The 57,671-nt window shown below is 72.9% G+C and carries 48 protein-coding genes, 1 tRNA gene and 1 other RNA gene (2 of these 50 cut by a window edge); 14 read left to right on the top strand and 36 right to left on the bottom strand.

Annotated features, from left to right (window positions below):
• A protein-coding gene (locus tag ACZ7JA_RS04830; RefSeq protein ID WP_351665276.1) for an RDD family protein crosses the window boundary here: on the bottom strand, positions 1–496 show its 5' portion. Its footprint begins 278 nt before the window's first position; the window shows 496 of its 774 coding nt (coding positions 1–496); the start codon lies at positions 494–496; the stop codon falls past the left edge of the window.
• A 126-nt stretch (positions 497–622) separates the two neighbouring features.
• The gene (locus ACZ7JA_RS04825; protein ID WP_470807214.1) at positions 623–2,134 is read right to left on the bottom strand and encodes an RDD family protein; all 1,512 of its coding nucleotides are present in this window, start codon (positions 2,132–2,134) and stop codon (positions 623–625) included.
• A gap of 231 nt (positions 2,135–2,365) precedes the next feature.
• On the opposite strand from ACZ7JA_RS04825, the gene ACZ7JA_RS04820 reads away from it, so the two are divergent.
• Complete coding sequence (locus ACZ7JA_RS04820) at positions 2,366–2,779, top strand: SsgA family sporulation/cell division regulator (RefSeq protein WP_351665278.1); 414 nt, start codon at positions 2,366–2,368, stop codon at positions 2,777–2,779.
• Between the two features lie 14 nt (positions 2,780–2,793).
• On the opposite strand, the gene ACZ7JA_RS04815 is transcribed toward ACZ7JA_RS04820, so the two are convergent.
• Positions 2,794–4,200, bottom strand: a complete 1,407-nt coding sequence (locus tag ACZ7JA_RS04815; RefSeq protein WP_470807212.1) for an FAD-binding oxidoreductase — start codon at positions 4,198–4,200, stop codon at positions 2,794–2,796.
• Positions 4,201–4,293: 93 nt separating this feature from the next.
• Here ACZ7JA_RS04815 and ACZ7JA_RS04810 point away from each other — a divergent pair, with 93 nt between their 5' ends.
• Positions 4,294–5,787 (top strand): tetratricopeptide repeat protein, encoded by a 1,494-nt coding sequence (locus tag ACZ7JA_RS04810; RefSeq protein ID WP_470807209.1) that lies wholly within the window; start codon positions 4,294–4,296, stop codon positions 5,785–5,787.
• 9 nt (positions 5,788–5,796) lie between these two features.
• Here ACZ7JA_RS04810 and hppD read toward each other — a convergent pair whose 3' ends face one another.
• Positions 5,797–6,942 (bottom strand): 4-hydroxyphenylpyruvate dioxygenase, encoded by a 1,146-nt coding sequence (gene hppD / locus ACZ7JA_RS04805; RefSeq protein WP_351665281.1) that lies wholly within the window; start codon positions 6,940–6,942, stop codon positions 5,797–5,799.
• A gap of 123 nt (positions 6,943–7,065) precedes the next feature.
• On the opposite strand from hppD, the gene ACZ7JA_RS04800 reads away from it, so the two are divergent.
• From ACZ7JA_RS04800 to ACZ7JA_RS04780, 5 genes are all read left to right on the top strand, one after another.
• Positions 7,066–7,536: an Lrp/AsnC family transcriptional regulator gene (locus tag ACZ7JA_RS04800; RefSeq protein WP_199210734.1), complete on the top strand. Its 471-nt coding sequence runs from the start codon at positions 7,066–7,068 to the stop codon at positions 7,534–7,536.
• Between the two features lie 63 nt (positions 7,537–7,599).
• Positions 7,600–8,247, top strand: coding sequence for an ABC transporter permease (locus ACZ7JA_RS04795; protein WP_351665284.1), 648 nt, complete (start codon positions 7,600–7,602; stop codon positions 8,245–8,247).
• A complete protein-coding gene (locus ACZ7JA_RS04790) occupies positions 8,240–9,481 on the top strand; it encodes a betaine/proline/choline family ABC transporter ATP-binding protein (protein WP_351665286.1) in 1,242 nt (413 codons plus the stop codon). The genes ACZ7JA_RS04795 and ACZ7JA_RS04790 overlap by 8 nt, the downstream gene beginning before the upstream one ends.
• Entirely contained in the window at positions 9,478–10,320 is an 843-nt protein-coding gene (locus ACZ7JA_RS04785) for an ABC transporter permease (protein WP_389453611.1), read from the top strand. Before ACZ7JA_RS04790 ends, ACZ7JA_RS04785 begins: the two co-directional genes overlap by 4 nt.
• On the top strand, positions 10,317–11,276 hold the full coding sequence (locus ACZ7JA_RS04780; protein WP_389306292.1) for a glycine betaine ABC transporter substrate-binding protein: 960 nt from the start codon (positions 10,317–10,319) through the stop codon (positions 11,274–11,276). The genes ACZ7JA_RS04785 and ACZ7JA_RS04780 overlap by 4 nt, the downstream gene beginning before the upstream one ends.
• Positions 11,277–11,310: 34 nt before the next feature.
• On the opposite strand, the gene ACZ7JA_RS04775 is transcribed toward ACZ7JA_RS04780, so the two are convergent.
• The 4 genes from ACZ7JA_RS04775 to ACZ7JA_RS04760 form a co-directional block, all read right to left on the bottom strand.
• Entirely contained in the window at positions 11,311–12,102 is a 792-nt protein-coding gene (locus ACZ7JA_RS04775; protein WP_389453614.1) for a S16 family serine protease, read from the bottom strand.
• Between the two features lie 42 nt (positions 12,103–12,144).
• Positions 12,145–12,786 carry an IclR family transcriptional regulator gene (locus ACZ7JA_RS04770; RefSeq protein WP_351665291.1) on the bottom strand — a complete coding sequence of 214 codons (642 nt, stop codon included), beginning with the start codon at positions 12,784–12,786 and terminating at the stop codon, positions 12,145–12,147.
• A gap of 308 nt (positions 12,787–13,094) precedes the next feature.
• The gene (locus ACZ7JA_RS04765) at positions 13,095–14,885 is read right to left on the bottom strand and encodes a DEAD/DEAH box helicase (protein ID WP_351665292.1); all 1,791 of its coding nucleotides are present in this window, start codon (positions 14,883–14,885) and stop codon (positions 13,095–13,097) included.
• Positions 14,886–15,154: 269 nt separating this feature from the next.
• Positions 15,155–16,594, bottom strand: a complete 1,440-nt coding sequence (locus ACZ7JA_RS04760) for an MFS transporter (RefSeq protein ID WP_351665293.1) — start codon at positions 16,592–16,594, stop codon at positions 15,155–15,157.
• 182 nt (positions 16,595–16,776) lie between these two features.
• Between ACZ7JA_RS04760 and ACZ7JA_RS04755 the strand changes: the two genes are divergently transcribed.
• Positions 16,777–16,851: transfer RNA gene (locus ACZ7JA_RS04755), tRNA-Cys, on the top strand.
• Between the two features lies 1 nt (position 16,852).
• Here the strand turns inward: ACZ7JA_RS04755 and ACZ7JA_RS04750 are convergent.
• From ACZ7JA_RS04750 to ACZ7JA_RS04720, 7 genes are all read right to left on the bottom strand, one after another.
• Positions 16,853–18,013, bottom strand: a complete 1,161-nt coding sequence (locus ACZ7JA_RS04750) for an SUKH-4 family immunity protein (RefSeq protein WP_450743789.1) — start codon at positions 18,011–18,013, stop codon at positions 16,853–16,855.
• A gap of 195 nt (positions 18,014–18,208) precedes the next feature.
• Positions 18,209–20,521, bottom strand: a complete 2,313-nt coding sequence (locus ACZ7JA_RS04745; protein ID WP_351665295.1) for a xanthine dehydrogenase family protein molybdopterin-binding subunit — start codon at positions 20,519–20,521, stop codon at positions 18,209–18,211.
• A complete protein-coding gene (locus tag ACZ7JA_RS04740; RefSeq protein ID WP_470807204.1) occupies positions 20,518–22,128 on the bottom strand; it encodes a (2Fe-2S)-binding protein in 1,611 nt (536 codons plus the stop codon). Before ACZ7JA_RS04740 ends, ACZ7JA_RS04745 begins: the two co-directional genes overlap by 4 nt.
• Positions 22,125–23,018, bottom strand: a complete 894-nt coding sequence (locus ACZ7JA_RS04735; RefSeq protein WP_351665297.1) for an FAD binding domain-containing protein — start codon at positions 23,016–23,018, stop codon at positions 22,125–22,127. Before ACZ7JA_RS04735 ends, ACZ7JA_RS04740 begins: the two co-directional genes overlap by 4 nt.
• A gap of 279 nt (positions 23,019–23,297) precedes the next feature.
• Complete coding sequence (locus ACZ7JA_RS04730) at positions 23,298–24,923, bottom strand: beta-N-acetylhexosaminidase (protein WP_470807202.1); 1,626 nt, start codon at positions 24,921–24,923, stop codon at positions 23,298–23,300.
• 219 nt (positions 24,924–25,142) lie between these two features.
• Positions 25,143–25,421: a DUF3039 domain-containing protein gene (locus ACZ7JA_RS04725; RefSeq protein WP_143638399.1), complete on the bottom strand. Its 279-nt coding sequence runs from the start codon at positions 25,419–25,421 to the stop codon at positions 25,143–25,145.
• A gap of 29 nt (positions 25,422–25,450) precedes the next feature.
• Complete coding sequence (locus ACZ7JA_RS04720; protein WP_351665422.1) at positions 25,451–26,023, bottom strand: YqgE/AlgH family protein; 573 nt, start codon at positions 26,021–26,023, stop codon at positions 25,451–25,453.
• Positions 26,024–26,287: 264 nt separating this feature from the next.
• Here ACZ7JA_RS04720 and murA point away from each other — a divergent pair, with 264 nt between their 5' ends.
• Positions 26,288–27,628, top strand: coding sequence for a UDP-N-acetylglucosamine 1-carboxyvinyltransferase (gene murA, locus ACZ7JA_RS04715; RefSeq protein WP_351665298.1), 1,341 nt, complete (start codon positions 26,288–26,290; stop codon positions 27,626–27,628).
• 184 nt (positions 27,629–27,812) lie between these two features.
• Here murA and ACZ7JA_RS04710 read toward each other — a convergent pair whose 3' ends face one another.
• The 12 genes from ACZ7JA_RS04710 to ACZ7JA_RS04655 all read right to left on the bottom strand — a co-directional run bounded on the left by ACZ7JA_RS04710 (position 27,813) and on the right by ACZ7JA_RS04655 (position 43,479).
• Complete coding sequence (locus ACZ7JA_RS04710) at positions 27,813–28,094, bottom strand: HU family DNA-binding protein (protein WP_067001509.1); 282 nt, start codon at positions 28,092–28,094, stop codon at positions 27,813–27,815.
• A gap of 272 nt (positions 28,095–28,366) precedes the next feature.
• Positions 28,367–29,782, bottom strand: coding sequence for an NAD-dependent malic enzyme (locus tag ACZ7JA_RS04705; RefSeq protein ID WP_351665299.1), 1,416 nt, complete (start codon positions 29,780–29,782; stop codon positions 28,367–28,369).
• A gap of 352 nt (positions 29,783–30,134) precedes the next feature.
• Positions 30,135–32,462, bottom strand: a complete 2,328-nt coding sequence (locus tag ACZ7JA_RS04700) for a HelD family protein (protein WP_470807199.1) — start codon at positions 32,460–32,462, stop codon at positions 30,135–30,137.
• A gap of 68 nt (positions 32,463–32,530) precedes the next feature.
• The gene (locus ACZ7JA_RS04695; RefSeq protein WP_389306271.1) at positions 32,531–33,304 is read right to left on the bottom strand and encodes an anti-sigma factor family protein; all 774 of its coding nucleotides are present in this window, start codon (positions 33,302–33,304) and stop codon (positions 32,531–32,533) included.
• Between the two features lie 62 nt (positions 33,305–33,366).
• A complete protein-coding gene (locus tag ACZ7JA_RS04690; protein ID WP_037932079.1) occupies positions 33,367–33,951 on the bottom strand; it encodes a sigma-70 family RNA polymerase sigma factor in 585 nt (194 codons plus the stop codon).
• 278 nt (positions 33,952–34,229) lie between these two features.
• Positions 34,230–34,823 (bottom strand): CGNR zinc finger domain-containing protein, encoded by a 594-nt coding sequence (locus ACZ7JA_RS04685; RefSeq protein ID WP_351665302.1) that lies wholly within the window; start codon positions 34,821–34,823, stop codon positions 34,230–34,232.
• Positions 34,824–34,955: 132 nt separating this feature from the next.
• On the bottom strand, positions 34,956–36,107 hold the full coding sequence (locus tag ACZ7JA_RS04680; RefSeq protein ID WP_351665303.1) for a uroporphyrinogen-III synthase: 1,152 nt from the start codon (positions 36,105–36,107) through the stop codon (positions 34,956–34,958).
• Between the two features lie 85 nt (positions 36,108–36,192).
• On the bottom strand, positions 36,193–37,563 hold the full coding sequence (locus tag ACZ7JA_RS04675; protein WP_470807198.1) for a nitrate/nitrite transporter: 1,371 nt from the start codon (positions 37,561–37,563) through the stop codon (positions 36,193–36,195).
• 158 nt (positions 37,564–37,721) lie between these two features.
• Positions 37,722–39,086, bottom strand: a complete 1,365-nt coding sequence (locus tag ACZ7JA_RS04670; protein ID WP_470807196.1) for an acyltransferase family protein — start codon at positions 39,084–39,086, stop codon at positions 37,722–37,724.
• Positions 39,086–41,263: a glycosyltransferase gene (locus ACZ7JA_RS04665; protein ID WP_470807194.1), complete on the bottom strand. Its 2,178-nt coding sequence runs from the start codon at positions 41,261–41,263 to the stop codon at positions 39,086–39,088. The genes ACZ7JA_RS04670 and ACZ7JA_RS04665 overlap by 1 nt, the downstream gene beginning before the upstream one ends.
• Positions 41,264–41,279: 16 nt before the next feature.
• A complete protein-coding gene (locus ACZ7JA_RS04660) occupies positions 41,280–42,158 on the bottom strand; it encodes a hypothetical protein (RefSeq protein WP_351665309.1) in 879 nt (292 codons plus the stop codon).
• A gap of 352 nt (positions 42,159–42,510) precedes the next feature.
• The gene (locus tag ACZ7JA_RS04655) at positions 42,511–43,479 is read right to left on the bottom strand and encodes a LysR family transcriptional regulator (protein ID WP_470807193.1); all 969 of its coding nucleotides are present in this window, start codon (positions 43,477–43,479) and stop codon (positions 42,511–42,513) included.
• Between the two features lie 97 nt (positions 43,480–43,576).
• Between ACZ7JA_RS04655 and ACZ7JA_RS04650 the strand changes: the two genes are divergently transcribed.
• The 3 genes from ACZ7JA_RS04650 to ACZ7JA_RS04640 all read left to right on the top strand — a co-directional run bounded on the left by ACZ7JA_RS04650 (position 43,577) and on the right by ACZ7JA_RS04640 (position 46,915).
• Positions 43,577–44,836: an MFS transporter gene (locus ACZ7JA_RS04650; protein WP_470807192.1), complete on the top strand. Its 1,260-nt coding sequence runs from the start codon at positions 43,577–43,579 to the stop codon at positions 44,834–44,836.
• Positions 44,837–44,913: 77 nt separating this feature from the next.
• A complete protein-coding gene (locus ACZ7JA_RS04645) occupies positions 44,914–45,582 on the top strand; it encodes a trimeric intracellular cation channel family protein (RefSeq protein WP_351665315.1) in 669 nt (222 codons plus the stop codon).
• Positions 45,583–45,643: 61 nt separating this feature from the next.
• Positions 45,644–46,915 (top strand): amidohydrolase, encoded by a 1,272-nt coding sequence (locus ACZ7JA_RS04640; protein WP_351665317.1) that lies wholly within the window; start codon positions 45,644–45,646, stop codon positions 46,913–46,915.
• Between the two features lie 131 nt (positions 46,916–47,046).
• Here the strand turns inward: ACZ7JA_RS04640 and ssrA are convergent.
• The 5 genes from ssrA to ftsE form a co-directional block, all read right to left on the bottom strand.
• Positions 47,047–47,433, bottom strand: a transfer-messenger RNA (tmRNA) gene (gene ssrA, locus ACZ7JA_RS04635).
• 136 nt (positions 47,434–47,569) lie between these two features.
• Entirely contained in the window at positions 47,570–48,049 is a 480-nt protein-coding gene (smpB, locus tag ACZ7JA_RS04630) for an SsrA-binding protein SmpB (RefSeq protein ID WP_143638372.1), read from the bottom strand.
• 56 nt (positions 48,050–48,105) lie between these two features.
• Positions 48,106–49,284, bottom strand: a complete 1,179-nt coding sequence (locus tag ACZ7JA_RS04625) for a S41 family peptidase (protein WP_470807189.1) — start codon at positions 49,282–49,284, stop codon at positions 48,106–48,108.
• A gap of 68 nt (positions 49,285–49,352) precedes the next feature.
• Positions 49,353–50,270, bottom strand: coding sequence for a permease-like cell division protein FtsX (ftsX, locus tag ACZ7JA_RS04620; protein WP_351665323.1), 918 nt, complete (start codon positions 50,268–50,270; stop codon positions 49,353–49,355).
• Positions 50,271–50,314: 44 nt separating this feature from the next.
• Entirely contained in the window at positions 50,315–51,004 is a 690-nt protein-coding gene (gene ftsE / locus ACZ7JA_RS04615; RefSeq protein WP_031159396.1) for a cell division ATP-binding protein FtsE, read from the bottom strand.
• Positions 51,005–51,235: 231 nt separating this feature from the next.
• Here ftsE and ACZ7JA_RS04610 point away from each other — a divergent pair, with 231 nt between their 5' ends.
• On the top strand, positions 51,236–51,427 hold the full coding sequence (locus ACZ7JA_RS04610; protein WP_351665325.1) for a hypothetical protein: 192 nt from the start codon (positions 51,236–51,238) through the stop codon (positions 51,425–51,427).
• Between the two features lie 92 nt (positions 51,428–51,519).
• On the opposite strand, the gene ACZ7JA_RS04605 is transcribed toward ACZ7JA_RS04610, so the two are convergent.
• The 4 genes from ACZ7JA_RS04605 to ACZ7JA_RS04590 form a co-directional block, all read right to left on the bottom strand.
• Positions 51,520–52,350, bottom strand: a complete 831-nt coding sequence (locus tag ACZ7JA_RS04605; protein WP_450743807.1) for a hypothetical protein — start codon at positions 52,348–52,350, stop codon at positions 51,520–51,522.
• 290 nt (positions 52,351–52,640) lie between these two features.
• Positions 52,641–53,747, bottom strand: a complete 1,107-nt coding sequence (gene prfB, locus ACZ7JA_RS04600) for a peptide chain release factor 2 (RefSeq protein WP_351665329.1) — start codon at positions 53,745–53,747, stop codon at positions 52,641–52,643.
• Positions 53,748–53,838: 91 nt separating this feature from the next.
• On the bottom strand, positions 53,839–55,065 hold the full coding sequence (locus tag ACZ7JA_RS04595; protein WP_351665331.1) for a serine/threonine-protein kinase: 1,227 nt from the start codon (positions 55,063–55,065) through the stop codon (positions 53,839–53,841).
• A 174-nt stretch (positions 55,066–55,239) separates the two neighbouring features.
• Positions 55,240–56,925, bottom strand: a complete 1,686-nt coding sequence (locus tag ACZ7JA_RS04590; RefSeq protein ID WP_470807184.1) for a serine/threonine-protein kinase — start codon at positions 56,923–56,925, stop codon at positions 55,240–55,242.
• 394 nt (positions 56,926–57,319) lie between these two features.
• On the opposite strand from ACZ7JA_RS04590, the gene ACZ7JA_RS04585 reads away from it, so the two are divergent.
• On the top strand, positions 57,320–57,671 hold the 5' end (the start) of the coding sequence (locus tag ACZ7JA_RS04585) for an FHA domain-containing protein (protein ID WP_470807183.1). The gene runs 3,251 nt beyond the window's last position; 352 of the gene's 3,603 nt are visible here — the first part of the coding sequence; the start codon lies at positions 57,320–57,322; its stop codon lies beyond the right edge, outside the window.

Raw genomic sequence — 57,671 nt, 5'->3', positions numbered from 1 at the left:
CGGCCACGAGGGACTGCCAGAGGGACCGGCCGACCTCCATCCGGTTGCCGTTCACGTCGTACTGCTGCACCCCGAGGGGCCAGGTCACCAGCCAGACGACGATGCCCACGAGGATCATGTCGATGATGCGGGCGATGGTGCGCCTGCCGTTCTCCGCGAGCGGAGGCATGCCGGCCAGCGGGTCGGCGGGGCCGCCGTACGGACCGCCGCCGTAGGGGCCGCCGGCACCGTAGGGACCGCCGCCCTGGGGCCCGCCGCCGTAGGGGCCGCCCCCGTACGGGCCGCCGGCACCGGGGGGTTCACCACCGCCGTGGGGAGGCGGCTGCTGGCCTCCTGGGGGCGGCGGGGGCTGCCCGCCCTCGCCGGGCGGCGGCTGCCGGTCGGCGTACGGGCTGTCGTACGGCGAGCCCGCCCCCGGTTCCGACGGGGGCCGCTTCCTGAACGGGTCGTCCTCGGGGGGCTCCGCTCCGGAGCCGGGGGGCGGTTCACTGCTCATGTGCCCGAGTGGACCGCGAACGCGCCGGCTCCGCATCCGGCGGGCGGCCGTACGGGTCACGGGGCCCCGGCGGCACGGCCGGCCGGCTCGTCCCCGTCGGACCGTGTTGGTGCGCGTGAGTGCGCGTCAGGCCGCGACGAAGGTGTGGGCCGCCTTGTCGTGCCAGCACTGGCGCCAGGGCCGGTCGAACAGGCACCACAGCACCCCGAGCAGGCCGATGCCGAGCAGGCCCGCAACGCTGTAGACCAGCCAGCGGCGCAGGGCCGCGCCGAACCCCGGCGGTTCGTGCCCCTCGATGTCGCGGACCTCGATCCCGCACAGCTTCTTGCCCAGCGTGCGGCCCCACTTGGCGGTGGGCAGCACCTCGTACAGCACGCCGAAGAGCAGCAGGACGCCGAGGACGATGCCGAGCGCGGTGCCGGTCGTCCCGTCGATCAGCCAGACGGTGACGGTGCGGCCGGACAGCCGCGCCTCGTCGATCTTGTCCTGGATGTGGCCGACCGCCTGGGTGCCGAGCGGGACGGCGGCGGCCGCGGTGACGGCGCCGATGACCAGGTTGTCGATCAGGCGGGCGGCGAACCGCTTGCCGAGGCCGGCCGGGCGGGCCGCGGCCTGCCGGCGGGCCACCGCCTGGAACGGGTCCTCGACCGGCGGCTTCCACGGTGTGACCGGCTGCTCGTCCGCTCCCCCGGCCAGCCGGTGCACCTGCTGCGCCCAGGACGCCTGGCCGCCGCCCGGCCCGGCGGTCAGCGGGGTGCCGGGACCACCGGTCTGCCGGGGCGCCGACTGCTGGGGCACGGCCTGCGCGGACGCGGCCGCCTGGGGCGCGGCCGGCCGGGGAGCGGCCTGCGGGGGCACGGACTGCTGGGGCGCGGCCTGTTGGGGGCCGGCCTGCGGGGGTACGGCGGAGGCCGCCGGAGCCTGCGGCGCCTGCGGGGTCTGGGCGCCCGCCGCGCGCGCTGCGGCGGCCTTCCCGGCGCCGAAGCCGGGGCCCTCGGCCGGGCCCTGGGCGGCGAAGCCCCCGGAAGCCCGGCCGCCGGACGCCGTGGCGGCCGGGCCGAACCCAGGGGTGCCGGAGGCGCCCGGCGTGCCGCCCGCTTCGGGGCCGGAGGCCGCGGGCGCGCCGGACGGCCGGCCCAGGGCCGGGTCCTGCCCCTGTCCCCCCTGGTCCCGGACCGGGCGGAACGTCATGGTGCCGGAGTCCTGGACGGCGGCGGGACCCGGGACCGGACGGCGGAAGAGGAAGGTGCCGCTCGGGTCGGGCTCGTCCTCGGCCGGCGGGATCGACGCCGTGCCGTCGGTCCGGGCGGCGTGCCCGGCCGGCTGGGACGGCCGGTCCGCGGGGACCCTCGGATCGGCTCCCCAGGCGGACGCCTGCCGCCGGCCCGGCTCGTCGGCGGTGGGCCCCGGCAGCGGGTCCTCGTCGAAGAAGTGCGGGCCCGTCTCCTCCACGGCCGGGACCGCCGCCTGGAACCCGGGCGGCGGGTTGAGCGGTTCGCCGTCCCGCGGCGCCGGCCGGCTGGTGCCCGGCACCCAGGAGGCGCCGTTCCAGTACCGGACGTAGCCGGGGATGGACGGGTCCGGGTAGTAGCCCTCGCGGGGCCTGTCGTCACCGGGGGCCGGGGTTGGGGCGCTCATGTCCGTCGTCCCGTATCTGCTCGGGGGTGGTAAGGGGCTCCACATCTATCAGACCGGGGCATGCCGTACCGCCAGTCCCGCCGTACCCACCCCTTTCCGGGCTACGCCGTCCACGGATCCCGCACCCGGCCGGAGAAACTTCCCCGGACCCGCGTAATGATCGTGCCCCTGCCCCCTCTCCCCCGGTGCGGGCCCGTGCCGAGTGGCCCCGGAAGAGAGGAAACACAGGTCATGCAGCAGACCGTGGTGGAACGGGAGCTGGAGATCCAGCTCGTCCTGTCGCCCGAGCGGAGCGTCCCGGTGCCGGCCCGGCTGGGCTACCGGTCCGACGACCCCTACGCCGTGCACCTCACCTTCCACACCACTTCCGAGCAACCCGTCGAGTGGACGTTCGCCCGGGAGCTTCTGGTGGACGGGGTGTTCCGGCCGTGCGGACACGGGGACGTCCGGGTGTGGCCGACGAAGGCCGAGGGCCGCGGCGTCGTCCTGATCGCGCTGAGCTCACCGGACGGCGACGCCCTGCTGGAGCTGCCGGCCACGCCGGTGTCCGCCTGGCTGGAGCGGACGCTGCGGGCGGTGCCGCCGGGAACCGAGGACGGGCGACTCGGCATCGACGACGCGCTCGACGAGCTGCTCGCCCGGTGAGGCCCGGCGGCGGCTCAGAAGAGCTTGCCCGGGTTGAGGATGCCGAGCGGGTCGAAGACGCCCTTCACCGCGCGCTGCATCTCCACGCCGACCGGCCCGATCTCCCGCGCCAGCCACTCCTTCTTGAGCACGCCCACGCCGTGCTCGCCGGTGATGGTGCCGCCGAGTTCCAGGCCGAGCGCCATGATCTCGTCGAAGGACTCGCGGGCCCGCCGGGACTCGTCGACGTCCTGCGCGTCGAAGCAGACGGTGGGGTGGGTGTTGCCGTCGCCGGCGTGCGCGCAGACGCCGATGGTGAGGTCGTACTTCGCGGCGATCCGCTCGACGCCCTCCAGCATCGCGCCCAGCTGCGAGCGGGGCACGCACACGTCGTCGATCATCGTCGTGCCCTTGACCGCCTCCAGCGCGGTCAGCGAGAGCCGCCGGGCCTGGAGCAGGAGTTCGGACTCGGCGGCGTCGCCGGCGGGGACCACCTGGGTGGCGCCGGCCGCCTCGCACAGCGCGCCGAGGGCGGCGAGGTCGGCGGCGGGGTCCGGGGTGTCGAAGGCGGCCAGCAGCAGCGCCTCGGTGGTCTCCGGCAGACCCATGTGGGCGAGGTCGTTGACCGCCTTGACGGTCGTACGGTCCATCAGTTCGAGGAGGGACGGCACGTGGCCGCCCTCCATGATCCGGCAGACGGCGTCGCAGGCGGCGGCCGACGAGGCGAACTCGGCGGCCAGCACGAGCTGCTGGGGCGGCTTCGGCTTCAGTGCCAGCACGGCCCGTACGACGATGCCGAGGGACCCCTCGGAGCCGACGAAGAGGCGGGTCAGGTCGTAGCCCGCCACGCCCTTGGCGGTGCGCCGGCCGGTGGACATCAGCCGGCCGTCGGCGAGGACGACGTCCAGGCCGAGCACGTACTCGGCCGTCACCCCGTACTTCACGCAGCACAGGCCGCCGGACGCCGTGCCGATGTTGCCCCCGATGGTGCACGTCTCCCAGCTCGAGGGATCGGGCGGGTAGTACAGGCCGTGCTTCTCCACCTCGCGGGAGAGCGCCGCGTTGACGACGCCCGGTTCGACGACGGCGATCCGGTCGACCGGGCTGACCTCCAGGATGCGGTCCATCCGGGTCAGCGACAGCACGATGGAGCCGTCGACGGCGTTGGCCCCGCCGGACAGGCCCGTGCGGGCGCCCTGCGGGACCACGGGGACGCGCAGTTCGGTCGCGGTGCGCATGACGTGCTGCACCTCTTCGACGGTGCGCGGCAGCACGACCGCGGCCGGGGCGCCGGAGGGGCAGAAGCTCGCCATGTCGTTGGCGTAGGAGACCGTGACGTCGGGATCGGTCAGCACGGCCTCGGGCGGCAGGCCGGCCAGCAGCCGGTCGGTGAGGTTGCTCGTCACTTCGTCGCGGGGCGCTTCGATACGGCTCACGATCACAGCGTGACACTCGGGGGCCATCGGTGTGAACCCCGTCCGTGCCGTCCTTGGGCCACCCGGATGTGCCCGGTGCGCTGCCGCACAGTGAGCGGTATGGAGATCCGACCGTACGGCAGCTCCGCCCCCGGAACGTCCCTGGTGGCCGAGCCGCCCCCGCCGCGCCGCACCCGGCGTCTGCTGCGGCGCCTGTTGGTCACCGTGCTGGCGGGCTCGGCCGCCGCGGGCGCGGCGCTGATGCTGCTGCCGCCGGAGCCGGCCCGGCACCGGGCGGCAGCGCCCGCCCCGGGCCCGCGGGCCCAGTCGCCGGCGCTGACGGCCGCCGCGGTCACCTCCGGGGTCCCGGCCGCGCTGCCGGACCTGTCGGCCCTCATCGGGGTGCAGGAGGGCGCGGTGCGGGCCCGGCCCCAGGACGCGCGGGCCTGGGCGGTGCTGGGGGCCGCGTATGTGCAGCGGGGGCGGAGCGCGGCCGACGCGGCGGACTTCCCGAAGGCCGAGCGGGCGCTGCGGACCTCGCTGGAGCTGGCCGGCACTGGCCCGGCCCGGCGGGCGGAGGCGCTGGGCGGCCTGGCCGCGCTGGCGAACGCGCGACGGGACTTCCCGGCGGCGAAGCGGTACGGCGAGCAGGCGCTGAAGCTGACCCCGAAGCGCTGGTCGGCGTATCCGCCGCTGATCGACGCCTACACCGGGCTCGGCGACTACAAGGCGGCCCGGGGTGCGCTGGACAAGCTGCTGGGGCTGCGCACCGGGGCGTCCGACCGGCCGGCGGTGATGGCGCGGGCCTCGGCCGTGTACCGGGACCGGGGCTGGCGCGAGGACTCCGTGGCCCAGCTCACCGACGCGGCGGCGGCCGCCCGCACCCCCGCGGAGCAGGCCGCGTATCTGACCGGGGTGGGGCAGCTCGCCTGGGAGCGGGGCGACCGGGAGGACGCGCTGCGGCATTTCGAGGCGGCCGTACGGCTGGACCCCGGCCGGCGGGCGGCGCTGGCCGGGAAGGGCCGGGCGCTGGCCGCGCTGGGCCGGACCGACGAGGCGGTGGCCGCCTACCGGGCGGCCCTGGACCGGCAGCCGGACGCGGCGGACGCGCTGGAACTGGGCGAGCTGTACGAGTCGCTGGGCCGGTACGAGGACGCCGAGGGGAGTTACGCCCTGCTGCGCCGGCGGGTCGAGCGGTCGGTGGCGGGCGGGGTCGACGAGGAGCTGCTGATCGGGCGGTTCGAGGCGGACCACGGCGACGCCGAGGACGCGGTGGAGCGGCTACGGGAGGAGTGGCGGCGCCAGCCCGGGATCGAGGTGGCCGACGCCCTCGGCTGGGCGCTGCACCGGGCGGGTGAGGACACCGAGGCGCTGACCTACGCCACGGTCGCGACGGACAAGGCGAAGGGCGGCGGGGTGATCAGTGCCCCGTACGCGTACCACCGGGGCGTGATCGAGCGCGAGCTGCAGCTCGACGGGCCGGCCCGGCGGCACCTGGAGGAGGCGCTGCGGATCAACCCGTACTTCTCGCCGCTCGGGGCCGCGGCGGCGCGGGATGCCCTGCGGGGGCTCGGGGAGGTTCCCGACGAGCCCCCGCCGGACGACATGTCCTGAGCGGCGCCGCTACAGGTTGCCCCGCTTCTCCTGCTCGCGCTCGATGGCCTCGAACAGGGCCTTGAAGTTGCCCTTGCCGAAGCCCATCGAGCCGTGCCGCTCGATCAGCTCGAAGAACACGGTCGGCTTGTCCTGGACCGGCTTGGTGAAGATCTGCAGCAGGTAGCCGTCCTCGTCGCGGTCGGCGAGGATCTTCAGCTCGCGCAGGGTGTCCACGGGCACGCGGGTGTCGCCGACCCACTCGCCGAGCGTGTCGTAGTAGGAGTCCGGGGTGTCGAGGAACTGGACGCCGGCCGCGCGCATGGTCCGCACGGTCTGGACGATGTCGTTGGTGTTCAGCGCGATGTGCTGGACACCGGCGCCGCCGTAGAACTCCAGGTACTCGTCGATCTGGGACTTCTTCTTGGCGACCGCGGGCTCGTTGATCGGGAACTTCACCTTGAGGGTGCCGTCCGCGACGACCTTCGACATCAGCGCGCTGTACTCGGTGGCGATGTCGTCGCCCACGAACTCCTTCATGTTCGTGAAGCCCATGACCTTGTTGTAGAACTCGACCCACTCGTTCATCCGGCCGAGTTCGACGTTGCCGACGCAGTGGTCGACGGCCTGGAAGGTGCGCTGGGCGGGCTGCTGGACGATCGGCTCGGCCGCCACGTAACCGGGCAGGTACGGGCCGTCGTAGCCGGTGCGCTCGACCAGCGTGTGGCGGGTCTCGCCGTAGGTGGCGATGGCGGCGAGGACGACGGTGCCGTGCTCGTCCTTCACCTCGTACGGCTCGGTGACCGAGCGGGCGCCGTGCTCGACGGCGTAGGCGTGGGCGGCGCGCGCGTCCGGGACCTCGATGGCCAGGTCGACGACGCCGTCGCCGTGGTCGGCCACGTGCTGGGCGAGGAAGCGGCCCCAGTCGCTGCTCGGCTTGATCACCGAGGTGAGGACGAACCGTGCCGAGCCGTTCTCCAGCACGTAGCTCGCGGTCTCGCGGCTGCCGTTCTCCGGTCCGGAGTAGGCGACCAGCTTCATGCCGAAGGCGCTGGAGTAGTAGTGCGCGGCCTGCTTGGCGTTGCCCACGGCGAAGACGACCGCGTCCATTCCCTTGACCGGGAAGGGGTCGGCCTGCCGTGCGGTGTCGGGAGTGAGGTCTGTGGTCTGCGTCATAGCGGAAGGGTGGACCGGGTCTGCAAGGTGCGCAATAGTTCGCGTATTCACTGGGCATTGTGTTCAGCGCAATGGCCGCGCAGGCGGGCTTTCTGTACAGGATGACCATCCCCGGGAGGTGCTGTGGCTATCGATCGCCTGGACGGGCGGATCATCGTGCTGCTGGCGCGGGAGCCGCGGATCGGCGTGCTGGAGATGTCCCGCCGGCTCGGGGTCGCCCGGGGGACGGTGCAGGCGCGTCTGGACCGTCTTCAGTCGAACGGAGTCATCCGCGGCTTCGGGCCCCAGGTGGATCCGGCGGCCCTCGGCTACCCGGTCACCGCGTTCGCCACGCTGCAGATCCGGCAGGGCCAAGGGGCCGACGTCCGGGCGCACTTGGCGACCGTACCGGAGGTGCTGGAGCTGCTGACCACCACCGGCAGCGGGGACATGCTGTGCCGGCTGGTGGCCCGGTCCAACGCCGATCTCCAGCGGGTGATCGACCGGGTCGTCGGTTTTGATGGCATCGTCCGGGCCTCCACGGCGATCGTCATGGAGAACCCCGTTCCGCTGCGGATCATCCCGCTGGTGGAGCAGGCCGCCGACGGCGAGTGAGCCGGGGGCGGGCGAGCGCGGCTCGGACGGCCGGGAAGGGTCCGACGAACCGGGGTGAGGCGCGTGAGCTTCTGGGAGTACCTGGGCAGCCGGCACCAGCAACTGCTCGCGGACGGCTACCAGCACGCCAGCGCGGTCTTCCAGTGCATGGTCGTGGCGACCGTCCTGGGCGTGCTGATCGGGGTCGCCACCTACCACTCCGAGTGGGCGGGCAACCTGGCGACCACCACCACGGCGACCTTCCTGACCATCCCCTCGCTCGCGATGATCGGCCTGCTCATCCCGATCGTGGGCCTCGGGGTGGCGCCCACCGTGATCGCGCTGACCCTGTACGGGCTGCTGCCGATCGTGCGGAACTGCATCGTGGGCCTGCGCGGGGTCGATCCGGCGCTGGTCGACGCGGCCCGCGGGATCGGCATGTCGCGGGCGGCGCGCCTGCTGCGCGTCGAGCTGCCGCTGGCCTGGCCGCCCATCCTGACCGGCATCCGGGTCGCCACCCAGATGCTGATGGGCATCGCGGCCATCGCCGCCTACGCCTCCGGCCCCGGCCTGGGAAACGAGATCTTCCGCGGGCTGGCCTCGCTGGGCAGCAAGAACGCCCTGAACCAGGTGCTCGCCGGCACGATCGGCATCGTCATCCTCGCCCTGCTGTTCGACGCCGCGTACGTGCTGCTCGGCCGGCTGACCATCCCCAGGGGGATCCGTGGCTGAGACGGCCTCCACACACGGCGCCACGATCGAGCTGGAGAACCTGACCAAGCTCTATCCGGGCAGTCCGCAGCCGGCCGTGGACAACGTCACCATGGAGATCAGGGCCGGCGAGACGGTGATCTTCGTCGGGCCGTCGGGCTGCGGCAAGTCCACGACGCTGAAGATGATCAACCGGCTGATCGAGCCGACCGGCGGGCGCATCCGCATCGACGGCGAGGACGTCACCCGCATCGACCCGGTGCGGCTGCGCCGCAAGGTCGGCTACGCCATCCAGTCCTCGGGCCTGTTCCCGCACATGACGGTCGCGCAGAACATCGCCCTGGTGCCGAAGATGGCCGGCTGGCCGAAGGGGCGCGTGCGCGAGCGGGTCGAGGAGATGCTGGACCTCGTCGGGCTGGACCCGGGCGAGTTCCGCGACCGCTATCCGCGCCAGCTCTCCGGCGGCCAGCAGCAGCGCGTCGGCGTGGCCCGGGCCCTGGCCGCCGATCCCCCGGTGCTGCTGATGGACGAGCCGTTCGGCGCGGTCGACCCGATCACCCGCGACCACCTCCAGGACGAGCTGATCCGGCTCCAGCGCGAGCTGCACAAGACGATCGTCTTCGTCACCCACGACTTCGACGAGGCGATCAAGCTGGGCGACCGGATCGCCGTCCTGCGCGAGCACTCGCACATCGCCCAGTTCGACACCCCGGAGGCCATCCTGACCAACCCGGCCGACGACTTCGTCTCCGGTTTCGTCGGCGCGGGCGCGGCCCTGAAGCGGCTCAACCTGACCCGGGTCCGGGACGTGGAGATGCGGGACTACCCGACGGTGACCGTGGACACCCCGCTGCAGCAGATCTTCGGGCTGCTGCGCGGCAGCGGCACCAACGAGATCCTCCTGCTCGACAAGCGGCGCCGCCCCTACAAGTGGCTGCGGCGCGGCGACCTGATGCGGGCCCGCGGCTCGCTGGCCCGCGCGGGCACGCTGGTGCACGACACGGTGACCCGGGACGCGACCCTGCGGGACGCGCTGGAGGCGGTGCTCACGGACAACGCCGGACGGGTGGCCGTGACCGGGCGGCGCGGGGCGTACATCGGCGTGGTGGACATGGAGACGCTGATGAACTCCGTGCACGAACTGCTGGAGGCCGACCGGCTTGAGGCCATGGCGGCGCAGGCGGACCTGGAGGAGGCCCGCAGCCAGCAGACCCATCTGGAGCAGGAGGGACACGGAGGGGAGCCGAAGGCGTGAGCACCGAGCAGCGGCCCGGGGGCGGGCACGAGGCCGAGGAGCCGCCTTTCCCCGAGGTGGCGGAGCAGGAGGCCCCGCCGCCCCGGCGGCGGCCGCCCGCGCGCCGGCTGACCTGGCAGCGGCTGACCGTCCTGCCCTCGTTCCTGGTCCTGCTGCTGCTGGCGACCTGGCTGTGGTTCCAGCAGGCGGACCTGGACACGATCTCGCGCAACGCCCTCTCGGGCGGCCAGGTCTCCAAGGCGCTGTGGCAGCACGTGCAGCTGACGGTGATCTCGACGTTCTTCGTCCTGATCATCGCGATTCCGCTGGGCATCCTGCTCACCCGCGGGGCGATGCGGAAGGCGACCCCGCTGGCGATGACGATCGCCAACATGGGGCAGGCGACCCCGGCGATCGGCCTGCTCGCGCTGCTGGTGATCGTGCTGGGGACGGGCACGAAGGCGGCTCTGATCGGCATCATCGTCTACGCCGTGCTGCCCGTGCTGGCCAACACCATCGCCGGTCTGAAGGCCAACGATCCGACCCTGCTGGAGGCCGCCCGCGGCATCGGGATGTCGCCGCTCGGCGTCCTCACCCGGGTCGAACTGCCCCTCGCCGTCCCGCTGATCCTCGCCGGTGTCCGCACGGCGCTGGTCCTCAACGTCGGCACGGCGACCCTGGCGACCTTCGGCGGGGGCGGCGGCCTCGGGGTGCTGATCACCACCGGCATCACCACCCAGCGCATGCCGGTGCTGGTGCTCGGCGCCCTCCTCACCATCGCCCTCGCGCTGCTGGTCGACTGGCTGGCGCTGCTGGCGGAGGTCATGCTCCGGCCGCGCGGTCTGGAGGCGGGGACATGAGGCGCCGGGCGCCGCTGCTGCTGGCCGCGCTGCTCGTCGTGCCGTCGGGCTGCGGTCTGACCAGCGGCTCCCCGATGGTCGACGACGTCCGGCCGGGTTCCATCGGGGCCGGCGAGCCGCTGAAGGGCGCCCATCTCACCGTCACCAGCAAGGAGTTCACCGAGCAGCTCATCCTCGGCGCGATCATGGGGATCGCCTTCCAGGCCGCCGGCGCGGACGTCCTGGACCGGACCGGCATCCAGGGCTCCATCGGGTCGCGGGAGGCGGTCAAGAACGGGGACGCGGACGCGCAGTACGAGTACACGGGCACCGGCTGGATCACCTACCTGGGCAACAGCAGGCCCATCCCGGACCCGCGCAAGCAGTGGCAGGCGGTGCGGGACGCGGACCTGAGGAACGGGCTGACCTGGCTGGAGCCGTCGAAGCTCGACAACACCTACGCGCTCGCCATGAACCAGGCCAATTTCAAGAAGTACGGCACGCGGACGCTGTCCGAGGTGGCCGCGCTGTCCGAGCGGGACCCGGGGGCCGTCACGCTGTGCGTGGAGTCGGAGTTCGCCAACCGGGCGGACGGGCTGCCCGGCATGGAGAAGGCGTACGGGATGAGCGTGCCGGCGAAGAACGTCACGCAGATGGACACCGGGATCATCTACACGCAGGTGGAGAAGGGTGCCTGCACCTACGGGGAGGTGTTCACCACCGACGGGCGCATCAAGTCGATGAACCTGGTGGTGATGGCGGACGACAAGAAGTTCTTCCCCAACTACAACGCGACGCCGGTGGTCAACAGCCGGGTGCTGAAGGAGTGGCCGGCCATCGCGAAGGTCATCGAACCGGTCAACGCCCGGCTGGACAACTCGGTGGCGCAGACCCTGAACGCCCGGGTCGACGTCGACGGGCAGGATCCGCACCAGGTGGCACTGGACTGGATGAAGGCGGAGGGCTTCGTGAAGTAGCCGCTCCCCCGGTCCGGCCGCCGCCGGACACGGCCTAGCAGCTCGGGACCTTCCCCTTGCCCTTCTCCAGCGCCACCAGGGAGTCCACCGCGCCCTGGAGCGTGGTCACCGGGACCAGCCGCAGGCCCTTCGGCAGTTCGGACTTCGCGTCGGCGCACTCCGCCTTCGGCACCAGGAAGACGGTGGCCCCGTCCCGCCGGGCGGCCTGGGTCTTCAGGGCCACCCCGCCCACCGCGCCGACCTTGCCGGACGCGTCGATCGTGCCGGTGCCGGCGACGGTGCGTCCGCCCGTGAGGTCACCGCCGCGGCCGTCGCCGTCCAGCGTGTCGATGATCCCGAGGGTGAACAGCAGCCCCGCGCTGGGCCCGCCCACGTCGGCGAGCTTCAGCCGCACCTTGACCTTGTCGGGGCTCAGCCCCAGGTACTTCAGCGCCGCCTGGGTCGCCGCGTCCTGGGACTGCCGCATCTGCTTGGCGTTGTACTTCTCGATCTCCTTGACGCTGTTCCCGCTCGGGTAGACCGCGTCCCGGGGCATCACCGCCCGGTCCGTGCGGAACCAGTTGCCGAGCACGTCCGCGAGCGACACCCGGGTGTCCGGGCCGGTCGCCTCGATGGTCGTCATCCGCAGCTGGCCGCTGGTGTCCCGGGCCGGCGCGCCCGAGACGGTGATCACCTGGGTGCTCCGGTTCTTGCCGAGCACGTCCGCCGTCATCCCGGGCTGCGCCACCGAGAACGGCAGCGGCGCGAACACCGCCGTGGCGAGCAGGGCCACGACGGGCAGGGCGCAGACGGCGACGGCCTGGGTACGCGTGAGACGTGAGAGCACGCAATCAATCTACGTGACCCCTCGGTGGCGGCCCACCACAGCTCAGCGCAGCGCCTCGGCGACCTCGCGGGCCGCGTCCATCACCCGCGGCCCGACCCGCTCCGGCACCGAGTCCGCCAGCATGACCACGCCCACACTGCCCTCGACCCCCGTCACTCCGACGAGGGGCGCCGCGGCCCCGCAGGCGCCGGCCTCCAGCTCGCCGTGGGTCAGGGTGTACCCGGGGTCGGCCGGCGGCGACTGCCGGGCGGAGAGGATGGCCCGGCCCGCGGCCCCCCGGTCCAGCGGATGACGGAAACCGGCCCGGTAGGCCACGTGGTAGTCCGTCCAGGTCGGCTCGACCACCGCGACGGCGAGCGCCTCGGTGCCGTCGACCAGGGTCAGATGCGCCGTCGCCCCGATGTCCTCGGCGAGCGACCGCAGCGCGGGCAGCGCCGCCTCCCGTACCAGCGGATGCACCTGCCGGCCGAGCCGCAGCACCCCGAGCCCGACCCTGGCGCGGCCGCCCAGATCACGCCGTACCAGCGCGTGCTGCTCCAGCGTGGCGAGCAACCGGTACACCACGGTCCGGTTGACGCCCAGTTTGTTGGAAAGCTCGGTGACGGTCAGCCCATGGTCGGTGTCGGCCAGCAGCTTGAGGACACGCAGTCCCCGGTCGAGCGTCTGGGAGGTCTCCGCGGTCACGACGCCCACTCCTTCGGCGGTGAGGTCGGCGGACCCCGGAGCGACGGATGCGACACCGAGTCCCGACGGCGACGCGCTTCAGAGGCCGCCGATCGGCAAGGCGCCCGGCGGCTCCGGGCCATGTCGCTTCACGGCTGCGCTCCGCGGCGGCGCTGCCACGGGGCGTGTGCGTAGCCGGACAGTAGCGAAGCCGGTTCGCTGAGCGGAAGCCTCCGTCCAGAATCCGGTCATGGCCGGATCCGGACTGCCTGCATTCGTCCCCATACGCCCATGCCCCAGGCTTTTACGGCACGCCCGTACCCCAGGTTTTACCGCATGCGCGTGGCCCATTCCTGCACCTTGGCGATCCGCTGGCGCAGCTGCCCCGCCGTCGCCTCGGCGCTGGCCGGCCCGCCGCAGACCCGGCGCAGCTCGGTGTGGATGACGCCGTGCGGCTTGCCGCTCTGGTGGACGTAGGCGCCGACCAGGGTGTTGAGCCGCTTGCGCAGCTCCATCATCTCCTTGTGGCTGACCACCGGCCGGCGCTCGGCGGGCAGTTCCAGCAGGTCGGCCTCGGTGTCCGGCTTCTTGCGGCTGTGCGCGATCTGCCGGGCCTGCCGCTTCTGCAACAGCATCTGCACCTGGTCGGGTTCGAGGAGGCCCGGAATGCCGAGGTAGTCCTGCTCCTCCTCGCTGCCCGGGTGGGCCTGCATGCCGAACTCGGCGCCGTCGTAGAGGACCCGGTCGAAGACGGCCTCGGACTCCAGCGCCTCGAAGGAGAACTGCTCCTGCTCGCCGGTGTCCTCGTCCTGCTCCTTGTTCGCCTCCTCCATCTCCTTCTCGGATTCGGCGTACGGGTCCTCCTCGCCCTCCTTCTTGGGCTTGTCGAGGGCGTGGTCGCGCTCCTTCTCCATCTCGTTGGCGAAGGTCAGCAGGTCCGGGACGGTCGGCAGGAACACGGACGCGGTCTCGCCGCGCCGCCGGGACCGCACGAAACGGCCGACGGCCTGCGCGAAGAACAGCGGGGTCGAGATGGTCGTCGCGTAGACCCCGACTGCGAGCCGGGGCACGTCGACGCCCTCGGACACCATGCGCACCGCGACCATCCAGCGGTCGTCGCTGCCGCTGAAGTCGTCGATCCGCTTCGAGGCGCCGGCGTCGTCGGACAGCACGAGGGTCGCCTTCGTGCCGGTGATCTCCCGGATGAGCTTGGCGTAGGCGCGGGCGGAGTCCTGGTCGGAGGCGATGACCAGGGCGCCGGCGTCCGGGATGCCCTTCCTGACCTCGGTCAGCCGCTGGTCGGCGGCGCGCAGCACGCTGGGCATCCACTCGCCGCGCGGATCGAGGGCGGTGCGCCAGGCCTGGCTGACCGCGTCCTTGGTCATCGGCTCGCCGAGACGGGCGGCGATCTCGTCGCCGGCCTTGGTGCGCCAGCGCATGTTGCCGCTGTAGGAGAGGAAGATGACGGGCCGGACGACGTGGTCGGCGAGGGCGTTGCCGTAGCCGTAGGTGTAGTCGGCGGCGGAGCGGCGGATCCCGTCCTGGCCCTCCTCGTACACGACAAAGGGGATCGGGTTGGTGTCCGAGCGGAACGGCGTACCGGTCAGCGCGAGCCGCCGGGTCGCGGGCTCGAAGGCCTCCAGGCACGCCTCACCCCAGGACTTGGAGTCGCCGGCGTGGTGGATCTCGTCGAGGATCACCAGGGTCTTGCGCTGCTCGACGCGGTTGCGGTGCAGCATGGGGCGGACGCCGACGCCCGCGTAGGTGACGGCGACGCCGTCGTAGTCCTTGCCGAGCGGGCCCGCGCTGTACTCGGGGTCGAGCTTGATCCCGATCCGGGCCGCGGCCTCCGCCCACTGCTTCTTCAGGTGCTCGGTCGGCGCGACCACGGTCACCTGCTGCACGACGTGGTGGTGCAGCAGCCAGGAGGCGAGGGTCAGCGCGAAGGTCGTCTTGCCGGCGCCGGGCGTGGCGACCGCGAGGAAGTCACGCGGCTGCTCCTGGATGTACTTCTCCATCGCCCCCTGCTGCCAGGCACGCAGCTTGCTGGCGGTGCCCCAGGGGGCCCGGCCGGGGAAGGCCGGTGAGAGGTGGTGGGAGGGTGCGGAGGAAGCAGTCATGGGTGCGGGCCCGGAGGGCCCTCCGTTGAGGGTGGCGGCGGGTGACGGGCGGGCGGTAGTCACGGTCTCCGTGGATCAGGGGGTAGGGCGGCTCGGCTACGTATGACAACCGGGCCACCCTACCGGCGCACCGGCGGCGCCGACGCGCCGACGGGGCCGGGCCGCCCCCGGGTGGGACTCACGTCACAGTCGGCGCGGACGGCCGTCCCTTCGTCGTGCCGGTACCGGCGATGCGGCGCGACGGTACCGGCGAGGCGGCACTCCCGGGTTCACGCCTCGTGGAGCCGCCGCGTCACCCACACCCCGGCCAGCGCGACCGCCGCCATCGGCAGGAAGACGGCGGCGAAGGCGGCGGGGTGGGAGCCGCCGGCCGCCGTGGCGGACGTGGCCGCCGCGCTGCCGCCGCCCAGGGCCGCGAAGGCCGCGCCGGCCGCCGCGAGGAGGACGACGTTGGACAGGGCGTCGGAGATCTGGAGCGCGGCGGAGTTGGCGCCGGCCTCCCTGGGCGCGGAGAGCTTGAGCAGCAGCACGCTGGTGGAGGAGACCACCAGCCCCATGCCGAAGCAGCCGAAGGCCCAGGCGACGGCGACGGTCCAGACGGGCACGGAGTGCAGCAGCACGCTCGGCGCGGCGACGATCGCGGCGGCGACCAGCACCATGCCCGCCGTCATCAGCCGCTCCCGGTGCGCCTCCATGCGCGGCCGTGACTGCACCCACGAGCCCAGCGCCCAGGTGAGACCGCCGGCCGCGAGCGAGAACCCGGCCAGCGTCGGTGACAGTCCCCGCTGGGTGACCAGCATCAGCGGGACGAAGGACTCGGCGGCGATGAAGGACCCGGCGGACACCCCGCGCAGCAGCACCACGGAGGGCAGACCGCGCGCGGCGCGGTAGGTGCCGCGCGGCAGCAGTCCGAGGACGGCGGGCAGGAGCAGGGCAGCGCCGGCGAGGCCGGGGACGAGCGAGAGCCAGCGCAGGTCCTGGGCGGCGTACTGCAGGAGGCCAGCGCCGAGGGAGATGGCCAGGGCCAGGCGGATGCGGCGGCGGTCGAAGGAGGCGGCGCCTTCGGCGTCGTCCACGGGGCCGGCCGCCCGGCGGCGTATCTGCGGCAGCGCGAGCGCGAGCGGGAAGACGACCAGGACGGGGATGCCGAGGAAGACCCAGCGCCAGCCGAGGTGCTCGGTCACGGCGCCGGAGGCGAGCGGGCCGACGATGGAGGGCACGACCCACCCGGCGGCGAAGGCCGCCATGATCGCGGGCCGCAGCCGCTCGGGGTAGGCGCGCCCGACGACGACGTACAGCGCCACGATGACCAGACCGCCGCCGAGGCCCTGCACGGCCCGGCCCAGGATGAAGACCCACATGGCCCCGGCGGTCCCGGCGACGACGAGCCCGGCGGCGAAGGCGGCGATCCCCGTGGTCAGCGCGCCGAGCGGACCGCGCCGATCGGACCACTGACCGGCGAACACCATCCCGAACAGGCTGGTCGTGAAGTACCCGGAGAACGCGAACGCGTACAGCGCCAGCCCGTCCAGCTCGCGCGCCGCCACGGGCATCGCGGTGCCGACGGCGGTCGCCTCGAAGGCGATCAGCAGCACGACGGAGACGATTCCGACGCTGAGCGCCCGGTGTTCCCGGCTCAGCACACCACCGCCGTCCTGGTCGACGGCATCACTCACCACAACGGTGTCACGGGACTCGAGGGCACTCATGGTCGACAGAGTAAGGTCCACAGACCGGTTTGACCCCTGTCGGTGGTCCCGCCCTCGCTCCGACCTTGGTCGTAGACCCCGGTCCCGCGCTTCGTGAACGGCGTGTGGCAGTCCCGTTGCACGGCCGCGGTTTCCCTTGAGCGGGCCGCCGGCCCCGCCCTACGTTCTTCTCAGCAACACACGACCGTGTGCCCGAGTGGTTCAGGGAGTCGCCTGCAAAGCGACTTACGCGGGTTCGATTCCCGCCACGGTCTCCAGCTACAGCACCCCGCCCGTCTCGTCCTGGAACTGCTGGGTCCAGTAGTGCCAGGCGGTGTCCGGGAGGGTGGCCGTGGGGTCCACCGCGGTGAGGGTGTGGATCATGGTGGCGGCCAGCTGGTCGTAGGCCTCGGTGCTCAGCTCGTTCGACAGGTGTTCGTCGATGGTGCGCTCGTGGTGCAGGAGCCAGAGCGTGAAGGCCAGGGTGGACACGTCGGTGTTCAGGGGGTGGAGCGTCGCCTCGGGCTCGCTGAAGGTGAGCACCGCGCCCGTTCTGCCGTCGACCACCAGGCTGTTGTCCTCGACGAGGTGGCCGAGGCGGATCAGGTGGCCGGCGTGGGCGGGGAGGGCGTCCAGGGGGTAGTCGTCGCAGCGCTCCGCCGTGAAGTACTCGGTGAGCGTCGGCAGCGGGACGTCGGTGTCGGCGTGGAAGACGACCGCCTCCTCCGGCAGGCCCGTCTCGCGCAGGAAGCGGCGGGTCGGCTCGTGGGTGAGCGTGGCGGGGAAGTCGACCTCCTCGAACCGGGCCACCCGGCCCTGGCCGAACTCCTGCTCCAGCAGGCGGGCCGGGACGTCCAGGGTGAGTCCGGACGTGACGCCCGGTCCGGCGACGAGGGCCAGCGGGCGGATCAGGGCCGCGGCCTTCCAGTAGGGCGGGATCCGGCCGTCCGTGCCCTCCGCGAAGAGAGCGAGCAGGCGGCGCGACGCCTCGGTCACCGTCCTCGGGCCGTACTTGCCCGCCAGGGACGCGAACCGGCCGCGCAGGCCCGCCAGTTCCTCCGTGACCGCGGCGAAGCGCAGCAGGGTGGCCAGCGAGGGCGCGAACGGGCGCGGATCGGACCGGCCGACGAGGTGGGCCGTCGTCAGCTCGCCGGTGTCGCCGTCCAGCAGGATCGACTCGCGCTCCATGCCGGCCGGGTGCAGCAGTTCGCCGATCACCAGGCGGCCGCGCAGTTCCTCCGCGAGGTGGAAGGGGCCGTCGGTGGCGTCGCCGACGGTGCGCAGGCCGTGAGCGCGCAGCGGCGAGAAGGTCAACAGGGCGGTGTCCGCGGGCAGTCCGGCGCCCGTGAGCAGTCCGCGGGTCGGGGCGTGGGTGATGCGACGGCCCAGTTCCGCCTCGGTCAGTGTGATCGCCGCGATACCGGCGTCGGTCGTGCTCATCGCTCCCCCGCGATCGTCCCCGTGCGTGCCTGTGTGCGTGCGGAGTCGTGCGCCGTGCCCGGGCAGGCGCCCCCGACTGCTCAGCACACTACGCCGCACCACTGACAACGGCCTTGCAGCAGGGAGGACGCCGGAAGGGCGGGGTCCGTTGCCCGCGTCTCCCGCGCACGGCCGTCGCCGTGCGCGGGAACGAGGTCACTGGGACGTCACCACGGCCGCCTGCGGGCGGATCGGGAGGCGGTTGACCGGGCGGCCCGTCGCCGCGCGGACGGCGGACGCGATCGCCGCCGGGGACGTCACCACCGGGACCGCGCTGACCGACTTGGCGCCGAAGGGCGCGACCACGTCCCGTTCCTCGACCAGCTTCACGATCCGGATGTCCGGCGCGTCCAGGGCGGTCGGCAGGGCGTACCCGGTGAGGTCGGGGTGGCGGATCAGGCCGCGTGGGGTGCGCAGGTTCTCGGTGAGGGCGATGCCCACGCCCTGCGTGACGCCCGCCTCGATACGGGCCGTGAGCTGGGCGGGGTTGAGGATCCGGCCGACGTCCTGGGCGACCGCCAGCTCCACCACCCGGACCGAGCCGATCTCGATGTCGACGTCCACCACCGCGCGGATCGCGCAGAAGGCGAGGCCGACGAAGGCGTCGCCCTGGCCGGCGGCGTCCAGCGGCTCGGTGGGGTGCGGACGGCACTGGGCGGTGGCCCACAGCTCCTTGCCGTCCATCGCCTCGGTGACGGTGGTCGACAGCACGCCGTCGTAGGAGGTGATCTTGCCGTCGGTGATCTGCAGCAGCTCGGTGGACATGCCGAACTTGTGGGCCAGGGGCTGCAGGAGCTGGGTGCGGACCATCTTGGCCGCCCGCTCCACCGCGCCGCCCGACACCCAGGTGTGGCGGCCGCGGCAGCCCGGGCCGGCCGGGGGCTGGTCGGTGTCGACGGGCGCCACGTGCACCTCGTCGACGCCGAGCGTCTCCTGGACGATCTGGCGGGCGAGGGTGGTGAAGCCCTGGCCCGTCTCCACGGCCCCGCAGAGCACGGTGGCCACGCCGTCGTGCACCTTCACCGTCGCCGTGGAGACCTCGTCGGCGCCCTCGGCGCCGAGCATGTGCACCATGCCCAGGCCGTAGCCGACGCCCCGGCGCACCGCGCCCGGCTCGCCCGCGCCCTCGGGGCCGCCGGGCAGCAGCCACTCCTCCTCGGGGGTGTCCACGGGCAGTTCGGGCAGCGGGAAGTCGCGGACCGCCTGCAGGAGTTCGGCCACCGGGGCCGGGCAGGTCACGGTCTGCCCGATGGGCAGGACGTCACCGGTCGCGAGCGCGTTGCGCAGGCGCACTTCGGCGGGGTCCAGGCCGAGCTTCCGCGCCAGCTTGTCCATCTGCGCCTCGTAGGCGGCGCACACCTGCATCGCGCCCTCGCCGCGCACATGGCCGGAGGGCGGGTTGTTGGTGCGTACGGCCCAGCCCTCGATGAAGGCGTTCGGGACGACGTACGGGCCGCACGCGAAGGAGACGGCGGCGGCGAGGGCCTCGGCGGAGGTGTCCGCGTAGGCGCCCGCGTCGAGCAGGATCTGCGCCTCGACCTTCACCAGTCTGCCGTCGGCGTCCGCGTGGTGGCGGTAGCGCAGCAGGGTGGGGTGGCGGTGGGCGTGGCCGAGGAAGGACTCCTCGCGGGTGGCGGTGAGCTTCACCGGGCAGCCGGTCTTCAGGGCGAGCAGGCCGAGCGGGAGCTGGAAGCCCTGGTCCTCGCGGTCGGCGGTGGCGCCGGGCACCCCGGTGACGACGATCTTCACCCGCTCCGGGGACAGGCCGAAGCAGGCCGCGGCCGTGTTGCGGTCGGTGTGCGGGTCGGTGGACGCCAGGTACAGCTCCACGCCGCCGTCGGGGCGGGGCACGGCGAGGCCGGCCTCGGCCCCGATGGGGGCCGGGTCCGCGCGGCCGATGCGGTACTGGCCCTCGACGACGACCTCGCCGGCCGCCTCCGGGTCGCCGTGGTGCAGCGGGATGTGCCGGATCAGGTTGCCGTCGGGGTGCAGCGGTTCGGCCTCGAAGGCGTGCTCGGGGTCGGTGACCGGGTCGAGCACCTCGTACTCGACGATGACGGCGGCGGCGGCCATCCGCGCGGTGTCGGGGTGGTCGGCGGCGACGGCGGCGATGGGCTCGCCGTGGTGGCGTACGACCTCGGAGGCGAACACCGGGCGGTCCGGCGTCCCCCGGCCGTGGCGGGGGGTGCCGGGGACGTCCTCGTGGGTGACGACGGCGCGCACGCCGGGCATCTCGCGCGCGTGGGTGGTGTCGATGGAGACGATGCGCGCGTGCGCGTGCGGGGAGCGCAGCACGGCGGCCCACAGCAGCCCCTCGGCCCACAGGTCGGCCGCGTAGGGGAAGGTGCCCTCGGTCTTGGCGCGGGCGTCGGCGTGCGGCAGCGAGGCGCCGAGGCCGTGCGGCAGCGGCTCGGGGTCGGCGGCGACCGCCGCCGCGGTGGCGGTCGCGGTGGCGGCTTCGTTGGTCACGCCTGGCCTCCGTCCTGGCCGTACTGCTGGTCGTGCGGTCCCGGCGCGCCGAAGGTGCCGGGGCTGTCGAAGAGGCCCGGTGACTCGAAGGCCGCCGGGTTGACGCCGCCGGCGCCCGGGCCCGCCTGGTGCGGGATGCGTGCCGCGTCGGCGTCCGGTCCCTCGTCGTCGGCCCCGCCGTGCGCCTCGCGCTCGGCGACGACTTCCCTGACGGCGTCCAGGACGCCCCGGTAGCCGGAGCAGCGGCACAGGTTGCCGCACAGGGCCTGGCGGGTCTCCAGCTCGGTCGGCGCGGGGTTGCCCTCCAGCAGGTCGTGCAGGGTCATCGCCATGCCGGGCACGCAGAAGCCGCACTGCACGGCGCCGCACCGGGCGAGCGCCCGCTGCACGTCGGAGGGCCGTCCGTCCTCGGCCAGGCCCTCGACGGTGCGCACCTCGCTGCCGGCCGCGGTGACGGCCGGAACCAGGCAGGAGGCCACCAGGCGGCCGTCGACCTGCACGTTGCAGGCGCCGCACTCGCCCTGCGAGCAGCCGTCCTTGGCCCCGGCGAGGCCGAGCCGCTCGCGCAGGACGTACAGCAGGGACTCGCCGATCCAGGCGTCGGTGACGGGCCGGTCGGCGCCGTTGACCCGCAGGACGTAGGAGGCGAGGGGGTGGTCGTCGTGGGGCGGGAGGGCGGCGGGCTCGTCGCCGGGCGCGTCGTCCTGGTCCGCCGGCCCGGCCGCCGGGTCCTCGTCGGCCGCCGCGTCCTCGGCCGCCCGCGCCCCGTCCGCTGCGGCTTCGGCGGCGGTGTCCTCGGGTGCGCCGGGCTCGTCCGCCGGCGCCTCGGGGGCCTCCGGCTCGCCGGCCGGGGCCGCGGGGTCCGCGGCGGCCTGCGTCGCGGCCGTGTCCGGCGTTTCCAGGCCCTCGTGGGCGGCCTGGCGACCGGCGGGCCCGTCGTGCCGTTCCGGGCCGCCGGCGGGGCCTTCGGGGGCCTGTGCGGCCGGAGTCGGGTCGTAGGGCGGCGCGGGCGCGAACTCGGGCGCCGCGGACGCCTCGGCGGAGCGGGGCGCGGCGTCCTGCTCCGGCTCCCCCCAGGGCTGCCCGGCGGTCTCCGTCGCCCAGGGCGCGGGCGCGCCGCCGGGGAGGGTGGCCGGCGGGGTGCCGCCCCACTGCTCGACCAGCGAGGAGGTGGTGAACTCGCCCGACTCGTCCGGGAGGTCGCCGCCGGCGACCGGGATGGACCACTGCCCGGTGACGTCGTGTCCGGGGGCGGGCGGGGCCGGGGGCTCCTCGAAGGTCCACTGCTGGGTCGCGGCGGGCTGGTAGGTGAACCGGTCGCCGGTGTCCGGCTGCTGGGGCACGGCGTTCGGGTCGGGCCACCGGCCGTCGCCGTCGGGCGCGGGCCACGCGTCCGCCGGGCCGTCGGGGAGCGCCGCCGTTATCCGCGGCGGGACGTAGCCGTGTCCGGGGGCGGCCAGGGGGCTGTCGCCGGACAGCAGGGCGTCGATGCCGCCCTCGGGGAGCTTGACGAAGGCGGTGGCGCCGTCGTCGTAGTCACCCTGGGGCAGCGGGTCCCAGCGGCCGCCGCTCTGCGGAGCGCCCTCTCCGTGCTGGTCGTCGGTCACGACAGCGCCCTCCCCAGTGCTCGTCGGGCCAGTGCGGCGACCGTGCGCCGCAGGTGCAGTACGGCGGGCGGCAGCGGGACCACGGAGCCGTCCGGTTCGGGTACCGGGTCCGGGATGCAGGCCGCGGCGACGTACTCCCCGAAGGCGTGCAGGGCCTCGGGCACGAGGGCGCGGTCGTTGTCCCAGTCGATGAGCTGGGCGACCCACTGCTCGGCGTCCAGGGGGCGCAGCGGCATCGGCGCTATGGCGCCGACGGCGCAGCGAACCCCGCGCCGGGCCGGGTCGAGCACCACGGCCACCGAGGCCAGCGCCCGGCCGGGGCCGGTCCGTCCGGTCGCCTTGAGGAAGACCTGCGGGGCGTGCAGCAGCGGCACGCGCACGAAGCCGATCAGTTCGCCGCCGCGCAGCATCTCCACGCCGGCCAGCAGGTGCGAGACCGGGATCTCCCGGCGGGCGCCGTTCGGGCCGGCGATGATCAGGGTCGCCTCGAGGGCGGCCAGCACCGGCAGCGCGTCGCCGGTGGGCGCGGCCGAGGCGATGTTGCCGCCCAGGGTGCCCGCGTTGCGGATGTGCGGCGGGCCGGCGGCGCGCGCGGCGGCGGCGAGCGCCGGGATCAGGGCCGCGAAGTCGGGGCGGCCCATGCGCGCGTGCGTGAGGCCCGCGCCGAGCAGGGCGTGGCCGTCCTGGTACTGCCAGCCGCGGATCTCGCTGATCCGTCCGAGGCCCACCAGGGCGGCGGGCCTGAGCTGGCCGGAGTTGACGGCGGCCATGAGGTCGGTGCCGCCGGCCACGGGGACGGCGGCGGGCATGGCGGTGAGGGCCGCCACGGCCTCGTCCAGTGTCGTGGGCAGCGTGACGGCCTGCGCCGCCTGCGGTGCGTGCGTGGTCAAACCGGCTGCCCCTTCCCGCTGCCCCACCTGGTCCCACCTGTGTGGCCGTACGGTACGTGCTCACAGGGCGGACGTGGCAACTCTGGCACATCTTCGCAAGGGCCGGACGCGGGGGTCCGCTAGGAGGCATTCGCCCACCTCATCGGCGACATATTCCGTTTTCGCACGGCATCGCCGGTACACGGCGATTGCCGCTGTCCGGTGACTTGGCGGCGTTTTCCGTCGTTCGTTCCACGAGCACACGTTCCACCGGCGGACCGGGCGCGGGGGCCGGCCTACCTAGCGGTTCGGGGGCGTGCCGTCGATCGGGCGGCCGAGGACGCCGGGGCGCCGCTGCCAGGGCCGGGGCCCGGTGGGCGGCCGGTAGCCGACACCGAGGGCGTCAAGTCGCCGGTAGTGGGCGGCCATCCGGTGTTCGAAGTCCGCGAAGTCCCGCTCGGCGGGGGCGGGCAGCCGGCTCCAGGCGACCTCGGCGAGCGCGGCGAGCCGGGGAAAGGCCTGGTAGTCGACGCGTGCGGCGTCCTCCAGCACCTCGGTCCACACGTTGGCCTGGGTGCCGAGCACGTGCCGGGCCTCCTCGGCGGTGAGTTCGGCCGGCACCGGCTCGAACCGGTAGACGTCCTCCAGGGTGCGCACGAAGCCGATCGGCACGGGTTCGTCGTCCCCGGGCGCCTGCCGGTGGTCCAGGTAGACGTACTGCTCCGGGCACATGACGACGTCGTGCCCGGCTCGCGCGGCGGCGACGCCGCCCCCGTAGCCGCGCCAGGAGGACACCGCGGCGCCCGGCGCGAGCCCGCCCTCCAGGATCTCGTCCCAGCCGATGAGGCGGCGTCCGCGCGCGGCGAGCCAGGTGTCGAAGTGGCCGATGAACCAGGACTGCAACTCGTCCTCGCCGGCGAGCCCGAGGTCCGCGATCCGGTTCTTCGCGGCCGCCGACCGGCGCCACTGGTCCTTGCGGCACTCGTCGCCGCCGATGTGCACGAACTCGGCGGGGAACAGTTCCAGCACTTCCTCCAACACCCCTTCGTAGAAACGGAGGGTGGTGTCGGTGGGAGCCAGTACGTTGGCGGAGATTCCCCAGTTGTCCCAGACGGTGAGCGCGGCGGTGTCCACGACGTCGGTGTTGCCGAGTTCCGGATACGCGGCGATGGCGGCCTGCGAGTGGCCCGGTACGTCGATTTCGGGGACGACGGTGATATGCCGTTCGGCGGCGTAGGCGACGATCTCCCGGATGTCGTCCTGGGTGTAGTGGCCCCCGTGCGGCTTCTCCTCCCAGAGCGGTGAGGCGCGGTGGCCGATTTTCGTCCGCGCCCGCCAGGAGCCGATCCCGGTGAGCCTCGGATACCGCCCGATCTCGATCCGCCAGCCCTGGTCGTCCGTCAGATGGAAGTGGAAGACGTTGAGTTTGTGCGCGGCCATCAGGTCCAGGTACCGCAGCACGCCTTCCTTGGGCATGAAGTGCCGGGCGACGTCCAGCATGAGACCGCGCCAGCCGAACCGGGGGGCGTCCTCGACGGTGACGCGGGGCAGGTCCCAGTCCCGGCCCGGACGCAGGGGCGCGCGGCGGAACGCGTCGGGGCCGAGCAGTTGCCGGAAGGTCTGAGCCCCCCAGAAGACGCCGGCGGCGCTGCCACCCTGGATGCGCACCGGAAGACCGTCGGTGACGAGGCGGTAGCCCTCGGGGGGCAGGCCCGGCTCGATGCTCAGCTCGACGCGGTCGTCCCCGCCGTCCGCCTCCGGCAGCGGCAGGCCGGTCGCCGCTCCGACGGTGGCCCGCAGCCACCGTGCGACGCCCTCGGTGCCGGGTCCCGCCCGCAGCCCCGTGCCGGCGCCGATGCTCGTGTGCCCGGCGGCGTTCCGCGAACAGCGCGCCGGAGCCGGGATCAGATCCGCCTTGTCGGTCACATCGGTCCTCGGTGAAGAAAAGCGTTCCTACGGGGGAACCACGCACCGCGGGGCGGCCCGTTCGTCGCCGTACACGGCTTCGAGGAGGCTATGGCGGGGCGAGCACGCCGACAAGAGGTCTGGACCAGTTGGTGGCCGAAAAGCGCGAAAGCCCCCGGGCCCGCGTCCGCGGCGCGTCCCGGGGGCCCGAGGGTCTTCAGGCGGGCGATGGACGGGCGCCTACTTGTCGCCGCCCTTGTCGTCGCCGCCGCTGCCCATGGACTCGTAGATCTCCTTGCACATGGGACACACGGGGTACTTCTTCGGGTCGCGGCCCGGCACCCACACCTTGCCGCACAGCGCCACGACGGGGGTCCCGTCGAGGGCGCTCGCCATGATCTTGTCCTTCTGGACGTAGTGGGCGAAGCGCTCGTGGTCGCCGTCGCCGTGGGACACCTGTGGCGTCGGCTCTACGAGGGTTCCCGTACCAGTCCCGCGCTCGGGCTCGAGAGTGCTCATATCGCCAAGGGTACTGGCGCTCGCCGGCATCAGTTGAGCGACGGGTCGTCGGGATACGTGGCGACCATCGCCAGCTCGTTGCGCTGGCGGCGCAGCACCTCGCGCCAGAGGGTCTCCGGCTCCGGGCAGGACACGTCGCCCGGCTCCGACTCAACGACGTACCAGGCGCCGTCCACCAGCTCGTCCTCGAGCTGGCCCGGGCCCCAGCCGGCGTAACCGGCGAAGATCCGCAGCGAGCCGACGGCCGAGGCGAGCAGCTCGGGCGGGGCCTCCAGGTCGACCAGACCGATCGCGCCGTGCACCCGCCGCCAGCCGAGCGGGGCGCTCTCCCCGTTCGCGCCGCCCGGGATGACCGCGACGCCGAGCGCCGAGTCCAGCGAGACCGGGCCGCCCTGGAAGACCACCCCGGGGTCACCGGCCAGCTCCGCCCAGCCCTCCAGGATGTCGCCCACGCCCACCGGGGTGGGGCGGTTGAGGACGACGCCGAGCGAGCCCTCCTCGTCGTGGTCGAGGAGGAGCACGACCGCACGGTCGAAGTTCGGGTCCGCCAGGGCGGGGGTTGCCACGAGCAGCCGCCCTGTGAGCGAGGACACCTCGGTCATGCCAGACATGATCCCGCATCTTCGCCGACTGTGGGGAGCCGATCGGGGTGCGCGAGTGAACGCAGCTCACGGCGCACGGGGGCGCGCCCGCGCCGGTGACCCCACGTGCCCGGCGGTGAACGGTTCGTGTTGTGACACAGCTATGACGCGGCTGGGCGGTACTTGGGCTTACAGGACGGGGGTAATAGGCGATTACCCTGTCTCTCCGGCCCCTGCGCAAAGTGATCGGCCGGCCCCTGCCCGACTCATCGGAACGCGAGATTCATGACCGTCAACGACGATGTCCTGCTTGTCCACGGCGGAACCCCGCTGGAGGGCGAGATCCGTGTCCGCGGTGCGAAGAACCTCGTGCCGAAGGCCATGGTCGCCGCCCTGCTGGGCAGTGCGCCGAGTCGACTGCGCAACGTTCCGGACATCCGTGACGTGCGTGTCGTGCGCGGCCTGCTGCAGCTGCACGGGGTCACCGTCCGCCCGGGTGAGGAGCCCGGTGAGCTGGTGCTCGACCCGACGCACGTGGAGAGCGCCAACGTCGCTGACATCGATGCCCACGCGGGTTCCAGCCGTATCCCGATCCTGTTCTGCGGCCCGCTGCTGCACCGGCTGGGCCACGCGTTCATCCCGGGCCTCGGCGGCTGCGACATCGGCGGCCGGCCCATCGACTTCCACTTCGACGTGCTGCGGCAGTTCGGCGCGACCATCGAGAAGCGGGCCGACGGGCAGTACCTGGAGGCGCCGCAGCGGCTGCGCGGCACGAAGATCCGGCTGCCGTACCCGTCCGTCGGCGCGACCGAGCAGGTGCTGCTGACCGCGGTGCTGGCCGAGGGCGTCACGGAGCTGTCCAACGCGGCCGTCGAGCCGGAGATCGAGGACCTCATCTGCGTGCTGCAGAAGATGGGCGCGATCATCGCGATGGACACCGACCGCACGATCCGCATCACCGGTGTGGACAAGCTCGGCGGCTACACCCACCGCGCCCTGTCGGACCGCCTGGAGGCCGCCTCCTGGGCGTCGGCGGCGCTGGCGACCAACGGCGACATCTACGTCCGCGGCGCCCAGCAGCGTTCGATGATGACGTTCCTGAACACCTACCGGAAGGTGGGCGGCGCCTTCGAGATCGACGACGAGGGCATCCGCTTCTGGCACCCCGGCGGGCAGCTCAAGTCCATCGCGCTGGAGACGGACGTGCACCCGGGCTTCCAGACCGACTGGCAGCAGCCGCTGGTGGTCGCCCTGACCCAGGCGACGGGCCTGTCGATCGTCCACGAGACGGTGTACGAGTCCCGGCTCGGCTTCACCTCGGCGCTGAACCAGATGGGCGCCCACATCCAGCTCTACCGCGAGTGCCTGGGCGGCTCCGACTGCCGCTTCGGCCAGCGCAACTTCCTGCACTCCGCGGTCGTCTCCGGCCCGACCAAGCTGCAGGGCGCCGACCTGGTCATCCCCGACCTGCGCGGCGGCTTCTCGTACCTCATCGCGGCCCTGGCCGCCGAGGGCACCTCCCGTGTCCACGGCATCGAGCTGATCAACCGCGGCTACGAGAACTTCATGGAGAAGCTCGTGGAACTGGGCGCGAAGGTCGAGCTGCCGGGCAAGGCGCTCGGCTAGACGGCAACCGAAAGGGCGGCCTCCCTCGGAATGAGGGAGGCCGCCCTTTCGGCGTCTTTGGCTGAGGCGCCCCAAGGGGCGCGGGGAACTGCGCGACCAGCCACAGCGAACCCGCGGTCACCCGCGGCGCTGCGTCAGAACGGCGCTCCAGTCACCCGGCGCCACCCGGCGGAGCGGCTTCCGCTTACTTGCCCTTGGCCGCTTCCTTGAGCTTGGAGCCCGCGGAGACCTTGACGCTGTAGCCGGCCGGGATGTTGATGGGCTCGCCGGTCTGCGGGTTGCGCGCGGTACGAGCGGCACGGTGGGTGCGCTCGAAGGTCAGGAAGCCGGGGATGGTGACCTTCTCGTCGCCCTTGGAGACGATGTCGCCGACGACCTCGGCGAACGCGGCCAGCACGGCGTCGGCGTCCTTGCGGGTCACCTCGGCGCGGTCGGCCAGCGCGGCCACCAGCTCACTGCGGTTCATGTTGTTACTCCCGTGTTCTTCTTGCCGTTGAGGCGTGAGGGTGAGATCGATGCCGATGCGCTCGCGCCCAAAGACGCATCCTGCCCCTACCTGCGGCGGTAATGCCAATCCGGCACCCGTAGGAGTCGTGAGAACACCCTAGGGAGTCACACGAGAAGCGCCTGCTCGGCCGTCACCCTAGAGGGCGTCCGCCGGTGGAGGGTTCCGCGACGCGCCGGTGCGGGGGGCTGCCGTGTCCATCCTCACAGCCCCTGCACCATACGGTACGGCGGCTAGGACGCCGCGCCCACCGCCTTGGCGGCCTCGCGCACCGCGCCTGCCACGGCGCCCGCGACCTTGTCGTTGAAAACGCTCGGAATGATGTAGTTGGGGTTCAGCTCGTCCTCGGTCACCACGTCGGCGAGCGCCTTCGCGGCGGCGAGCATCATCTCGGTGTTGACGGTACGCGACTGCGCGTCCAGCAGGCCGCGGAAGACACCCGGGAAGACCAGCACGTTGTTGATCTGGTTCGGGAAGTCCGAGCGGCCGGTGGCCACGACGGCGGCCGTCTGCCGGGCGATCGCGGGGTCGACCTCGGGGTCGGGGTTCGCGAGCGCGAACACGATGGCGCCGTCGGCCATGGCGGCCACGTCGTCGCCGTCGAGGACGTTCGGGGCCGAGACGCCGATGAAGACGTCCGCGCCGCGCACGGCCTCCTTCAGGGTGCCGGTGAGGTTCTCGGGGTTGGTGTTGTCGGCGATCCAGCGCAGCGGCGAGTCGGCCGGGGCGTCCACCAGGTCGTCGCGGTCCGAGTGGACGACACCGCGGATGTCGGCCACCACGGCGTTCTTCGCGCCGGCGGCGATCAGCAGCTTGAGGATGGCGGTACCGGCCGCGCCGGCCCCGGACATCACGATCCGGATGTTCTCGATCGCCTTGCCCGTGCAGCGCAGCGCGTTGGTCAGGGCGGCGAGGACGACGATCGCGGTGCCGTGCTGGTCGTCGTGGAAGACGGGGATGTCGAGGGCCTCGCGCAGCCGGGCCTCGATCTCGAAGCAGCGGGGGGCGGAGATGTCCTCGAGGTTGATGCCGGCGAAACCGGGGGCGATCGCCTTGACGATCTCGACGATGGCGTCGGTGTCCTGGGTGTCCAGGCAGATCGGCCAGGCGTCGATGCCGGCGAAGCGCTTGAAGAGGGCCGCCTTGCCCTCCATCACGGGCAGCGCGGCCTTCGGGCCGATGTTGCCCAGGCCCAGCACGGCGGAGCCGTCCGTCACGACCGCAACGGAGTTGCGCTTGATGGTGAGGCGGCGGGCGTCCTCGGGGTTCTCGGCGATCGCCATGCAGACGCGGGCCACGCCGGGCGTGTAGACCATCGACAGGTCGTCGCGGTTGCGGATGGGGTGCTTGGACGCCATCTCGATCTTGCCGCCGAGGTGCATCAGGAACGTACGGTCGGAGACCTTGCCGAGGGTGACGCCCTCGATGCCCCGGAGCTTGCCCACGATCTCGTCGGCGTGGGCCGTGGAGGTGGCCGCGATGGTGACGTCGATACGGAGCTTCTCGTGGCCGGACGCGGTGACGTCGAGGCCGGTGACCGAGCCTCCGGAGGACTCCACGGCGTTGGTGAGCTGCGAGACTGCGGTTCCGCTCGCGGGCACCTCCAGCCGGATGGTCATCGAGTAGGAGACGCTGGGCGCCGTTGCCATGGCCGACTTCCTCTGCTTTCACCGTGTCGCGTGTAGTGCCGTCCGATCGTCGCACCTACCACCGAGTACGTGGTAGTCGCCCCGGATTGCGGACGTTGTGTTCACGACGGCACGCCCTTTGGAAAACAACTTCCACCATACGAGAGTTGATCGGGCAAATAAAGAGGCCCACGTCACACAGGACGTGGGCCTCTCTCACGTTCATGACACCGACCCGCCATGCTCGCCTCGCGGCAAGTGGTCCCTCTGAGGGACGAAGGTTGGGCCCGGGGGCTTGGATCGGGCCGGTGCCACGTCAAGGCTAACAAACGGATGCCGGACGCCATTCCTGACGCGGGGACTTCTTCGGAATTCAGTCCCTGAGCAGATCCGGCACCCCTGCCGGGTCCGGCTCGTCCCGCTCGCCGGAGACCACGGTGAGCTGCTGGGTCGCCCTGGTCAGCGCGACGTACAGCACCCGCAGGCCGGCCGGCGACTCGTCGGCGATCTCCGCCGGCGAGACGACGACCGTGGCGTCGTACTCCAGCCCCTTGGCCTCCAGGCTGCCGAGCGCCACCACCCGGTCGCCGAGCCCGGCCAGCCAGCGTCGGGCCTCCTCGCGCCGGTTCATGGCCACGACCACCCCGACCGTGCCGTCCACGAGGCCCAGCAGCCGCTCGGACTCCGCGCGGACCGTCCTCTCCAGACCGTCCCGGGCGGGCCCGCCCGACGCGCCGGCCGCCGTCACGAAGCGCGGCTCGACCCCGGTGGACCGTACGGCCGAGGGCGCCTCGGAGCCCGGCATGGCGAGGGCGAGCACCCTGGCGGCCAGCTCGGCGATCTCGGCGGGGTTGCGGTAGTTGACGGTGAGCTGGAAGCGGCGCCGGGGGCGGGTGCCGAGGGCCTCGTCGCGGGCCTCGGCCGCCTCGTCCGGGTCGGACCAGGAGGACTGGGCCGGGTCGCCGACGACCGTCCAGGTGGCGTGCCGGCCGCGGCGGCCGACCATCCGCCACTGCATCGGCGTGAGGTCCTGGGCCTCGTCCACGATGACGTGCGCGTACTCGGTGCGCTCCTGGGCGAGGCGCTCGGCGCGCTCGCGCTGGGTCTCCTCGCGCACCGGCATCAGCTCCTCCAGGCCGGTGAGCTGGTCCAGCGGGTCCAGCTCGCGCTTCCTGCGCGGCCGGGCCGGGGCTCCGAGGATCGCCTGCAGCTCGTCCAGCATGGCGGTGTCGTGCACCGAGAAGCCCTCCCGGCGCAGCGAGCGGGCGACCTTGCGGACCTCGCCGGGGTTGAGGATCCGGCGGGCCCAGCGGCCGAGCCGCTTCTCGTCCGCCATGGCGTCGAGCACCCCCTTCGGGGTCAGCTCGGGCCACCAGGCGTCCAGGAAGGCGATGAACGGGTCCTCGCCGGACACGTCCTCGTCGAAGGAGGAGCGCAGTTCGGCGGCCAGCTCCGGGTCGCTGTGCCGGCCGGCCGCGCCGGACCTGGCCCACAGGGCGTCCAGGAGCAGCTTGCGGGCGCGCGGGCGCAGCAGGTTGACGGGGGCGGTGCCGCCGAGGGCGGTACGGCGGATGTGCGTCAGTTCGCCGGCTTCGAGTTCGAGGCGGCGCCCGAAGGCGACGACCCGGAGCCGCTCCGGAGAATCGTTCAGCTCCAGGGCGCCGCGGGCGGCCTTCCGCAGCACCTTCAGCATCCGGTACGAGCCCTTGGCGCGGGCCACCGACGGGGAGTCGTACAGCGTGGCCTCGACCCCGTCGACGAGCGAGCCGATGGCGCGGATCGCGACCTGGCCCTCCTCGCCGAGCGAGGGCAGCACGCCCTCGGTGTAGGCCACCAGCAGCGGGGTCGGCGAGACGATCAGGATGCCGCCCGCGTAGCGTCTGCGGTCCTGGTAGAGCAGATACGCCGCGCGGTGCAGGGCGACCGCGGTCTTGCCGGTGCCCGGGCCGCCCTCGACGTAGGTGACGGAGGCGGCGGGGGCGCGGATGACCAGGTCCTGCTCGGCCTGGATGGAGGAGACGATGTCCCGCATGGTGTGGCTGCGGGCCTGGCCGAGGGCGGCCATCAGGGCGCCGTCGCCGATGACGGGCAGCTCCCGCCCGTCGAGGAACGCCCGCAGCTCGGGGCGCATCAGGTCGTCCTCGACCCCGAGGACCCGGCGGCCCTTGGAGCGGATGACCCGGCGGCGCACGACCCGGCCGGGGTCCCTGGGGGTGGACCGGTAGAAGGGGGCGGCGGCCGGGGCCCGCCAGTCGATGACCAGCGGGGCGTAGTCCGCGTCGAGCACGCCGATCCGCCCGATGTGCAGGGTCTCGGCGACGTCGGCGGTGTTGTCGGGCCGGACCGCGCCCTCGGCGGGCTCGACCGCGGTGTAGGCGCCGTCGGGGCCCTTCTTGCCGTCCTTGCCGGGCAGCAGGTCGATCCGCCCGAAGAGGAAGTCCTCGAACTCGTTGTTGAGTCGGTTCAGATGGATGCCGGCCCGGAAGACCTGGGCGTCCCGCTCGGCCAGTGCGCCCGGCGTGCCGACCTGGCCGCGCTGGGCGGCGTCGTTCATCAGGAACTCGGCCTCGTGGATCTTCTCCTCGAGGCGCCGGTACACCCGGTCCAGATGTTCCTGCTCGACGCTGATCTCTCGGTCACGCACGGAGTCCTGTGCGCCGTGTACCGAGCCGACCGCGGACTGCTGAACCTGAGCGGCCACCGGGCCCCCTTCTGACGTGCTGGGCAGCCGTCAACCGTACGCGAAGGGGACCCGGCAAAGCTACGTGACTACGCATCCACCTGCACGAGCTTCTTGCCGTCGAAGGTGGTCACCTCGAAGTGGTCGATCTCGTCGGGCTTCAGGGCGGTGCCGCCGCCGATGTACAGCGGCTTGCGGGACTCCGGGGTCTTGGCGTCCGGGATGCCGTAGCCCCACTTGGGGACGGACCAGGAACCCAGGGTCTGGCGGTCGCCGTTGTTGCCGACGGCAACCAACGAGCACTTGAGCGGCCCCTTCACGCCCTTGAGCTCCAGGACGGCCGAGGTGCCCCAGTCCTTCTCGCCCATGGCGACGGTCGCGCTGGCGCCGGTCGTGCTGTCGCTCCCGCTGACCTTGTCCGGAAGCTGCTGGAACGTGGTCTGGGCGGTGGCCGCGAGCGGCGTGGCCGTCTGCCCCGAGTCGCCGCCCGCGTTCACCGCCATGACGGCCACCGGGCCGCCGATGACCAGCGCGGCGGCGGCCGCCACCAGGTAGAAGCCCTTGCGCCGCTTTCGCGCACGGCGTTCGGAGACCTCGTCGACCAGCTTCTCCACCAGCCGCGGGCTCGGCCTGGCGGACAGCGACTCGCCGATCGCCGGGGTGCTGCCGGAACCCGGCAGATCGGCCAGCGCGGCCAGCATCGGCTCCATCCCGGCCAGCTCGTCCAGTTGCTGGGCGCACCACTCGCACGTGGCGAGATGCGCCTCGAAAGCGGTCGCCTCGGCGTCGTCGAGCAGACCGAGGGCGTAGGCGCCCACGGTCTCGTGCTCGCTCGGCACCGAAGATCCCTCGCTGGGGCTCATGGGTCCAGAAATACCCGGACCACCCGGGCCGAATCCTTGCATTCCTCGGAATCCACCGCTCATCACGCCGTCACCCCCCGCTCCTCCAGTGCCAGCTTCATCGACCGCAGGGCGTAGAACACCCGGGAGCGCACCGTGCCGCTCGGGATGCCCAGCGTCTGGGCCGCCTCATTGACCGTACGTCCCTTGAAGTACGTCTCGACGAGGACCTCCCGGTGCGCCGGGGTCAGGTCGTCGAGCGCGTCGGACAGCGTCATCAGCCACAGCGCCTTGTCGATCTCGTCCTCCGCGGGGATGACCTCCAGCGGCGACGGATCGACCTCCTGCGGCCGGGCCTGCCGGCTGCGGTGGCCGTCGATGACGATGCGGCGCGCGACCGTCACCAGCCAGGGGCGTACCGAACCGGTCGCCCGATTGAGCTGACCGGCGTTCTTCCAGGCACGGATGAGCGTCTCCTGCACGACGTCCTCGGCGCGCTGCCGGTCTCCGGCGACCAGCCTGAGGACGTACGCGAGCAGAGGTCCGGCGTGCTCGCGGTACAGCGCACGCATCAGCTCCTCATCAGGTTCCGAGGGCTGTGAGGACATGCGATGTCGGGCCCTCGATCCACGTTCATTGGCCACGGCCGCATCCTTGCGCACGCCCACCTCCGGTGTCCGGGGGTTCCCCCAGTCGGTCGCTCGCCCACCCGTACGGACAGGGGCGGCCCACCGTTCAAACGGAAGTGACAGTTTTCCTGGGAGTGACGTCACGACCGGGACATGCGCACACATTCCCACCGCGCGGTGTCCACATTTCCGACACATCGCCGGGGCGGTCCGCGCTGCCCGTGCGCAGGGACCGGCAAACCGGCTGTTACGCAGATCACTTGACCCGCGCCAGGGGAGTTTCCTCGGTTATCCGGCGGAAGGGTTGTAACGGGCGGTCAGGCCCGGGCGAGCGCCGCCCGTCGCCGGTGCCGGGCCACCCGCTCCCGGTTGCCGCAGACCTCGCTCGAGCACCAGCGCCGCCGGCGTCCGCGGGACGTGTCCAGGTACACCAGGGGGCAGTTGTCGCCCTCGCACTCGCGGACCGCGGCCCGCGCCACGGGGTCGGTGAGCAGCTCCACGGCGTCCCGCGCCAGGAGCGCCAGCAGCGCCGCGCACTCGGGCGCCCGGGCCAGTTCGCGCTCCAGGACGCCGTCCGCGCGGCGCACCGCGCACGGGACCGGGAGCGCGGCGCGGGCGGCCTCGTTGAGCCGGCCGAGCGCGCCGTCGTACGGCCGGGGGTCCGCGGCCGCGGTGCCGCGCAGCAACTGCTCGACGTCCGCGCGCAGTTCCCGGAACCGCTGCGGCCAGGAGGCGTCGGCGTGCTCCAGCGGGGTGCCGGGCGGCACCAGTGCGGCACCGTGGATCCAGACCCGCAACGACCGGACGGAGTCCAGCCGTTCGGCCGGATACGCGGTCGCGAGGAGGTCCAGGCAGATCCGACCGGCGTCGAACCGCGGCTCGTTCGGGGCCGGGGCCGTACTCAGCGTCATGTGCCTGCCACCGCCTAGGACAGGGGAACAGTTGCGTCGCTCCCCTTCACAGTGCCCGTGCCGCCCGGCGCGCGGAACCCTTCGGACGGTCTTCGCGGCGGCTTCCCCGGCGGAACCGGGTCCCGCCCCGCCTCAGTCGTCCGCGTACTTGGCGTCCGCGGCCGGGTCGAGCGCCAGCCGGTAGCCCCGCTTGACCACCGTCTGGATCAGCTTCGGGGCGCCGAGGGCCGTGCGCAGCCGGGCCATCGCCGTCTCCACCGCGTGCTCGTCGCGTCCCGCGCCCGGCAGCGCCCGCAGCAGTTCGGCGCGGGCCACCACCCAGCCCGGCCGCCGTGCCAGCGCCCGCAGCAGCGACATGCCCGCCGGCGGCACGGGCTTCAGCTCCCCGTCCACCAGCACCGCGTGCCCCCGGATCTCCACCCGGCGCCCGGCGACGGGCAAGGCCCGGGCGCGCGCGGGCAGTTCCTGGCACAGCAGCTGCACGAGCGGCCCGAGCCGGAACCGCTCCGGCTGCACCGTGTCCACGCCCCGCGCCTGCAACGGCAGCGCGGTCACCGGCCCCACGCAGGCGGGCAGGACGTCATGGCCGAGCGCGGCCAGCACCTCGTCGAGCAGCCCGCGCTCCTCGGCCCGCGCCAGCAGGGACGCGGCGGCGGGCGCGCTGGTGAAGGTGAGCGCGTCCACCGCGCGCGCGGCGACGGCGTCCAGCAGCCGGTCGACGGGTCCGATGTCCTCCGGCGGCATCCACCGGTACACCGGCACCGGGACGACCTCCGCTCCCCCGGCCCGCAGCGCCTCCACGAACCCCGGCAGCGGCTCCCCGTGCAACTGCACGGCGATCCGGCGCCCGTCGACGCCCTCCTCCAGGAGCCGGTCCAGCACCTCGGCCATGGACTCGCTCGTCGGCGACCACGACTCGGTCAGCCCCGCCGCCCGCACCGCGCCCTTCACCTTGGGCCCGCGGGCCAGCAGTTCGACGCCTCGCAGGCGCTCCAGCAGCGGCTGCCCGAGCCCCCATCCGTCGGCGGCCTCGATCCAGCCCCGGAAGCCGATCGCGGTGGTGGCCACCACGACGTCCGGCGCCTGGTCGATGAGCTCCTTGGTGGAGGCGAGCAGTTCGCCGTCGTCGGCGAGCGGCACGATGCGCAGGGCGGGCGCGTGCAGCACGACGGCGCCGCGCCGCTGGAGCAGCGCGCCCAGCTCCTCGGCCCGGCGCGCGGCGGTGACGCCGACGGTGAACCCGGCGAGGGGTCCGTGTTCGGGGTGCTGCTGTTCGTCGTCCATGGCTCTCCTAGCTGACCCGCATGCCGAACGAGCCTGTCAACGGCGCGTGACAGGCTCGGTTCGGCTCGATGTCCGCGGTGTTACGTCACACCTCGGCGTAGCTGAGCTGCGGCTTCGTCTCGGCGGCGGTGGTGGGTACGGCCCGGATGGCCGGACCGCGAAGGTATACGGCCCAGGTCACCGCGAAGCAGGCGCCGTAGAAGACGAGGAAGGCGACGAAGGCGCCGGTGCCGGAGCCGTAGGACAGGAAGGACTGGCGGAAGGCCAGGTTGATGCCGACCCCGCCGAGCGCGCCGACGGCCCCGATGAGCCCCATGGCGGCCCCGGACAGCCGCCGCCCGTGGGCGGCCGCCGCCTCCCCCGTGAGTCCCCCGGCCAGGGCCTTGGCCTGGAAGATGCCGGGGATCATCTTGTACGTCGACCCGTTGCCGAGCCCGCTGAGCACGAAGAGCACCACGAAGACCGGCACGAACAGCGCCAGCGACTTCGCCATGCTCGCCACGACGAGGACGGCGGTGGCGGCGGCCATGCCGACGTAGTTCCACAGGGTGATCCGCGCCCCGCCGTACCGGTCGGCAAGCCATCCGCCGACGGGCCTGATCAGGGAGCCGAGCAGCGGGCCGATGAAGGTGAGGTACGCGGCCTGCAACGGGGTGCGCCCGAACTGGTTGGTCAGCACCTGCCCGAAGGCGAAGCTGTAGCCGATGAACGAGCCGAAGGTGCCGACGTAGAGGAAGGCCATGATCCAGGTGTGGCCGTCCCTCGCCGCATCCCTGGCGGCGCCGGTGTCGTTCTTCACCGCGGCGAGGTTGTCCATGAAGAGCGCGGCGAGGACGGCGGCGACCACGATCAGCGGGATGTAGATCCCGAGCAGCACCCGCGGCCCGCCGCTCGCCCCGATGATCGCGAGGGCGATCAGCTGGATGACCGGCACGCCGATGTTCCCGCCCCCGGCGTTCAGCCCGAGCGCCCACCCCTTGCGGCGCAGCGGGAAGAAGGCGTTGATGTTGGTCATCGAGGAGGCGAAGTTGCCGCCGCCGATGCCGGCCAGCAGTCCGACCAGCAGGAAGGTGGAGAAGGAGGTCCCCGGCTCCATCACCGCGAACGCGGCGACCGTCGGGACGAGCAGCAGGCTCGCCGAGACGATCGTCCAGTTGCGCCCGCCGAAGACGGCGACGGCGAACGTGTACGGCACCCGCACGACCGCGCCGACCAGCGTGACCACGGAGGTCAGCAGGAACTTGTCGGCGGGGGTGAGTCCGTACTCGGGCCCCATGAAGAGCACGAGCACGGACCACAGGGTCCAGACCGAGAACCCGATGTGCTCGGACAGCACGGAGAACCACAGGTTCCGCCGGGCGACCCGCTCCCCGGTCGCCCTCCAGAACCCCTCGTCCTCGGGATCCCAGTGCTCGATCCAGCGACCGCTGCGACGGATTGGGTCCGGACCTGTCATGACGCCTCCACGGTGCTCCGGGACTCGGTGGTTCGCGGTGATGAGTCCCGACGGTAGGGAGGGCGCGTTTCCTGGCTGTGGCTGTGGGTGACCGGTAGGGAACTTCGCTCTCACTCACCGCGCGGGCGGGCCGTGAGGGCCGGTCCGGCGGAAACCCGTCAGCCCCGGTGCGCCCCGGCGCGGAGCCCGCGGTTCCTCGGCGCCGAGCCGTCCGGCCACAGCCGTGGTGCGCGCTTGGCCGCGATGTCCTCCATCCAGCCGAACCAGACGACGCAGCTCGCGATGAACATCCAGGTGATCGCCAGCACCGGCCAGGGGCTCTCCAGCAGCCAGGAGAAGTGCAGGTACATCACGTCGAACTGCCAGAGCTGGTCCCACAGGGTGGCGGCGACGAGGATGCAGAGGTTGTGCCAGAGGTAGATCGTCACCGCTCTGGAGTTGAGCAGGGTGATCAGCCGGTCGAAGGGGCGCAGCCAGCGGGGCCAGTCCGTCCACGAGGGGCTCACGTGCAGGAGCAGCAGCACGGTGGCGAAGGACCACAGGGACTGCGCGAACGGGATGTCGTCCAGGTCGTGCCCCTCCCTGAAGCCGTGCGTCAGGGCGTACCAGAGGCCCAGGACCGCGATGGCCGGGGCGACGGACGGGACGACGTAGCGGGGCATGCGCCGGAGCACGCCCTCCTGGTGCGCCATGCCCAGGATCCAGCAGGCGCCGAAGGTGCTGAAGTCCGTGAGGGCGGAGGGGATGCGCTCGCCGGGCAGGTTGAGGTAGCCGAACTCGAAGGCCGCGGAGAGCGCGATCGGCGACAGGACCGTCGCCCAGGGCAGCGCCCGCAGCGCCTTCAGCAGGAACGGGGACAGCAGGACGAACCAGAGGTAGGCGCGGATGTACCAGAGCGGGCCCGCGAGTTCGCCTCCCCAGTCCTCGCCGAGGACGCCGTGGATGCCGCGCAGGCCCTCGGCGTAGGGCGGGTCGCTCAGCGGCAGGATCCAGAAGCCGAGGTGCAGCCACCACCAGCCGGGGTGTCCGTCGTCGCCCGGGCTCCAGCCCTGCAGCACCATGCCGGTCACGCCGAGGGCGCCGAGCAGCCACAGGGGCGGCAGGAGGCGGCGCAGGCGGCTCCGGACGACCTGCGCCGCCGGGCGCTTGAGCGAGCGGGCCATGAGATTGCCGGCCAGGGCGAACATCACGCCCATGGACGGGAACACCACCGGCAGCCAGGCCCAGCCCATCAGGTGGTAGAAGACCACCCGGAAGAGCGCGACGGCGCGCAGCAGGTCGAAGTACCGGTCGCGCGCCGGGGCCCGGCGCTGCTCGGGCTCGGCGGGCCGGGTCGGCTCGTCCGTGCCGGACGGGAGGGTGGGTACGGTCACTGCTGGGGCTTCCTGGGTCGTCGTCGGGAAGGGCGCCGACGGGGCGAGCGGAGGGGCCGGACGGGGCGGCCGTGCGGCGAAGGGCCCGTGGGGAGCCCCGAGCGGCTCCGCGCCCTGCCGCGGGACGGAGCCGAAGGGCGGCGTCGTCATCAGGCCGGCCTCCCGTCCATCGCCCGCCGGTCGGGGACGGACGCGGTCGGCGGGGCCGACACACCGCCGTTGCGCCGCAGCTTCTGCCAGCGCAGGCGGCCGCCGGTGAGCGCGGTGATCCAGGACTGCAGCAGCACGACGTACATGAGCTGGCGGTAGAGGATCTGCTGCAGGGGCAGCGAGATCAGCGGCGTCAGCGGTTCCCGGTCAAGGGCGAAGGCGTAGGCCGCGCAGGCGGCCTGTACGGCGAGCACGCCCAGCCATGCCACGACCGTCTTCTCGGTGGGCCCGAAGACCAGGCCGTAGACGAGGAAGATGTCGATGAGCGGGGCCAGGAGCGGGGCCACGACCATGAACAGGGACACGAGCGGCAGGCCGACCCGGCCGAAGCGCCCGGAGGGACCGCGTTCGACGACGGCACGGCGGTGCTTCCAGATCGCCTGCATGGTGCCGTACGACCAGCGGTAGCGCTGGGACCACAACTGCTGGACGGACTCCGGGGCCTCGGTCCAGGCCCGGGCCTTCTCGGCGTACACCACGCGCCAGCCGTCGCGGTGCATCGCCATGGTGATGTCGGTGTCCTCGGCGAGGGTGTCGTCGCTCATGCCGCCGACCCGTTCCAGGGCCGAGCGGCGGAAGGCCCCGACCGCGCCCGGGATGGTCGGCATGCAGCGCAGGACGTCGTACATCCGGCGGTCGAGGTTGAAGCCCATCACGTACTCGATGTGCTGCCAGGCGCCGATGAGGGTGTCCTTGTTGCCGACCTTGGCGTTGCCGGCGACGGCGCCGACCCGGGGGTCGGCGAAGGGCTGCACCAGTTCGCGGACCGTGGCCGGCTCGAAGACGGTGTCGCCGTCCATCATCACGATCAGGTCGTACCGGGCGTTCGCCATACCGCGGTTGAGGGCGGCGGGCTTGCCCGCGTTGAGCTGGCGGATCACCCGTACGTTGGGCAGTCCCAGCCCTTCGACGATGCGGGCCGTGCCGTCGGTGGAGCCGTCGTCGATGACGAGGACCTCGATGGGGTGCTCGCTGCGCATCAGCGAACGGACCGTGTTCTCGATGCACTTGGCCTCGTTGTAGGCCGGCACCAGCACCGACACGGGTTCCGTGACGGGCCGCGGGCCCCAGCGGAATCCGCGCCGGCGGGTGCGGCGGGCGTGCACCGCGGACAGCAGCAGCATCCCGCCGAAGCGGGCGAGTACCAGGGTGCCGATGACCGCGAGGCACACGACCAGCGCGCCGGTGGCCCGCTCCGACGCCTGCACCAGGAAGATCCAGGCCTTGCCCTTCCAGAGGTCGAGGCCCGTGACCGGGGTGCCGGCGCTCGGCGCGTCCAGTGCCTCGGTGAGGTTCTGGAACCGGTAGCCGCGCTCCTGCAGCCGGGGCAGGAACTCGTCCAGCGCCTGGACCGTCTGGTGGCGGTCGCCGCCGGAGTCGTGCATCAGGACGATCGCGCCCTTGCCGCCCTCGGGCGTCGCCCGGCGGACGATCTCGTCCACGCCGGGCCTGCGCCAGTCCTCGCTGTCGGTGTCGTTGAGGACGGTCAGGTAGCCCCGGCCGCCGATGTACTCGGTCACCGGCCAGGACCTGTCGTCCATGGCGTCGGCGAACGAGGAGTACGGCGGCCGGAACAGGGAGCTGCGGATGCCGGCCGCTCCGGCCAGCGCGAGCTGGCCCTGGGAGAGTTCCCAGTCGACGCGCCGCTCGGAGTGGTACGACAGGTCGGGGTGGTTGAAGGTGTGCAGGCCGACCTCGTGCCCCTCGTCGACCATGCGCTTGACCAGGTCCGGGTAGCGGGAGGTCATGGTGCCGGTGACGAAGAAGACGGCGTGCGCGCGGTGCTTCTTGAGGGTGTCGAGGACCTTCGGCGTCCAGGTGGGGTCCGGGCCGTCGTCGAAGGTGAGGACGATGCGGTGGTCCGGCACCCGCAGGCTGCCGGTGCGGCCGCCACGGGTGTCGATGACCGGACCGCCCTCGAGGACCGCTTCGGGCACCTTGTCGTTGGCCGCCTCGGGCCGCACGCGGAAGTCCGCGAGGATCTCGTTGTGCACGTACCCGCGCAGCATGAGCATCGCGAGCGTGGCGACCAGGACCAGGACGGACAGCAGATAGCGCAGCGGGAGCCATCTGCGCCTGGCGGGCGGGGAGGGACGGGGACTGGAAAGTGACGGCATGGGGCGGCTTCGCTGATCAGAGGCGCGGACGCGGGGCGGTCGGGCCGGCGGCGCCCTGGGCCTCGGGGCCCGTGCCGCCGGCGGGGGAGAGTGACGGGGCGGGGGACGCGCCGGTGCTCGACGCGGACGGGTCCGGGGAGGAGCCGGCCGGGGTCGCCGGGGCGGTGGACGGGTTCCTGGTGCCGCCGACCACGCTGGAGCCGGCGGGCGTGCCGGCCGTCGGCGCCGCGTCGGCGGACGTGTGCGAGGCGCCCGGGGCGGAGCTCGGCGCCGGACCGGAGCCCGGTACGGCGCCGGCGCGCCCGGTCGGGGACGCGACGGGTGCGGCCGCGGAGCCGCTGCTCTCCGGCGTCGGCTCCGCCGAGACGCTGGGCAGCGGCGGGGTGTCCACCTGGCCGGCGGGCGCGTTCTCGTCCTGGCCGGGCACCGGGACCCAGGGCGCGTCCGAGCTGCCCGAGAACAGCGTCACCACGATGACCACGGCGTACACGGCGCAGGCCAGGCCGACGATCACGCCGAGGCGGCGGAAGGTACGGCTGCGGCGGCCGGACGCGTCGACGAAGACGGGGCCGTCGGCGTTCTCGCGGCCGGCGCCGTGCGCGGCGCCCGCGGCCGGGTCCAGCCGGCCGTCGCCGAGCTGGACGGCGTTCATCTGGACCGTGACCTCGTGCGGGTCGTGCGTGGGGTCGTGGGCGGCCGGCTGGGCGGGGATGGCGGGCAGGGGCTCGCCCCAGGGGTCGCGGAGGGGCTCGGCGGCGCCGGCTCCGGGGTGGCCGCCGGCCCGCACCCGGCGCAGCACGGTGGTCTGCTCGGGGTCCGTGGCGGGGGCCGCGGCGCGGCCCGGGGCCCGGCGGAAGTCCGCGGCTCTGCGGTCGTTGCGGGGCCGTGGGATCACGGCCGTCCCGTCGGCCTCGGTCCGGGCGGCTCGACCGCCCCGGGATATTCCGGCCGCCGGGAGGGACCCGGTGCCGGGGACGTCACCGGTCTCCGGGAACACCTGCGGGTGACTTTCCGCCACCCGGCGTTGCACGGGCGCGGACGGCACTTCGGGCTGGACCGGTTGGGCGTCTTCTCGCCACTCTTTCACGTGCGCACATCCCCCCCACGGGACAGTTCCGGGTGCGCATCGACACCGAGCACCCGTCGTTCGAACCAGGCCCCCACCCAGCCCGAGCGCCCCCTTTACCACACCGTGCTCGGGCCCCGAATGTAGCGCATGCGCAGGTGCCGTGTTCGCCATGTGCCGCCTAACGGGCGCTCATCACATCATCATCCACGGCTGGAATCCATCGGTCGACCGGCCGTCGCAGCCACCCTTCGGCTTCCGCGATCTCGCTCGCGGCCCTGCGGAGCGCCGTCAGCCCGGGGTGGACCAGCCCCTTGCGCCAGACCAGGGACACGGGTGAGAGCGGGACCGGGTCGACGAGCGGCCGCAGCACCGAACGGGGCATGGCCGGAAAGTCCACCACGGCCAGGATCGCGTTGCGGGTCTTGGCCATGATCCGCTCGAACTCCTCGTCGCCCACCGGCAGCGGATGGGGTGGTGCGAGCCGGATATCGCGTCCCTCGAAGAGGTGAAGCGCGAGGTCGGTCCACTCCCGGGTGCGCGGGTTGCCCGCTCCGGCGTACACCGTCTCCCCGGCCAGCGCCGCCAGCGGGACCTCCCGCAGGGCGGCCAGCGGGTGGTCGTCGGGCAGGACGACGGCCATCGGCTCGTAGCGCACCGGTTGCTGTTCCAGCCCGGACCGCAGCGCCGGGTCCAGGCCCGCGAAACGCCCGAAGGAGACGTCCAGCCGGCCCGCGAGCACCTCGGCCGCCGCTCCCGTCAGACCGCTCTCGTAGCGGGCCATCAGCTCGCAGTCGGGGGCGAGTTCCCGGGCCCGGTGCAGCACCCGGCGGCCGGTGAGCAGGCCGGCGGAGTTGAGGTCGACCAGCAGCGGCCGGGCCTGGCCGAAGGCGGCGAGCAGGTCGTCCTGGGCGGCCAGTACCCGCCGGGCGTGCGGCAGCAGCCGCTCGCCGTCCGCGGTGAGCGTCACCTGCCGGGTGGTCCGCACGAACAGCTCGGCGTCCAACTCGCGCTCCAGCCGCCGCACATCACGGCTCAGCGCCTGCTGGGCCACGTACAGGCGGGCCGCGGCCCGGGTGAAGTGCAGCTCCTCGGCGACGGCGACGAAGGCGCGCAGCAGGCGCGGTTCTATGGCGGCGGGAGCGGGCATGGCGGCGAATCTACCGCCCCGATTCACAACGCGTGTGCGTGAGTCGGCGCCGAGAAGGTGTTGGACCGCGTGATCCACCGCGGGCCACCGTTGAGCCATGCCGCCACAGACCACCGAGGACAGCCGGATACCGGACAAGCAGTGCGAGGAGCGCGGGACGGGGCGGCCCCGCGGATACCGGGGGCTCTTCTCCCGCCCCGGCACGCTCGCCTTCACCGCGGGCAACCTCGTCGCACGGCTGCCGATGGGCATGTTCAGCGTGAGCGCGGTCGTGATGATCGCCGGGGCCCGGGGCTCCTACGCGCTCGCCGGCGCCGTCACCGCCGTCGGTCTGGCGGCGACCGGGGTGGCCGGGCCGTGGATCGCGCGGCTCGTCGACCGGCACGGGCAGGCCCGGGTCGCCGTGCCGGCCACCCTCACGGCGGTGCTGGGCAGCCTCGCCCTGCTGCTGTGCGTGCGCTTCGGCGCCCCGGACTGGACCCTGTTCGCCGCCTACGCCGCCACCGCCGCCACCCCCAACATCGGCGGTCTGTCCCGCGCCCGCTGGGCCCACCTGCTGCGCGACGAGCCCGCGGCCCTGCACACCGCCAACTCCTTCGAGCAGGCCGCCGACGAGCTGTGCTTCATGCTGGGCCCGGTGCTGGCCGCCTTCCTGACCGGCACGTTCTTCCCGGAGGCGGGCACGCTCGCCGGGACCGTGCTGCTGCTGGCCGGCGTGCTGCTGTTCACCGCGCAGCGGGCGACCGAGCCGCCGCCGCTGGCCCGGTCCAAGGCCCGGTCCCCGTTGCGCAGCCCGGGCATTCCGGCGCTGCTGGCCTGCTTCGTGGCGACCGGCTCGGTGTTCGGCTCGATGGAGGTCGTCACGATCGCCTACGCCGACGCCCAGGGGCACCGGGCGGCGGCGGGCCTGGTCCTCGCGCTGCAGGCGGCGGGCTCGTGCGCGGCCGGTCTGCTGTACGGGGCCCTGAAGCCCGCCGGTCTCGGCCTGCCCCGCTGCCTGCTCGCGATGGCCGCCCTGATGACCCTGCCCTGGCTGGCCGCCGCCACCACCGGTTCCCTCGTCGCCCTGGCGGGCGCGCTGCTGGTGGCGGGCATGGCGACGGCGCCGACGATGGTGACCGCGATGACCCTGGTGCAGTCCCGCACCCCGGCCGACCGGCTCAACGAGGGCATGAGCCTCGTCGTCACCGGCCTGCTCACCGGCATCGCCTGCGGTTCGGCGGCCGGCGGCTGGGCGGCCGAGCACGGCTCGCCGGCCACGGGTTTCGCTGTGCCGGCGCTCGCGGCGGCCGTGGCTCTGGTGATCGGCGCGTCGCGGCTCCGGACGGGGGCGGCCGGGCGGCCGGCGGCCCGGTAGGCGGGCGCTCACCGGGCGGGGGCCCGCTCCGGCTGGTTCGATGGTCGGGGCGACGGTGAGGGCGGAGGTGCTGATGCGTGGCCGGCTGGCTGTCCCCGGAGAACGTCACGGAGGTGACCCGGGTGCTGGACCTGAGCGGGGTGTTCGCCAACGGGACACTCGGCGGGGTGCTGGCCCGGAGCCGCCGGCTGGACCTCTTCGGCTTCCTGGTCATCGGCATCGTCTCCGGTCTCGGCGGCGGCATCCTGCGCGACACCCTCCTGCAGCACGGGACGCCCGTCGCCCTGACGGACTACACCTATCTGACCGTCGCCACCGCCGGGACGCTGCTGGCGTTCCTGGCCGACCTGAGCCGTCACACCTCCGGCTGGACCTTCAACCTGCTCGACGCGCTGGCGCTCAGCGTCTGGGCGATCGCCGGGGCGCAGAAGACCCTCTCCGTCGGCCTCGGCTGGCTGCCCGCCGTGCTGCTGGGCACGATCACAGCGGTCGGCGGCGGCGCCATCCGGGACCTGCTGCTGGCACACACCCCCTCCATCTTCGGCGGCAATCCCCTGTACGCGACCGTCGCCGTGCTGGTGAGCGGGGTGACGGTGCTCTGCAGCCGGCTCGGCGTGCCCACCGTCGGCATCGCGGCCGGGCTCCTGCTGGGCGTCTCGCTGCGGATGGTCGCGCTGGTCCGGGGCTGGCACCTGCCGGGCAGCCGCGACTGGCGGCCCAGGTCGTCCCGCGGCCGCGGCTCGTGACCCGGACGGGGGACTCACCGGGGGGGACCACCCGCCGAGGAACGAGGAGCACCGCACAGTCATGAGCCTCAGGGATCGCGTGGACGAGGTCGTAGCCGGGCTCGGTGACATCCGGCCCGAGCTGGAGGGCTTCTACGAGGACCTGCACACCCACCCGGAGCTGGGCCACCAGGAGCACCGGACCGCGACCCGGGTGGCGGAGCGCCTGGGGAGCTGCGGCTACCGGGTGCAGGACGGGATCGGCGGCACCGGCGTGGTCGGCGTGCTGGCCAACGGGGACGGGCCGACGGTGCTGCTGCGCGCCGACATGGACGCGCTGCCGGTCCGCGAGGAGACCGGCCTGCCGTACGCCAGCAAGGCCGTCGGCAAGGACGCGGCGGGCCGCGAGGTGCCGGTGGCCCATGCCTGCGGTCACGACATGCACGTCACCTGTCTGCTGGGCGCGGCCCGGCTGCTGGCCTCCGCCCGGGGGGCGTGGCGGGGGACGCTGGTGGCCCTGTTCCAGCCGGCCGAGGAGCCCGGTGACGGCGCCGACCGGATGCTCGCCGACGGACTCACCGATCTCGTGCCGCGGCCGGACGTGGCGTTCGCCCAGCATGTGCTGCCCTATCCGGCCGGGCGGGTCGGCACCCGCGCCGGTTCCTTCCTGTCCGCGGCGGACAACATCCGCGTCACCGTGCACGGCAGGGGTGCGCACGGCTCGGCGCCGCAGGCCGCGATCGACCCGGTGGTGATGGCGTCGATGATCGTCGTGCGGCTCCAGACGATCGTCTCGCGCGAGCTGGCCGCCACCTGGCCCGCGGTGCTCACGGTGGGCTCGGTGCAGGCGGGCACGAGCGGCAACGTGATCCCGGAGTCAGCGGAACTGCTGCTGAACGCGCGCACCTACGACGAGGGGACCCGGACGGCCGTCCTGGCCGCGGTGCGGCGGATCGTGACGGCCGAGTGCGCCGCCTCCGGAGCGACCCGCGAACCGGAGATCGAGGAGGGCACCCGCTTCCCGCCGACCGTCAACGACGCGGCGGTGACCCGGGAGGTGGCGGCCGCCTTCGAGGAGGTCTTCGGGGACCGGGCGGGCACGGTGGAACTGCAGAGCGCGAGCGAGGACTTCAGCCGCATCCCGGACGCGTTCGGCGTCCCGTACACCTACTGGGCGCTCGGCTGCGTCGACCCCGACGTCTACGAGACCGCCCGGCGGCGCGGCACGGTGGCGCAGGACATCCCGGTCAACCACAGCTCCCGGTTCGCGCCGGTCCTCCAGCCGACCCTGGACACCGGCGTCCTGGCCCTGGTCACGGCCTCGCTCTCGCGGCTCGCCCGGCGGACCGCATGACAAAGGCCCCGTCGCTCCGGAGCGACGGGGCCTTGCCCACATGGGATGAGGGGGTCCGGGGGTCATGCCCCCGGAGATCCCGACGGGACGGACTGGGCTCGCGTTCGCTGCGAGCACGGTCCACCACCGTCTCGTGGAGATGGCGGGAATCGAACCCGCGTCCAACGGTGCGGAACCAGGGCTTCTCCGTGTGCAGTTCGCTTCGCTTTTCTCGGCCCCGGCGATCACGCGAACAAGTCGCCGACGGGCCCAGTCACTGTTTGGTTTCCCTCTTCACCCCGTGACCGGGATCAAGGTTTAGTTCCCTAGTCGATGCCAGGATCCGGGACGGGAACAAGCCCGGGCTGACACTCCCTTGAGAGCTTCGCTAGCTGCTAATTAGGCAGCGAGGGCGAAGTGGGAGGAATCGCGCTTAGTGTTGGCGATTATTGTTTTCGGCCTGTGGTTTACGAGATCATGGCCGCTTCCTCGACACGCTTCCCCTGCTTCGACATCCGCTGTCGAAACCGATCATCCCCATGTTGTTTTTTCAAACCCCTCCGAGGAGGGCCCTCCGGAGAGGGGGCTCGCACCCTCTGTGGGGTGCGCTGCCATCGTACGTGACCAACGCGGTCCGGTGCCAGCCTATTCCCGCCGGTCGCGCCCGTCCGGTGACTAGGCCCGCTGCTTGCGCCGCACGGCCGACATCGCGCGGTCCGCCTCGCGCCGGTCCTGCTTCTCGCGCAGGGTCTGGCGCTTGTCGTACTCCTTCTTGCCCTTCGCCAGCGCGATCTCGACCTTGGCGCGGCCGTCCTTGAAGTACAGGGCGAGGGGCACGATCGTGTGACCCGTCTCCTGGGACTTCGCCTCCAGCTTGTCGATCTCGTCGCGGTGCAGCAGCAGCTTCCGCTTGCGCCGGGCGCTGTGGTTGGTCCAGGTGCCCTGGCTGTACTCGGGGACGTGCACGTTGTGCAGCCACGCTTCGTGACCGTCCAGTTGCACGAACCCGTCGACCAGCGAGGCCCGCCCCTGGCGCAGTGACTTCACCTCGGTGCCCATCAGCACGAGACCGGCCTCGTACGTGTCGAGGATGAGGTAGTCGTGCCGCGCCTTCTTGTTCTGCGCGATCAGCTTGCGCCCTTTTTCCTTAGCCATAGTGCGCCCATTTTCGCACCACGGAGGGGGTGCGGGGGAAGCGCATTAACAGGGCGCTACGAGGGGTCGCCCAGACCGCCCAGGACCGTCTCGGCGCGGCGCAGCGCCTGCGGCCCCGCGTCCAGGTCGGGGGTGATGCCCCGGCCGTCGACCGCGCGGCCGGACGGGGTGCGGTAGTGGCCCACGGTCAGCTCGGCCACCGAGCCGTCGGGCAGCTCGGTGGGCATCTGGACGGAGCCCTTGCCGAAGGTGCGGGTGCCGATCACGACCGCGCGGCCGCGGTCCTGCAGCGCGCCGGTGAGCATCTCGGCCGCGCTCATCGTGCCGCCGTCGACCAGGGTGACCAGGGGCCGGCCGGTGTCGCCGCCGGAGTCGGCGTGCAGGGCGCGCTGGGCGCCGTCGACGTCGTAGGTGGCGACCAGGCCGCCGTCGAGGAAGGCGGAGGCGGTCTCCACGGACTCGGTGACCAGACCGCCGGAGTTCCCTCGCAGGTCCAGGACGATGCCGGCGCCGGACGGGGCGCGGCGCACCGCGGCGCGCACGGAGTCGCCGGAGCCCTTGGTGAAGGCGGCGACCTTGATGACGGTGATCCTGTGGGGCAGCCTGTGGACGGTCACCGGGTCCGTGGACAGCCTGGCCCGGCGCAGGGTCTCGGTCCACGCGCGCGTGCCGCGCTGGAGGCCGAGCGTCACGGTCGTGCCCGCGGCCGCGTCCTCGGCGTCGCCGCGGAGTAACGAGACCACCTCCGTGACCGGCCGTCCGGCCACGTCCGTGCCGTCGACGCTGCGCAGCCGGTCGCCCGTGCGGATCCCGGCGTCGGCCGCGGGCGAGCCGGGCTGCACCCGGGACACCTCGATCCGGCCGTCCGGCTCGGCCCGCGCGAACAGCCCGGTGCCGGTGTACTCGCCGTCCAGGGCCTCCCGGAACTCCTGGTACTCGCCCTCGGAGTAGACGGCTCCCCAGCGGTCCCCGCTGCGGCTGACGGCCCGTTCGGCGGCCTCCATGGGCGACTTGCCGTCGGCCATCGCCTTGGCGGCGGCCCGCCGCACGGCCTCGTGGCGGGTGGCCGAAGGCGCCGGCGCGGAAGCGGACTTGGGGCCGGAGCGGGCGCCCTGGCCGGCGTCCGGGAAGGAGCCGGTTGCGGCGCCGGCGACCAGGGCGCAGGCGAAGACCAATGTCAGGGCGGCCCCACGGCCGGTGCGGCGGGGCTGACAGAACGGGTCACGGCCTGACATGGCGGTGAGTCTAGGACAACGGCGAAGGGCCGTACGGACGGACGCCCGTACGACCCTCTTGGGATGCGTCACACCTTCAGGTACTTGCGCAACGCGAAGAACGCCGCCAGAGCGGGCATCAGCACACTGGTGGCGAGGATCAGCGGCAGCTTGGTCAACACCGCGTCCCAGCCGACGAAGTTGATCAGCGTGAGCTTGTTGGACAGGGCCATGCCGTGGTCGATCGTGAAGTACCGCCCCACGACCAGGAAGACGCAGGCGAGTCCGCCGCCGATGAGTCCGGCGACCGCGGCCTCCATGATGAACGGCGCCTGGATGTAGAAGCCCGAGGCGCCGACGAGGCGCATGATCCCGGTCTCACGCCGACGGCTGAACGCGGACACCCGCACGGTGTTGACGATCAGCAGCAGCGCGACGAGCAGCATCAGCGCCATCACGCCGAGCGCGGCCCGGTTCATCAGGTTCAGCAACTGGAAGAGGTTGTCCAGGATGCCCTTCTGGTCCTGCACCGACTGCACACCGTCGCGCCCGTTGAACGCGGTCGCGATCACCTGGTACTTCTGCGGGTCCTTGAGCTTGATGCGGTACGACTCCTGCATCTGGTCCGGCGTCAGCGAGCCGGCCAGCGGGGAGTTGCCGAACTGCTCCTTGTAGTGCTTGTACGCCTGGTCCTGCGACTCGTAGGTCACCTTCTCGACGATGGCCATCTTGCCGAGGTCGGTGCGGATCTGCTTCTTCTGGTCCTCGGTGACCGCGCCCTTGGCGCAGTTGACGTCCGACTGCGCGTCGCTCTTGTTGCACAGGAAGATCGAGACGTTGACCTTGTCGTACCAGTAGCCCTTCATGGTGCTCACCTGGTCGCTCATGAGCAGAGAGCCGCCGAACAGGGCCAGGGACAGGGCGACGGAGACGATGACGGCGAAGGTCATCGTCAGGTTGCGGCGGAGACCGACACCGATCTCCGACAGGACGAACTGGGCGCGCATGGCGTCGGATCAAGCCTTTCCGTGGACGTGACTGAGGCGGCGGGTCAGTGCTGGTAGCCGTAGACGCCGCGGGCCTGGTCGCGGACGAGGCGGCCCTTCTCCAGCTCGATGACGCGCTTGCGCATCTGGTCCACGATGTTCTGGTCGTGCGTCGCCATGATGACGGTGGTGCCCGTCCGGTTGATGCGGTCGAGCAGCTTCATGATGCCGACGGAGGTCTGCGGGTCGAGGTTGCCGGTGGGCTCGTCCGCGATCAGCAGCTTGGGCCGGTTGACGAAGGCCCGCGCGATGGCCACGCGCTGCTGCTCACCACCGGACAGCTCGCCCGGCATCCGGTCCTCCTTGCCGCCGAGCCCGACGAGGTCGAGCACCTGCGGCACGGACTTGCGGATCTCGCCGCGCGACTTGCCGATGACCTCCTGCGCGAAGGCCACGTTCTCGGCGACGGTCTTGTTGGGCAGCAGGCGGAAGTCCTGGAACACCGTCCCGAGCTGGCGGCGCATCTGCGGCACCTTCCAGTTGGAGAGGCGCGCGAGGTCCTTGCCCAGGACGTGCACCTGGCCGTGGCTGCACCGCTCCTCGCGCAGCACCAGCCGCAGGAAGGTCGACTTGCCGGAGCCGGAGGACCCCACGAGGAAGACGAACTCGCCCTTCTCGACCTCCAGGGAGACATCCCTGAGGGCGGGGCGGGTCTGCTTGGGGTAGACCTTGGAGACGTTGTCGAATCGGATCACGGATGCACCACGGGTCGCCGGGGGTAGATGAGCGTGACCATACGCGAACCGGGAGTGCGAGCGCAGGGCCCGGTCGCGGTTGGTTGCGGCTTGTGCGTTTTTGTACAGGCGGGATTCGCGCTTCTCCCGGAGCCCGCGCTCTTTGCGGGGGAACCTGGCACAGTGGAGGGGGAACGTTCTGGTTCCCGTGCGCGTTGTACGGGTGATGGCCGGCGCGAGGAGGGCGAGCGCATGACGTACGACCGGTTGGTGTGCGCGAACTGCGCGTCGCCTGTGAGCGAGGGCCGGTGCCCGGTGTGCCGTGCCAACCGCCAGCGACTGCAGCAGGAGGGCTTCCTCGCGGGGATCAACCCCATGGCGCTGATCGCGCTGCTCGCGGTGCTGATCGCCGCGGTGGCGCTGCTGGCCCACCAGACCGCGTAGGAAGTACCGCAAAGACGGCCGAAGGGCCCGGAGCGAGGCTCCGGGCCCTTCGTGGTGCGTGTCGCGTGCTCAGCGTCGCCGTGCGGCTACGCTCAGGCGGCGGCGCCGCCCCGGCCGTTCACGAGCCGCGGCAGGAAGCGGAAGCCGATGCCGCCGGCGATCATCGTCGCGGCGCCGACCAGCAGGAACGCGGTCTGTCCTGCACCGGTCTCGGCGAGCTGCTTGTCGCCGCCCTGGGCGGTGGTGTCCGAGCCCGTGTCGGTGAGGGCGGAGGAACCCTCCTCCTGGGCGGCGTTGTCGTTGCCGCCGCCCTGGGGGGCGTCGCCGCCGGTGGTGGAGCCGCCGCCGTTGCCACCGGTGGAGCTGCCGCCGCCGGTGCCGTTGCCGCCACCGTTGCCGTTGCCACCGGAGTTGCCGTTGCCACCGGAGTTGCCGTGGCCGCCACCGTTGCCGTTGCCGCCCGAGTTGCCGTTGCCGCCGGTGCTGTCATCGCCACCGGTCGTGGTGGTACCGCCGTCCGTCGTGGTACCACCGGTCGTGGTCGTACCGCCGTCCGTCGTGGTACCACCGGTCGTGGTCGTACCGCCGTCCGTGGTGCCACCGATGGTGACAGTGCCACCGATGGTGGTGCCGCCGTCCGTGGTGCCACCATTGGTGCCGGTGCCACCGTCGCCGCCTTCGGTCACACCGACGTTGGCGCCGCCATCGGCAGTCCCGCCATCAGCCGTACCGCCATCGGCGGTGCCTCCGTCGGCCGTGCCACCGTCGGCCTCACCCTCCGTGCTCACGCCCAGCGTGATCGGCCCCGCCTGGACACCGAGGTCCAGGGCCGAGGCGGCGCCCGCTGCGGTGAGCGAGGCGCCGGCCGCGATCACGGCGCCGGCGGCTATCCGCGCGACCCGGATCCGCGTCTTCTTCGTCATGTGTTTGCTACCCCCAGTAGCTGTCGTCAATGAGGCGGCGCGTGGGGCTTGCCGTGATCGACGGAGGCAGCCGTGACGAGATCTGCGTCAATTCCCCCGGTTCACATGCGCCCCAGAGATACGCATGCCACGCTTCACCCTTCCGAGTTTTCAAAGCATCGTCAAGGCCGTTGCGGGCGCGATGTCCGATGGGGCGGCGTTTGCCGTGACTTGGAACCCGTGAGTGTGATGTAAAACCCAGACATAAGACAACTGCCGCCTCCAGGGCGGCAGTTGCCATGTCGACAAAGTTACTTCTCCTGCTGCTTGCGCCAGCGAATACCGGCCTCCAGGAACCCGTCGATCTCGCCGTTGAACACGGCCTCCGGGTTGCCCACCTCGTACTCGGTGCGCAGGTCCTTGACCATCTGGTACGGGTGCAGCACGTAGGAGCGCATCTGGTTGCCCCAGGAGTTGCCGCCGTCGCCCTTGAGGGCGTCCATCTTGGCCTGCTCCTCCTGCCGGCGCCTCTCCAGCAGCTTGGCCTGGAGGACGTTCATCGCGGTCGCCTTGTTCTGGATCTGCGACCGCTCGTTCTGACAGGAGACGACGATGCCGGTGGGGATGTGGGTCAGGCGCACCGCGGAGTCCGTGGTGTTCACGCCCTGGCCGCCGGGACCGGACGAGCGGTAGACGTCCACCCGCAGCTCGGACTCGTCGATCTCGATGTGGTCGGTCTGCTCGACCACGGGGAGGATCTCCACGCCCGCGAAGGAGGTCTGGCGGCGGCCCTGGTTGTCGTAGGGCGAGATGCGCACCAGGCGGTGGGTGCCCTGCTCGACGGAGAGGGTGCCGTAGGCGTACGGCGCCTGCACGGCGAAGGTGGTGGACTTGATGCCCGCCTCCTCCGCGTACGACGTCTCGTAGACCTCGGTCTTGTAGCCGCGCTGCTCGGCCCAGCGCAGGTACATGCGCTGGAGCTTCTCGGCGAAGTCGGCGGCGTCGACGCCACCGGCCTCGGCGCGGATGTTGACGAGCGCCTCACGGGCGTCGTACTCACCGCTGAGCAGCGTCCGGACCTCCATCTCGTCCAGCGCCTTGCGGACGAGGACCAGCTCGGCCTCGGCCTCGGCGCGGGTGTCCGGGTCGTCCTCCTCCTCGGCCATCTCGAAGAGGACGGCGAGATCGTCGATCCGGCCGCGCAGCCCCTCCGCCTTCCTGACCTCGGCCTGGAGGTGGGAGAGCTTGCTGGTGATCTTCTGCGCCTCGTCCGGGTTGTCCCACAGGGACGGCGCGGCCGCCTGCTCCTCGAGCACGGCGATGTCTGCCCTCATCCTGTCGAGGTCCAGGACGGCCTCGATCGACTCCATGGTCGAGGAGAGGGACTTCAGCTCTTCGGATACATCGACGACTGCCACGCATCCAGCGTAACGGCTCCGCCGAGCGGCCAGAGCAGGACGGCCCGGCCGAACCTGTGGGCGACCGGCGCCGCCCCCGCCCGGCCGGAAGTCACGGCGTCGAGGTGCTGTGGGTGCCCGCCGGGGGTTCGTCGTCGCCCGACGTCGCCGCCCAGGCCCCCACGCCGACGGCCGCGGCCAGCACCACCCCGGCCACGCCCAGCGTGATCCGGCGCCGGCGCAGCGCGGCCCGGTGCCGGGCCGAGCCCGGCCGGGGCGCTCCCGGCGCGCGCGGGACCCGCGCCGTGCCGTGGGCCCCGCCCGCCAGCTCGTCGGGCGCCGGCACCCGCATCGAGGTGTGGGTGTCCCGGTTGGAGTCGGGGCGGACGCCCTGCACCAGGGACACCGCGCCCCGCCGCCGCACCGGCTCGCCCGCGCCCGGGTCCTGGGCCGTCTGGTCCTCGGTCTCGTCGGCGGAGTCCGCGTCCGGCTCGTCCACGTCCAGCGGGGGCATGCCGGCCAGCAGGGGGAGCTGCTCCCGCAGCCGTGCCGCCAGCTCCGAGGCGCGCAGCCGGGAGGCGGGCGCCTTGGCCAGGCACTGCACGAGCAGCGCCCACAGCTCCTCGGGGATGCCGGGCAGCGGTACGACGGTCTCGGTGACGTGCCGGCGCAGCACCGCGCCGGGGTGGCCGCCGCCGAACGGCGTGAAGCCGGCGAGGAGTTCGTAGAGGACCGTGGCCAGCGCGTAGATGTCCACGGCGGCGCGCGGGGGCAGGCCCTCGACGATCTCCGGGGCCAGGTAGTCCGGGGTGCCGATGATCTTCGTGGCGCGGGTCCGCTTCGGGGAGTCGATCAGCTTGGCCACGCCGAAGTCGGTGAGCAGCGCCGGGTGGGCCCCGCCGGGGCCGAGCGGGCCCTGCATGTCGAGCAGGATGTTCTCCGGCTTCACGTCCCGGTGGACGACCCCGGCCGCGTGGGCGGCCGCGAGCCCGTCGGCGACGTCCGCGACGATCGCCACGGCCGACTCCGGCGCGAGCCGCCGCTCGCGCTCCAGGCGGGTGCGCAGGTCGGTGCCGCGCACCAGGTCCATGACCAGGGCCAGGTCGTTGCCGTCGACCACCAGGTCGCGTACGGAGACGATGTGCGGGTGCTCCAGGCCGAGCAGCGCGGTGCGCTCCTGCACGAAGCGCCCGACGAGTTCCTGGTCGGACGCCAGGTCCTCACGCAGCAGCTTGATCGCGACGGGCCCCTCCGGTCCCTCGCCCAGCCACACCGTGCCGGCGCTGCCCCGCCCCAGGATCTGGTTGGCGGTGTACCGGCTGCCGATCTTCCGTGCCAAGACTGCTCCTACCGACGCGTGTTGTCGCCCCTGCGTCACTCCGGGGGACGACCCCCGGGCCCCCGGCCGACAGACCGGGACCCCCGGGCGACAAAACTACGCGTCGAGCGAGCCAACCTTCACCGCCGAGGCGGAAATCACCCGCCGGATGTCGACAAATTCCCAAACTCGCGTTCAGTTGCCGCCGCCGGAGGAGCTGTCGAGCTGCTTGATCCAGTCGCCCACCTGCCCGGCCCAGTCGCTGAGCTGGGACCAGTAGCCCCTGCCCTGGCCGACCCAGGTGTGCAGCGGGGTCAGCTCCCAGACCAGCCAGCTCGCGACGACCAGGATGACGATCGTGAACAGGCAGCCCTTGAGGCAGCCGAGTCCGGGGATCTTCATCGGGTTGGCGCTGCGCTGCCGCGGCGCCCGGGGCTCGCGCGCGGGGCGCTGCGGCTCGGGGGCGGGGGGCGCGTAACGCTGGGGCTGCCGCTGCGGCTGCCGCTGCGGGGCGTACTGCTGGGGCTGGTCCGGGTAGCCGTATCCGGCGTGCGGCTGCTGCCGGCCGCGCTGCTGCGGCTGCTGCGGGCGCCCCTGCTGGGGCTGGCGCGGCTGCTGCTGAGGCCGGGCGACCTGGCGCTGGGGGCGGCGGCGCAGCGGGTCCTCGTCGGGGCCGAGGTACTGGACCTGCGTCTGCTCGTTGCGGTCCCGGGCGGCGCGGAACTGGTTCTGCCAGGGGTGCGGCTGGTCGGGCTGCTGTCCCTGCGGGCCGGTGTTCGGCAGCACCGCCGTGGGGTCCGCGGCGCCGGTGTTCGGCAGTACGGCGGTGGGGTCGGCGGCGCCGGCCGGACCGCCGGTGTGGGGCAGGACGCTGGTCGCGGAGTTGGGGTCGTACCCGCCCTGGGGCGCGTTCGTCGGCAGTACCTGGGTGGGGTCGGCGGCGCCGGGCACCCCGGGGACGGCGGCCGGGGCCGGGTCGGGGGCGAGCAGGGCGCCCACGCCCTCGGCGGCGGCGATCTGGGCGGCGTTCGCGTGCACGCCGACGCCCTCGGCGACGACCCGCAGCCCGCGCGCGAGGTTCTCGGCGCTGGGCCGCTCGTCGGGGTTCTTGCGCAGGCAGCGCTCTATGACCGTCCACAGCGGGTCCGGGACGGTGGAGGGGCGGCGCGGCTCGGCGCTCAGGTGCTGGTGCAGCACTTCGAGGGCACTGCCGCCGGAGAACGGCGGACGGCCGGTGACCAGCTCGTACAGCAGGATGCCGGCGCCGTACACGTCGACGGCCGAGGTCTGCGGGCGGCCCTCGGCGGACTCCGGCGCGACGTACGCGGGCGTGCCGACGAACTCGTGGGTGCGGGTCAGGCCCGGGGAGTCGGCGAGGCGGGCGATGCCGAAGTCGGTCAGCATCGGGTGCATGCGGCCCTCGTACTGCTGGAGCAGCACGTTGGCGGGCTTCAGGTCGCGGTGGACGACGCCGTCGGCGTGGCTCGCGGCGAGGGCGTCGGCGATCTGCGCGGTCATCAGCGCGGCGGCGACGGGCGTGAAGGGGCCGTTCTCGCGCAGGTAGCGGTGCAGGTCGGGGCCGTCGACGAGGTCCATGACCAGGGCCAGCAGATCGCCCTCGACGACCAGGTCGCGCACCCGCACGATGTTCGGGTGGGTGAGCCGGAGCAGGACGGACCGCTCGCGCAGGAAGCGCATCACGATGTCCGGGTCGCTCGCCAGCTCCTCCTTGAGGACCTTGATCGCGACCGTCTCGCCCGGCTGGCCGGGCACGGCCGCCTCGGCACCCGCCGTCTCGCGCTGGCGGGCACGCCAGACGGTGCCCGTGGCGCCGCGTCCGAGCGGCTCCTCGAGCAGGTACTTGCTGCCGACTGGCCGCACGTCACGCGCTCCCTGCTGCTTGCTTGCCGGTGTTCTGGTGTTCCGGCCCACTGTAGTGCCGGTCCACTGGGCACTACGTAAGCGTTCCCGACGATGTTCGCCGGTCCGCCCGGACCCCGCCTGTCGGGGTCCGGCCCAGGGCTCCTGGTTCCAAGGGAAGACGCTCGCCTCCGCTTCCTGGTTGCCGGGCGCCGCACGTGACCGATCTCAACTGATCATCGGCGCACCACTGGTCAGGCACTTTTGGGGGCAGAGCTGACCAATCAAGATCACTTGGTACCGGGTCGTGGGCACGTTGTCAGTGACAGGTGCGAGGATGCGTGCAGTACTGGCCGACGTGCTCGTGCGGGGGGTGGGGTAGTCCGCGCCCGGGCAGAAGGGACCGCTGACGGCGATGCAGATCCGGCTGACCGTCGTAGATCCGCTGGGCCCGTCCCCGCAGCGGGGCCGCGCCGTGAGCCGCGACGTGCTGGTGACGGCGCCCGCGGGCACGGATCTGGCCGCGGTGGCGTCGGGACTGGCGGCGGCGGTCGCCGGTGAGGGCGGCGCGGGCCGGGACACCGGCGGCGCCCCCGTGGTGCTGTACGCGGGCGCGGAGCGGCTGGACGCGCGCCGCCGCGTCCTGGGCGAGCCCCCGCTGGTCGACGGCGCCGTGCTGTCCCTGGGCGCCCCGGCGGCCCCCGAGCCGCATCCCGAACTGGACGACGCCCCGACCCAGTTGCACGTGGTCGCCGGGCCGGACGCGG

This window comes from Streptomyces sp. NPDC038135, assembly GCF_055601245.1.
This window is presented reverse-complemented; position numbering and strand designations above follow the sequence as displayed.

Excerpts from the sequence above, each read along its gene's own strand:
- ACZ7JA_RS04825 (WP_470807214.1), bottom strand. The coding sequence starts at position 2,134 with ATGAGCGCCCCAACCCCGGCCCCCGGTGACGACAGGCCCCGCGAGGGC.
- ACZ7JA_RS04820 (WP_351665278.1), top strand. The coding sequence starts at position 2,366 with ATGCAGCAGACCGTGGTGGAACGGGAGCTGGAGATCCAGCTCGTCCTG.
- ACZ7JA_RS04810 (WP_470807209.1), top strand. The coding sequence starts at position 4,294 with ATGGAGATCCGACCGTACGGCAGCTCCGCCCCCGGAACGTCCCTGGTG.
- hppD (WP_351665281.1), bottom strand. The coding sequence starts at position 6,942 with ATGACGCAGACCACAGACCTCACTCCCGACACCGCACGGCAGGCCGAC.
- ACZ7JA_RS04780 (WP_389306292.1), top strand. The coding sequence starts at position 10,317 with ATGAGGCGCCGGGCGCCGCTGCTGCTGGCCGCGCTGCTCGTCGTGCCG.
- ACZ7JA_RS04765 (WP_351665292.1), bottom strand. The coding sequence starts at position 14,885 with ATGACTGCTTCCTCCGCACCCTCCCACCACCTCTCACCGGCCTTCCCC.
- ACZ7JA_RS04760 (WP_351665293.1), bottom strand. The coding sequence starts at position 16,594 with ATGAGTGCCCTCGAGTCCCGTGACACCGTTGTGGTGAGTGATGCCGTC.
- ACZ7JA_RS04750 (WP_450743789.1), bottom strand. The coding sequence starts at position 18,013 with ATGAGCACGACCGACGCCGGTATCGCGGCGATCACACTGACCGAGGCG.
- ACZ7JA_RS04725 (WP_143638399.1), bottom strand. The coding sequence starts at position 25,421 with ATGAGCACTCTCGAGCCCGAGCGCGGGACTGGTACGGGAACCCTCGTA.
- ACZ7JA_RS04720 (WP_351665422.1), bottom strand. The coding sequence starts at position 26,023 with ATGACCGAGGTGTCCTCGCTCACAGGGCGGCTGCTCGTGGCAACCCCC.
- murA (WP_351665298.1), top strand. The coding sequence starts at position 26,288 with ATGACCGTCAACGACGATGTCCTGCTTGTCCACGGCGGAACCCCGCTG.
- ACZ7JA_RS04710 (WP_067001509.1), bottom strand. The coding sequence starts at position 28,094 with ATGAACCGCAGTGAGCTGGTGGCCGCGCTGGCCGACCGCGCCGAGGTG.
- ACZ7JA_RS04705 (WP_351665299.1), bottom strand. The coding sequence starts at position 29,782 with ATGGCAACGGCGCCCAGCGTCTCCTACTCGATGACCATCCGGCTGGAG.
- ACZ7JA_RS04695 (WP_389306271.1), bottom strand. The coding sequence starts at position 33,304 with ATGAGCCCCAGCGAGGGATCTTCGGTGCCGAGCGAGCACGAGACCGTG.
- ACZ7JA_RS04685 (WP_351665302.1), bottom strand. The coding sequence starts at position 34,823 with ATGACGCTGAGTACGGCCCCGGCCCCGAACGAGCCGCGGTTCGACGCC.
- ACZ7JA_RS04680 (WP_351665303.1), bottom strand. The coding sequence starts at position 36,107 with ATGGACGACGAACAGCAGCACCCCGAACACGGACCCCTCGCCGGGTTC.
- ACZ7JA_RS04675 (WP_470807198.1), bottom strand. The coding sequence starts at position 37,563 with ATGACAGGTCCGGACCCAATCCGTCGCAGCGGTCGCTGGATCGAGCAC.
- ACZ7JA_RS04670 (WP_470807196.1), bottom strand. The coding sequence starts at position 39,086 with ATGACGACGCCGCCCTTCGGCTCCGTCCCGCGGCAGGGCGCGGAGCCG.
- ACZ7JA_RS04665 (WP_470807194.1), bottom strand. The coding sequence starts at position 41,263 with ATGCCGTCACTTTCCAGTCCCCGTCCCTCCCCGCCCGCCAGGCGCAGA.
- ACZ7JA_RS04655 (WP_470807193.1), bottom strand. The coding sequence starts at position 43,479 with ATGCCCGCTCCCGCCGCCATAGAACCGCGCCTGCTGCGCGCCTTCGTC.
- ACZ7JA_RS04650 (WP_470807192.1), top strand. The coding sequence starts at position 43,577 with ATGCCGCCACAGACCACCGAGGACAGCCGGATACCGGACAAGCAGTGC.
- ACZ7JA_RS04640 (WP_351665317.1), top strand. The coding sequence starts at position 45,644 with ATGAGCCTCAGGGATCGCGTGGACGAGGTCGTAGCCGGGCTCGGTGAC.
- smpB (WP_143638372.1), bottom strand. The coding sequence starts at position 48,049 with ATGGCTAAGGAAAAAGGGCGCAAGCTGATCGCGCAGAACAAGAAGGCG.
- ACZ7JA_RS04625 (WP_470807189.1), bottom strand. The coding sequence starts at position 49,284 with ATGTCAGGCCGTGACCCGTTCTGTCAGCCCCGCCGCACCGGCCGTGGG.
- ftsX (WP_351665323.1), bottom strand. The coding sequence starts at position 50,270 with ATGCGCGCCCAGTTCGTCCTGTCGGAGATCGGTGTCGGTCTCCGCCGC.
- ACZ7JA_RS04610 (WP_351665325.1), top strand. The coding sequence starts at position 51,236 with ATGACGTACGACCGGTTGGTGTGCGCGAACTGCGCGTCGCCTGTGAGC.
- ACZ7JA_RS04605 (WP_450743807.1), bottom strand. The coding sequence starts at position 52,350 with ATGACGAAGAAGACGCGGATCCGGGTCGCGCGGATAGCCGCCGGCGCC.